Genomic DNA, 57,343 nt, shown 5'->3' on the forward strand with positions numbered 1-57,343 from the left:
TTAAGTCCGCATGAGCATCAATATGTAAAATTCCCCAGTCATCATATTGAGTAGCTAAGGCTTGAAAATACCCCAAAGGAACGCTATGATCACCACCAATAACAGCGACTTTTTTACCTAAATTTAAAGCTTTTTGACATTCTTTAAATAACCATTCATTAATTTGTTGACAACTATGATTAACAGTAACAAGAGTATCTTTTAAATTTTGAGAATCGGATATTTTTAGACCTTGTGCTAGACTTTTGATAATTGTTGCTGCTTGGCTACGATAGTATTCATTTTTTTCTAACATTTCTGCGGTATGTCTTTCCAGAAAGATACCTTGTTGCCAACCTTGGGGATGATCAAAATCAAATAAGTCTATTTGCAAAGAAGCGTCGGCAATTCTTTGTGGTCCTTGTGCTGTACCTTGATGATAGGAAACAGTGACTTCCCAGGGAACAGAAAAAATGATTAATTTAGCTGATTCATAGTTAAATGGTAAACCGAGAAAGTTACCATTTTCTTCAGCGATATCATTAGGATTATATGCTTGTAGTGGGTTATTCATTACTTGTACCTGCAAAAAATTAAGAACGACGGGCATTTAAACAACACCATTCTTTTTTCTCCCGGATATTAGTCACAGTCCAACCATTTTGTTCTAAGGCATTAGCAACAGCCTTTGATTGTCCTATTAAAATACCACTAAATATACCCCAAGTGCTAGATTTAGTAATTGCGGTCATTTCTGGGAGTAATTGAATAATGACATCGGCTAAAATGTTACAAACAATACCATCTACTGGTTGATCAATTGTTTTCCTGACCGTGTCTACACTACCTTCTAGGGGAATTAAACAATCTGGAGGGATATGATTCAGAGTGCAATTACTAAAAGTAGATTTTACTGCTAAGGGATCATTATCAACGGCATAGACCTTAGTAGCACCTAATAATATTGCCCCAACACCTAAAATACCTGAACCACAACCAATATCGGCAATAGTCGAGGGTTTTTGGTTCTCTGCTATGTCAGAAAAGTGCATTTCTAGGGATTCTAAACATAATTGAGTGGTAGCGTGATTACCTGTACCAAAGGCTACACCCGGATCAAGGAGTATGATTAAGCGTTCTGTAGTAGTGGGTAAAGGTAGCCAAGCGGGATTAATCAAGAAGCGATCGCCTATTTCCTCGGGTTGCCAATGTTGTTTCCAACTACTGGACCAGTCTTCTTCATCAATTAAGTGCCAATTTAGCACAGGAGGGGGGAATCCTAGAGATATAGCATCTTCACCCAAGGATGATGATAATTCTTGCAAATCTGGTAATTCTGCTTGAAAACTGGGCAAATAAGCCTTAACCAATAAGTTATGGTCTTTAATTTCCACTGCTGTACCACGAGTGCCAAACTTTTCTAATCGCCAATATATAGTATCTTCTAAATCTGGGTTAGATATAATATTGATTTCCCACCAAGTATTTGCCATAGAATTTGAGATTAGTAATAGGTAATGGTGCAAAAACAAACCAAACCATCAGAATATAGCATTTTCTAGTCCACTGAAGTAGATTCATAGCTGCGTTTATCTGCGGTTAAATTGCTCATTTTATTTTTGAACATGAAAAGTTTTAAATTCCCGACTTCTGGAAAGAAGTCGGGATCTTATTGTTCGATAATTAAAATGATATTTCTAATTATCAAATTACTTAATCATCCTCATCTCATAAATCAAAAAAAATCACAGTCTAGAATTAAAGTGTCACTGTATAAGCGTCCCTAATGCCCGATACTTTCTTAATTTCTTCTAAAATGCCTTCAGGTAGAGGATCATCAATGCTCAAAGCCATCACAGCATCACCACGAACGATTTTTCTACCGACTTGCATACTAGCAATATTGACATTAAAACTGCCCAGGAGAGAACCGAGTTTACCAATGATACCTGGTACATCACGGTGGAGAGTAAACAACATATATTTACTGGGGGGGACATTAATAGGAAATCCGTCAATGTCAGTTAAGTGAATTTCCTTATCACCCAATAAAGCACCAGTTACAGAATGTGTACCTAAAGTACCTGTAGTTTGTAAGTGCAATGAACCTGCATAGTCACGGGCTGAAGCATCTCTAGTTTCAATTACGCGAATACCTCTTTCTTTTGCTTCTATGTTAGCGTTAACATAATTTACCCGTTCGCGGAGAGCTTGGTAAAGTAGTCCTTTGAGGGCGGCTATAATCAGGGGCTGACTTTTATTAGTTGCCAAGTCTCCTTGTAGGGTAACATTAAGTGTCTCTACTCTGCCACCTGCGAGTTGACCAACTAAATTTCCCAAAGTTTCCGCTAATTCCATATAGGGTTTAAACTCTTCGAGGACATCAGGACCGAGTCCGGGAATATTCACAGCGGAACGGGCTGGTAGTCCTAATAACACATCCCGAATTTGTTCAGCCACGTCTATAGCCACGTTTACCTGGGCTTCAGCCGTAGAAGCACCGAGGTGAGGAGTAAGAATGACATTTTTACCCAAACCTAGCAAATCAGATTCACCCAAGGGTTCAGAATCAAATACATCTAAAGCAGCCCCAGCAATTGTACCCTCTTTAATAGCCACAGCTAAAGCTGCTTCGTCTATAATACCACCACGGGCGCAGTTAATAATTCTGGTGGTGGGTTTCATTAAAGCCAAAGTTTTGGCGTTGATTAAATTAGCGGTTTCTGAGGTTTTAGGAATGTGCAAGGTGATATAATCAGCTTGCTGGAAGAGCAAATTTAACTCCACCAGTTGACAACCAAGTTGTTCGGCTCTTTCTGTAGAGATAAATGGATCATAGGCTAAAAGTTTCATTCCCATGGCTTTAGCTACGGAAGCAACATGAGAACCTATTTTACCTAAGCCGACAACACCGAGAGTTTTTTTGTATACTTCTGAACCAACATAACTTTTGCGGTCCCATTCACCACGTTTCACTGAAGCATTAGCATCGGGAATATGACGAGATAGGGATAACATCATAGCTAGAGCGTGTTCTGCGGCCGCAATGGTATTACCCTCTGGAGAATTGACAACGACAATACCTTTGCGAGTAGCTGCGGGGACATCAACATTATCCACTCCCACGCCAGCGCGGCCAATAATTTTTAATTTGACTCCAGCCTCTATAATATCTTGAGTGACGCGAGTTCCAGAACGAATCATCAGCGCATCATACTCACCAATGATAGCTTTCAGTTCATCGGGTTTCAACGTAGTTTTGATATCAACTGTAGCCACTTGAGAAAGAATATCAATCCCAACTTGATCAATTGGATCAGAGACAAGAACCTTAGACATAATAACTCGATTTTAGTTAACAGATTGTGCTGTACAAGACTTTTTAGTTTATACCAATTTCATGTAAAGCTGCACAGAATCATCAAATCCATTCCATTATCCCTCCTTATCTGCGTTTATCTGCGGTTAATTATTTTCAAAATCTCATTTATTTAAATAGTAGTATATATAAATACAAATAAAGTGCGTTATATCTAATATTGTATGTAGCTTGGATACTCGGATTTTCTAAAAAGTCGGGTATCCGATTTTAGCAAACATTTGTAAATTTTCCTTTCTCCAGATCACATCTATTTTTCTATTTGTTTTGACTTCTAAAACCCTAATTCCTGTTTTTGGTAATTGCTTTAAATGATCTGCTAATTCTTCCCAAGCAGTAATTAACTGATATTGTACATTATAGGTAGCGCATAATTGGTAAAAATCAATATTTTGGGGAGTAGCAAAAAACTCTTCAAATGGTGGATTAAATTTAGCAATGGGTAGCATTTCAAAAATTCCCCCACCATTATTATTAATTAAGATGATCGTCAAATGTCCGATAAATTGATCGCTAATTAAAAACCCATTTGTATCATGCAATAAAGATAAATCTCCGGTTAATAAAACACTACTTTGTTGTTGATGTGCGATTCCTAAAGCCGTGGAAAGTGTACCATCAATACCATTTGCACCGCGATTAAAATAAGGTTTAATTCTTAAATTATTCGGTTTCCAGAAAAATTCTACATCTCGCACAGGCATACTATTAGCAATAAATAAAGGTGTTTCTGGTGGCAGAATTTGGGAAATTAACCACGCTACTTTACTTTCGATTAATTCCTCTAGATTTTGCAAATAATCATCAATATTTTTTCTAACTTGTTTCTCTATCTTACACCATTTTTGTAAATATTCATTTTCTGCTAATTTCTCAATTTCTAATTCGCTGCTAATTTCTGTGACTGATATTCTTAAATGTCTGGTTTTTCCATGTAAAGAATCTAGATTTTGATCACAATTATCAATGATCAAACGTTCAGATTTAGTATTAATTAACCAATTTCTTAGTTCTTTACTTGTAGGCATTTCTCCAATTTGAATTACCATTTCTGGTGTTAATTCCTTGGCAAGTTTCTCATTTCTGAGGATGATATCATAGGTAGAAATTAAATAGGGATTTAAGTCTGCATAATTTCTCACTGGAGAAAGTCCTTCAGCTAAAACAGGCCATTGGAGAGATTGACTTAATCGCGCGATCGCTCTACAATATTCTTCAGATAGCTGTGTTTGAGCTACACCAGCGATAATAATTCCTTTTTGGTAATTTATTACTGGTAATTGATAATTAGTAATTGCTAATGGGCTAGAAGCCACTGCTGAAAAGAAATCTGACACATCTAAAGTAACGTTAGTACCATCGGGAACGGGAGCGAGCGGGTCACGGAAAGGTATATTTAAATGTACTGGACCAAAATTAGGAAATTGACAACGTTCCCAAGCGTAAATAACGGTTTGTCTGAGATAAGCTAACATTTCTAAATTTGCGGAGGGTGTAGCTAATTCCCCTTGCCAATTGGGATAATTACCGTATAATTTTACTTGGTCAATAGTTTGGCCAGAATGACAATTTCTTAATTCTGCGGGTCTATCAGTGGTTAATATCAATAAAGGAACACGACTTTCTTTAGCTTCAATTACCGCTGGATAAAAATTTGCCCCCGCAGTTCCCGAAGTACAAACTAATACTACAGGTTTTCCTGTCGCTTTTGCTCGTCCCAACGCAAAAAAAGCCGCCGAACGTTCATCTAAAATCGGCATAGCTGCAATATGCGGTATTTGTTGAGCAAAAGCCACTGTTAAAGCTGTAGAACGAGAGCCAGGACAGATTACAGCGCATTCCAAACCCAAGCGTTTAAGTGTTTCCGTTAATACATAAGACCAAATTTGATTAAGATTGTTAAAATTAAGCTGCATTTTATTGGTGTCCAGACTAGCCGGGTCTGTAATTAACCGGAGATAAACATAGATAATTTTGTACCTTATTAAACTAGGAAACCCTAGATAATAGCTGACGGAAATGCAGTATTGGCATAGTAAATAAACCCCAAGCCAAACCCGTAATCAAACCGAAAGGAGTAACAATATAATTATTAAAATCCCATAAACCGAAAATCTGGGCTGCTAATTCCAAAGGATAGGCCATCATAAACACCGTAGCACAAGCAGCGCCATTTCTACCATATTGACTTAACCAAAAAACACCTTTGCCATCAGTTAAACTATACAAAATCCGAGTTATTAATAAACCTGTCACTGTGCCATAACAGCGCATACAAACCGCCATAATAAAAGGTGGCGCTAACTCCAAACCCATAGTAGGCTGGGGACAGACATGATTACCCATAAAGTAAATAATATCCGCAATACCCGGAAGCAAAAACACACCAGACCCAGCGAGAAAAGGAGCAAGAGCAGGACCAAAAACCATACCAGCTAACAGGAAATCAGCAAAAAAACTCACCCAATTAACTTGTAACCCTCTTAATAAAACTACCCTTTCCATATTCTCTCCGTGTCCTCTGCGCCTCTGTGGTTCGTTTTCTGCAATTAGTTAGTATTCTAGAGTAGAAAATACCCAAAATCATTATACAGCAGTTATCCGTTTATGAAGTACAGATATTAATGATAAAACTCTTGTGGTGCGGGCATCTTGCCCGCACAAAGTGTACCTCACCCAAGCTGAACTTTCTGTAAATCATCATTTGGATCAATCCCCATTGCCCGTAAACGTTCGGCTAATTGTGCAGCCTTTCGTTCTGCTTGTTCAGCCCTGAATTTTTGTAATTGGGCTTCTTCTTGACCTACCAATAACAAATTACCATCTAAATCCCACCAGCGCAGCCAAAGTTGTTCAGGATTATTTAAGTAACTTCCTTGCCATAGTCCCAATTCTACAGCTAATGGCGCAATAGGATAATGTCCACGTTCGTTAGGCTGGATTTTTTGGTAAGCAAAATCCACCAAATGATAAACCTCTAATTTGCCATGATTAACTTCATAGATGGCATAATAGGGAACACGGATAATACGTTCATATACCCAGAATTTACCAGGTTTTTCACCTGCCTGTAAACCCGCTAGAGGTGTTGAATCTCTTTCCTCGTCACCATTACCACTGGCTAATTCTATAACAATTAATGGGGGAATATATTCCCGCCATAATACATAGGAACGACGAATTTTACCATCTAATCTTGGTGCTACATCAGGGACATAAAACCAATCTGGTGCTACTGTACCTTTTTCTGGTGGTTCAGTTTCGCGCCAGTAAATACCACAATCTTGACCTATACAAAATTGTCCATCAGGATGTAATTTTTGTAAAGTTTGAATTATGGAATCTGTGATGATAATACTTTGGGGATGTTCTTGAAAATTCTTCACGAATGTACCATCAGACTCTGGGAGTTGAGTATGATCAGGAAACTGCGGTGGTATAGCAATATCAGCCAGGGTTTCACTCATACTATTTAAAAAATTGCAGTTGTCAATTTAGTATTATATCAGAGAATAGGGAGCGCGGAATTACTGGATATTGTATTATAAAGGTTATACGGTCATCTATCACAGATTATGATTTGCTGCTTAAACCCGGATTGTTCCCAGCCTATCAACCCTGATCATAACGAGTTTTGTCAATCTTGCAGAACCCCGTTAGTACCATTATTAATCAATCGTTTTCGAGTATTGCGTGTGCTTTCTAATAAAGGTGGTTTTGGGAGAACCTATTTAGCAGAAGATAGCCAAAAGTTAAATGAACCCTGTGTAATCAAGCAACTTGCACCTAAACAGTCAGGAACTTACGCTTTAAAAAAAGCCACAGAGTTATTTATTGAAGAAGCTAAACGCTTACAAGATTTAGGAGAACACCCGCAAATACCAACACTGTTTGCTTATTTTGAAGATAATGGTTTTCTCTATTTGGTACAACAGTTTATTAAAGGGGATAATTTATTAGATGAATTAGCACAAAAGGGGAAATATAACGAAATTCAAATTAGAGAATTATTACTAGATTTATTACCACCTTTAAAGTTTATTCATGAGCGCCAGGTTATTCATCGGGATATTAAACCACAGAATATCATGCGCCGAGCCAGTGATGGTAAATTGGTATTAATTGATTTTGGGGCTTCTAAACAATTACAATTAAATACCACAGTTCACACCCAAATAGGAACACAAATTGGTTCTTATGGATATAGTCCACTGGAACAAATACAAGGTGGTGAAGCTTATCCAGCCAGTGATTTATTCGCTTTAGGTGCAACTTGTTTTCATTTATTAACAGGGGTTAATCCTTTTAATTTATGGACAATCAATGGTTTTAGTTGGGTGAATAATTGGCGAGAAAATTTACCTAGTTCTGTTAGTCAGGATTTGGGGAAAGTTTTAGATAAGTTGTTGAAAATTGAGATTCAAGAACGGTATCAATCTGCGGATCAAGTCATCAAAGATATACAAATTTCTCAAAATCAAATTTCGGGAAATTCTCCAACTACAATCAATCGTCGCGGTTTTATCTATGGAGGATTATGTTTAGGTGGTGTAACTGTTGCATTTATAGGAATCAGTTTATTTTTTAGGAAGCAAAATCAAACCTCAATTTCAGATACAACAACTCCTAAAAATAGACGAACTCCTATTATAAATAACCTGAAAACCTTTAGTTTTGAAGTGGTCAGCACTGACGCAACCGGAAACATCATTAACCGACGGAATGAAAGTGCAAAATATTTCACAGAAGACTTAGGAAATGGTGTGACATTGGAAATGGTGGAAATCCCAGGGGGAACATTTATCATGGGTTCACCGGAAAACGAAGCGGGAAGGTATTCAGACGAAGGACCACAACATCAAGTTACTGTTCCTGCTTTCTTCATGGCAAAATATGAATTGACACAGGCACAATATCAAGCTATCATGGGTAGTAACCCTTCTGCATTCAAAGGCAATAATCGCCCAGTGGAAAGAGTCAGTTGGAATGATGCAGTTACATTCTGTGAAAAGTTAAGTCAAAAAACACAGAAATACTACAGATTACCTAGTGAAGCTGAATGGGAGTATGGTTGTAGAGCCGGAACTACCACACCGTTTTATTTTGGTGAAAGTATCACTGCTGATTTGGTAAACTATGATGGTAATTACACTTATGGTTCTGCATCAAAAGGCCAGTATCGTCAACAAACCGCAGATGTAGGTTCTTTTCCCCCTAACGCTTTTGGTTTGTACGATATGCACGGTAATGTATGGGAGTGGTGTTTGGATGATTATATAGATAATTATAATGCTACGCCTAAAGATGGTAGTGCTTTGACAAGGCGAAGCGGCTATAATAAACTGCTGCGCGGTGGTTCGTGGTTCAACAATCCTGCGGTTTGCCGTTCTGCTTATCGCTACAACGACAACCTCGTCTACAGCAACTACGGTATTGGTTTTCGGGTTGTATGTAGTGGTGCGGCGAGGACTTAGTAGCCCTTTACACTTTTGCTCTTTTGCCCTTCTTTGTTTTTTCCCTTTTTCGATCGCGTCACGGCGATCAATTTTTTTTATAAAAGTTAGATTATGGCATATTGTAATATGCTAACAGAGTTTTTCGGTCATGTCAAGTTTTATTTTGTCAGAATCAGGTGGTTATCGAGCGAAGTCGAGATAATATCCAGGATTTGAGGATTTACAGGATGTTATTGATAAATTGCTGGTTTTCCTTTGCGTCTTTGCGTCTACCCTGCGGGATCTCTAAGAGAGATTGCGCGAAACTGAATATTAAATGTTCTCAGAATCTGACAATTTTTAAACTTCTCCTGCTGTAATTAGAGCATAATTATATATTTTAGGACTGATCCTTGTACCTTTTATTATTAAATCATCCAAAATATTTTTGACACTATCAATTAATCCTTGTTCTTTGGCTAAAATAATTACTCCAACTAAACCAACAATTGGTAAACCTCTACCAATAGCAACTTTTCTACCAGCTTTTTCATCAATTAAAAGTTGATCAGCTTTTAATTCTTCTGCCAAAATAATCGCAGAACATTCTCCTAAATCTAAATCTGTTTCTAATTGCAAATTTTTAATCAGTTCGTGATTATTTATAGAACGAACTTCCAGCCATGATACTAATTTTACAGCTAAAACAGCAGGATGATTTCCTGTGGTTAATTCTTCATAGACTTGTTGAGGAATTATCACTCTGCCAAAAACAGCCTGAAGTAAATCTAATTTACCAATTTTAGCAAGTTCACTTAATGGGGTTGTATCAGAAACAATAATCATAAATTATTTGCTTTTAACCCCATTCTCGCTTGATTGATTTCTGACTGAAATTCCTCTAAACTCATACTATCGTCAAAAAGAGATATATCATATTTAGACATTAACTCAATCATATCTAATCGAGAAATTCCTAATAATTGACTAGCTTTACCACTACTAATTTCTCCGTGTTTTAGTAGTGTCATTACATAAGCTTCTTTAGCTTTATTTTCTGCTTCTTTTCTGATAGTGTCTGTGACGCTATGGATGGGAATGGTAAACTCTACTTTAGTCATACAATCACATTTGTTTATTTTGATGATGCTTATATTATAAACCCACAGAGGTAGTTAAGTAGGTGGACGTGAAATAACCAAAATGTGTAACGATATGTAAATTTACCTCAATGCGTTATTGTAGTTGAGTTTTAGCCATTTCACAAAACGAAATATATTTTGATTTTCCTCCGCCCACCTACTTATATCTTCCAAATATTGGATTTTACCACGGAGGGAACTAAATAATTCTGCTGTTGAACTTTTTACAACAATATTTTCTGGTGAAAAAAAAGTGATTCTGACAATTTAATTTTATAATCTCATGAGTTTTGACAACGTTTGTAAACTACTAGCAGAAAAATATCCCTTTGATTTTGCTAAATGGTTACTTCCCCAAGCACCAAAAACGATCAAAGTCTTAAAAACCGAATTGAGTATAGAACCAATTCGCGCTGATTTTGTCACCTTCTTACAAACAGAAAATCGGATTTTACTGAATTTCAAACCAACCCACAATCTAAACCTCCAATTCCTTTTAGAGAGTTAGATTATTCAGTGAGATTAATCCGTACATATCAAGTTCCTGTTACTCAAGTCGTGATTTTCTTACAAGAAACAACAGACGAAATCGCTTTTACCGAAGCATACATCAATGAAACCACACATCACCGTTATCGTGTCATCAGAATGTGGGAACAAGATTCAGCTTTATTTCTCGATAATCTGGCATTATTACCATTAGCACCATTAACACAGACAAATTCACCTCAAGGTTTATTATCCCAGATTGCCAATAATGTTGCTAAAATTGCAGATAGGGAGACTAAACAGGATATTGCAGCTTACACAGAGATTTTAGCAGGTTTGCGATTTGAGAAAGACTTTATTCGTCAATTGTTAAGTGAGGATATTATGCAAGAATCAGTCATTTATCAGGATATTTTGCAGAAGGGAGAAAGAATAGGAGAACAAAGAGGAGAAGTTAAATTTTGTCTACGTTTACTTAATCAACGGTTTGGGGAAATTGATTCTTTAATAGTTGAAAGAGTCAAAGGTTTACCTGTAGAACAGTTAGAAAATTTAGGTGCTGCATTGTTTAATATTTCTGAAGTTGCTGATTTGGTAACTTGGTTAAATCAACAAGATCATCAGAACTAATAGTGGTGTTGGGTTTTGCAACCCAACCTACTTGATAATTATAGATTTCGGTTTGCACTGCGTGAATAAAACTTCCTCCACAATATTTTGAGTAAATGATCACTAAACATCAAGAAAAATATCAACATCAATCTGAGTCTGTTTTAAAATACTTCTTAGTGTTCCTTCCTTAATTTCTCCATGATGCGGAATGGTTGTTTTTTGATTTGTTGCTGCATTAAACCAAATTTCATGATCTCCTTTAGCTGCAAGGTAAAACTCAAATCCTAGCTTTCCTAACTTTCTAGTCACTTCTCGATAGGAAAAACCCGCTAATCTCCCCATTACACTTCCATAATTAACGGATATTCAAATTGAGAAGGTAAATCTGGTAAATGAAAATTATGATTTTTTTCTTTCTCCAATTCCAATAATACCTTAGCTACATCTTCAGCAATTTCTATGGCTTCTTGTACTGTTTTACCTTCTGCCAATAAACCTTGTAAATCATCACTTGTAGCTACAAAATATTCTTGTTCATCTTCAATAAATTTTTCAATTTTTAGTCGAATTAGCATTTGCATTTAGTTAACCTTGATAGTGAGTACAGGAATAAATGGTACTGCTTATATTATATTATATTTCTCTGTGTTCTCTGTCCCTGGAGTGGTTTATTTAATTACAGGACTTACGCAAAAAGAACAGAAAGTAGGGGTAATTCATGAATTACCCCTACGCAAGAATAAGGTGTTCAGCCACATCTTACGTAAGTCCTAAATTATATTTTATACAAAACACAAAGGCGGGCAAGACTTGTACTGAGCTTGTCGAAGTATGCCCGCACCACAAGATTGAGAATGTTAAAAGCGGTATTTCTTAACCTACATTAGCAACATAAGGACTGGTCAATTTATCCAATTGCTGAAGTAGCAGACTGAGGAATAAACCCACATCTGTTACTACCCCTACAGATTCTATTGAACCACGATCGCTCAATTTCGTCACTACAGCCGGGTTAATATCCACACAAACCATCTTCACACCTGCGGGAGTCATATTTCCTACCCCGATGGAATGTAACATGGAAGATAGCATCAAAATCATATCTGCACCTTGGATAATTTGCGAATATTCCTGTTGTGCTAAGATCAAGTTCATTTGGGTATCGGGTAAAGGTCCATCATCACGAATTGAACCAGCGAGGGAGAAGGGAATATTATTTTTCACACATTCATACATCACCCCACTGCTAACTGCTCCTGCTTCTACAGCTTTAGCAATGCTACCAAACCTGCGGACAGTGTTAATTACCTTGAGATGATGTCTATGTCCACCGCGTACCGCTACACCGCGCTTCATATCCACACCCAGGGAAGTACCCAAGATATTTTGTTCCATATCATGAACAGCGATCGCATTTCCGCCCAAAAGACCTTGAACGTAACCTTCTCGAATCAGTCGTGACAGATGTTCACCACCACCAGTGTGAATGACCACAGGACCAGCAGTGACAACTACTTTACCACCACTATCCTTAATTTTACGTAATTCCCAAGCCACTTGTTCCACAACTAATTCTACTCGTCTTTCGCTGGAAACACCGGAGGACATGAAGCTAAATTCTTGGGAATTGCGTTGTTCTCGTGATTCGGCTTTACGGATAGTGCGGATACCCAAGACATCAACTACTACCTGTTCACCAATTTCTAAATCCCGCAATAGTTTACATTTTGCTACTATACCATTACTCGTTTGAGAAATAGCGATCGCTCCATCCATGCGTTGATTTTCCACTTTCAGCCATTGTCCATTTACCCGAACTTCAGTAGGATAAATCGTGCTGACATAGAAATCATCAGGGGCTACACCCGCTTGTAAAACTGGTTCTAATTTAGAATCTCGTTCATCTTGGGGTAAATCAACTGCGCCCAAATCAATCAATTGAGATATAATCTCTTCCATGACATCATGGGATGGTGCAGATACCCTGACCTCAGCAGCGGAAGTGCTTTGACGTTGTTCTCCCAAGTTGAATTTCAGAACTTGGAAACTTCCCCCCATTTCCACAATTAGATCTAAAGCGCGGTTAATTAACCCTGCATCTAGTAAATGCCCTTCCATGCGAACCACACGACTTTCTACAGATACATTAGCGTGTAGTTCTTCTCTCACAGGTTCTGTAACCCGCAAGGTCAAGCATTTAGCAGCACCACCAGCCTTGAGAAATTCCGTCAAAGGAGTTTCAATAACTTGAAAACCAACCTCTGCTAACCGTGATTTTAAACCATCACTGGCTTTGTTCATAATCACGATACTATCAACATTCACCGCATTACAAGCAAAGTTAACAGCATCAGCTTCCATAATAGCGATGCGCTTTTCTGGTGCGACGCGCATTTCAATAACGCGGTTAGAATAGGAATCGAAAGCACCGGGATAATACAGCAAATAACCATTTGCTAAAGGACAAAAACAGGTATCAAGGTGGTAAAAACGCTCATCCATTAAGCGCAGAGAAATCACCTCAATATCCAACCATTTAGCCAGGAAGGGGTGAGAATCCAATTCTGAGCGAAAACCATATCCAGCCCATAACCAACGCCCTTCCCGGTCTAAAAGCGCGTCTCCAGCACCTTCAAAGGGGAGGTCTTTGGGTAGAGTGTAAACATTAAAACCATTTTCTGCAAACCACTGTTGAAAATACGGTTCTTCTCCTTGACGTTCCTTATGTAAAAAGCGGCTGAGAACGACATTTTCACCCAGAACCAAACCCGCATTGGCACTGAATACCATATCAGGCCAGCCTTTTTCGGGAGCGACCAAATCAACAATGGCATGATCTTTAATGACATTGTATAATTTATTCCATTGTTCTACTGCGCGATCGCGTGAAGACTTATGAATATTACCTTCCATCCAAGGATTAATCACATAATCCACATCATAATGGTCGGGAGCGCACATCAAAAAACGAATTTGGGAAACCATAAAAATTTTACGAACTTCTAAAATGCTACTAATGTCTTCTGGATACAGAGTTTTGGTGTTACAAGTCTGTCAAATCTGCTACTTAATCGCTACCTTGTGTTCTTGGTAGGCTTCACAAGGATATCGTTATTATTCTATAACTGCTAGGGACAATATGAGAAAATAAAGTAAAAATGTCTTATTGGGGATGTTATAGTGTGGCTAATAACCCTTTAGGGAAAAGCATATTGAAGTTAGAGATAAAATGAAATAGCATATTCTTATATACTTTACTAGTAAACAGCATCCTTAATAGGATTTTCTATATTGGAATATAGGCGAAAAATGAAAATCAAATTCTCAAATTTAGGTTCTCTTGAAGAAACAGAGTTAGATTTGCGTCCTCTGACAGTAATTATTGGACCAAATAACTCAGGTAAAACTTATATTGCTTATTCTACCTATGGTTTGTGGCAACGTACTGGTAGAACCGTATATCCCCAATATGTATTTAATAATTTAAAACTTAATCAGCAAGGAGAAGGTATTTGGTCATTGACAATAGATAATGATCTACTTGATTTATTTATAAAAGATGCGGAAGAAACAGCAAAAAATTTTCAAGGAAGTGCTTTAGAATCATTTTTTCAAGATTCAAGTCGTAAACTTTTTGCAAGAACATCATTTGCAATGATGATTGAAAGACAAGAAGTAGAAACTGCGATCAATCAATTAATTCAGCGAGGTACTATCCCTTTGACAGATGAAACTTCCTTGAGAATTACAAGAGAAGATAATGTTTTGTTTTTTAAAATGGAAATAGAAAATGAGGAAATAAATAAAAGTATAACGTTAAAATTTAGAGAGATGCTAAACCACTTTAGCGATCATCCTGATTTAGTATTTATATTGAGTGTTAAGCAAGTGCTTTTTTCTAATGTTTTTCCTTTTCCTGCTGAAAGAAATGCGTTTATAAATATATATAAAATACTTGAGACGAAAAGATATCGAATACTGAAACAAAAAGAAAGAGAGTTATGGCTTGCAACTAATCAAGAAGGTTTTGACTTAATTAAACAGTCAAAAGATATTCGTTATCCACAACCTGTAGAAGATTTTTTAGATTTTTTATCTGATATAAACCTTGAAGATGAAGAAGAAATAGATAAAATATATTCAACAAGTAGTAAAAATGAATTTCAGAAGTTAGCAGATGTAATTGAAAACCAACTACAAAATAAAAACCAAACCATCTTAAAGTCTACTCCACTAGGTGGAAAAGAAATAAAAGTTTTAGTTAAGACGGACTTAGAAATTGATCTATATAATGCTTCTTCTTCCATTAAACAACTTGCACCATTGCTTTTATATTTAAGATTTCGTGCAAGTAAAGGTGATTTTCTGGTAATAGATGAACCAGAGATGAACTTACACCCAGAATCACAAGCCAAGCTGCTGGAATCATTATCTATCCTTGTTAATCTTGGTGTGAGAATTTTACTCACAACCCATAGTCCTTATGTTATGGCACATTTGAATAATTTAGTTAATGGTAATCATGAAAATCCTGAAATATTAAAACGTCAATCTTCATCTTTATATCTTCAAGATGAAAGAGCATTTTTACCTATAGATAAAGTTAGCGCGTATGAAATGAAAGATAATAAATTAGTTTCATTAAATGATCCAGATTATGGCATTAGATGGGATACTTTAAGTGATGTTGCTGTAGATATTCAACAAAAGTTTTTTGAAATTTATCAAGCAGGACAAGAAAAAGCAGATGAAACAGAAGAATAATTCTAATCTTCAGGATAAAAAAGATAAACTTGACTGGCAAAATTTTAACTTTTTAGAAAATCTGCTAGTGTTCTGTACAGTACCAGGAAGAATTGTTCCTAAAGAAAGTGGAGTACATTTTAGAATAACGTTAGATTCTCAAAATAAATCTCTATGTATTTTATTTGAAATAGATAGAAAAAATGATCCTCTGATCAAGAATCAAGCATTAAAGCGTCCAGATTATATGTCTCTTTATATTGATTCTAATTCTTGTATTTGTACTATTATTGAAATGAAAGGAAAGAATCACAACTCCTTAGAAAATGGAATTGAACAAATTTTACAATTGAAAGAAATTTTACAAAATGAAATATCTGATCATTTACCAACTAAATTCAAAATTAAATGTCAAGGAATTTTATTAACTCCCTACAATTCACAAATTCCATTTAAAAAAATAGCGGAGTTAGCTGCAAATGGTTTTATTATTTTACCTATTCAATATGATCATAAAGCTGAATTATATCCTTATGTTTCCAAGCTAAATAAGATAACAGATAAATATAATCATCAAGAAATTACTGAATCAATGGCTTTATTGATTGAAGAGATTTTAACAAAAAAAGCATTACCAAAACGTATAGAAGATGACTATTATTCCAGAAATTTTGTAATTAAGAGGGATAGAAAAGGGATTTATATTAATTATTTATTACCAGATGAAACAGATTATATAACTTTATTATCGAATACGAAATTTACCGAAGTTAATATAGAAGAAAATGAATATCAGCAAAAGATCAAAGATGAATTAGAATTACTTAATCTGATAAATAGATTAGCAATAAAGTTTTCAAATAGGCAAATATTAGAGTCTAATAACTAACTTATCTATTAGACAATCAAATAAGTAACGGTGGGTTACGCAGTGGCTAACCCACCCTACAATAGAAAGAATATTTGCTGTTATGAAAACTTACTTGTTAGGTTGAGGAGTCATCCGCAAATAAGGTTTAATTTCTTGATAGCCTTTGGGAAACTTTTCCTTGAGGACTTCAGGATCTTTCAAAGATGGTACAATCACTACATCTTCACCATCTTTCCAGTCTGCGGGGGTAGCAACACTGTAATTATCAGTTAATTGCAAAGAATCAATGACGCGCAAAATTTCATCAAAATTGCGTCCCGTGCTGGGAGGATAAGTAAAAGAAAGACGGAGTTTTTTATTGTTATCAATCACAAACACAGAACGGACTGTAACAGTAGCCGCTGCGTTAGGGTGAATCATATCATAAAGTTCGGAAACTTTACGATCTGGGTCTGCCAAAATTGGGTAATTCAGGGTGGTGCTTTGGGTTTCTTCAATATCTCCCACCCAACCATTGTGAGATTCTACATCATCAACGCTCAACGCGATCGCTTTCACGTTGCGTTTGTCAAATTCTGGTTTGAGTTTCGCAACAGTTCCTAGTTCGGTGGTGCAAACTGGTGTAAAATCAGCAGGATGAGAAAATAGCACTACCCAACTATCACCAGCCCACGCGTAAAAGTCAATTTCCCCATGGGTAGAGGCTTGAGTAAAGTTAGGTACTGTATCACCAAGACGAAGAGTCATAGAAGATTCCCTGTGTTCTCAAAAGATATCTAAATTATACCGTGACAGTATAACACAAAAGACCGATTATCCTATCGGTATGTCGTGGTTTGTAACAAAATTTTAAGTTTGTTGTTTCTGAACTTTTAAGCCAGGTGTTGTTGGACTTGGGAAACTAATTCATTTGTCCAATGGTTAACAAGTTCAGCATTAGCGGCTTCTACCATGACTCTAATTACGGGTTCGGTCCCAGAGGCACGGACGAGGACTCTACCATTATCACCCATGGCGGCTTCGGCTTTTGCGATCGCTTGTTGTACGGGTTGACAATTTTCCCATCCTAGTCGCCGTTCACGATCTAATACTCGCACATTTCGTAATATTTGGGGATAGGTTTGGAAACTTTGATCTACCATTTCTGCTAAGGACTTATTCGCTTCTTTCACCACCGCTGCAATATGTAGCGCTGTTAATAAGCCATCTCCAGTCATAGCATAATGACTACAAACAATGTGACCTGATTGTTCTCCTCCTAACATTCCTCCAGTTTTCCGCATTTCCGCTTGAACGTATTGATCACCTACTGCGGTGCGAATTAATTTACCCCCTATCTGTTGCCAAGCTCTTTCAAAGCCCAAATTGGCCATGACCGTGGAAATTATCAGGTTATCTGGTAGTTGTTGCTTTTGTTGTAAATGACGACCCCAAAGGTAAAGAATATAATCACCATTCACTGATCTGCCCGTATTATCCACAGCGAGAACACGATCTGCATCGCCGTCAAAGGCAAAGCCTAAATCCGCTTGATGGACTTTAACAGCGGCTTGGAGAATATCTAGGTGAGTAGAACCACAATTAACATTAATGCGATCGCCATTTGCTTCATTATGTAAACAAATTACCTCCGCACCCATTTCCGTAAATACCGCTGGTGCTAAACCTACCGCCGCCCCCCAAGCTAAATCTAAAACAATCTTCATCCCTTGCAGATTCGGTCCCGACTGTAAAGGTGCTTGTATAGCTTGACTATAATCCTTGATTAACTCCGCACGGTAATAATGTCTACCGCAATTATTTATACTAAAATCCAGGGATAATTTACCACGTAATCCCGCCTCAATTTCCATTTGTACGGCTTGGGGTAACTTACCACCATCTGCATTAAATATTTTAATTCCATTGTCTTCTGGTGGATTGTGGCTGGCGGAAATCATGATTCCACCAATGGCGTTAGTGGTGCTGGCCAGATAAGCTACACAAGGGGTAGGACATAATCCCAAATACCACACTTCTAACCCTGCTGCGGTTAAGCCAGCACTCAAGGCCATGGCTAACATATCACTAGAGTTACGGGAATCTTGTCCCAGAATAATCGGTCCTGGATAGGTAGCATGACTACTTAAAACCATACCCGCCCAAAAACCCACTTGTAAGGCTAAGGGCGCGTTTAGCAGTTCTCCCACTTGACCACGAATACCGTCTGTACCGAATAAAGCATTAGCTGGTAACGGTATGGAATTTAACATCCAACTATTTTCTACCTTTGTCACCAATTCGGAAATACAGCCTTGAGTCTGAACCATTGATGAAACCATAAGTTTAAGAACCCCAGATAATTACACAGGAGAATAGCATTTTTTTTGATCATTCTCGACCCTGGTGAAACAAGATGTTGTTTCCTTGCTTAATGATTTTTAATATAAATTCTCATCAAATAGTTCTAATCTAACCTTTTAATGGGATTTTTTGACCCTTATGTTCAGAAAACTCCAGAAGTTAATTTTTTTACAGTTGAGAATTTTAATATGAGCAGCAATTTAGCAAGCAAATTACGTGTAGGGACAAAGAAAGCACATACAATGGCAGAAAATGTGGGTTTTGTCAAGTGTTTTTTGAAAGGAGTTGTGGAAAAAAACTCCTACCGCAAGTTGGTTGCTAACTTTTACTTTATTTACTCAGCCATGGAAGAGGAGATGGAAAAACACAAACATCACCCGGTGTTGAGTAAAATTTACTTTCCCCAACTTAACCGCAAGCAGACCCTAGAACAGGATTTAACTTACTACTATGGCAAACTTTGGCGGGAACAAATTAAATTGTCCCCTGCGGGTGCGGCCTATGTCAACCGTATTCGGGAAATTTCTGCTACCGAACCAGAATTATTAATTGCTCATTCCTATACCCGTTATCTAGGTGATTTATCGGGGGGACAAATTCTCAAAGGTATTGCTCAAACTGCGATGAAATTGGGTGAAGGGGAAGGGACAGCCTTTTATGAATTTGCAGATATTAGCGACGAGAAAGCATTTAAAGCGGAATATCGGCAAAATTTGGATGCTATGCCCATTGATGATACCACAGGCGATCGCATTGTAGAAGAAGCAAATGCCGCCTTTGGTGTGAACATGAAGATGTTCCAAGAATTGGAAGGTAATTTGATTAAAGCCATTGGGATCATGGTTTACAACACTTTAACCCGAAAACGGACAAAAGGTAGCACTGAATTGGTAACTGCTGAGTAATGAGTTAAGAAATATTAACTTTTCTCAACTCATCTCAACTCATCTCAACTCATCTCAACTTAAAATAACTGGGGGTAATTTCCCTGTGATTGTTTTTATGTGCATGAAAGCAACCAGAGGGAGATTACCCCAATTTAGAATCATCAAATTCAAGAACAATTTGTGAATGGTGAAAAATATTCAGTTACCATCACCGAAGATGGTATTTTTTTAAAAAAAGCTGCTAAATTTGATTGGAATGAATTAAGGAAAACAAGAGAAGCAGTAAATGATCCTCATCCTTTGACAACAGAAGAGATTTGTGAAATTGTGCGAGAAGTTCGCAGGGAAAATAACCAATTAGGAAAGCAAAAGATTTTTTGCACGAATATCAAATTTAGTAAATTAATCTCATAATTCTTGATCTATATTTTGCGCTAAACTCCCATTTTCTACCAAACCAATAAACTCAGCTAGTGGATCATTTATGATATCTTTTTCACTGGGTAAAGGAATATTATCCCCCGCTTCATAAGCTGTTTCTATCCACAATTCCCGCGCTTCATTGATATTTGTCATTGTCTCTGCTAGGGTTTCTCCTTGAGTGAGACATCCGGGTAAGTCTTTGATTTCTGCTACATATCCACCTTGTTCTACGTCAGGGTAAAGAGTGACGGGATATTGAAGGTTTAAATAGTATTCTAGAGATGGTTTTATCAATTTCATAAATTTGCTCATAAAAAAATGAACTATTAACTAACAGCAAAGTTTGTATATGGTCTGATTTGAGGATGACGAAAACCAAGTACAATATCCTGTGTAGGAACACCTGCTGCTATAAAATCATTAGCAATACCTTCTTCTGTATCATCATATTGAATCCAAATTTTATGATCAATCAAATCTACATGAATTGGTGTGGTATGTAGATATTGATCATCGTTCCAACCAATATCTAAAACTAGATAACGTTCATGTTCATCATCAAATAAAACTTGGGAGTTATAACCATCAGGTATAGAAGCGCGATATTCGGCGGTTTCTGTTAATATGCTTTTGATGATTTCTTGATATTTTAATTTGGTATCCATTGTACTATCTCCTCATTTTTATCATCAAATACAATCAGTTCTTGACATTATAAACCTATTCTATATTAGTGGTTCTGGGAACTGATACAAGATTTTATGAAAACAGACTGAATAATAGTTTAGCTATTGGTTGGCAGAAATTAATTTTTTAAGGGTAAATTTTAACCAGCTTAGTTTTATCTTCATGAAATTAGGTTAAAATCCGAATATTGGCAATTTTAGGTATAAAAACTAGATTATGGCAAATGATGAGCATTTAGCAATACTGACGCAAGGGGTAGAGGTTTGGCATGAGTGGAGAGAGGAAAATCCAGATGTAACACCTGACTTGAGAGGGGCTGACCTGCGTGAGGCTAACCTGTGTGAGACTAACCTGAGTGAGGCTAACCTGTGTGAGACTAACCTGTGTTGGGCTAACCTGTGTTGGGCTAACCTGAGTGAGGCTAACCTGAGTGAGGCTAACCTGAGTGGGGCTGACCTGTTTAGGGCTGACCTGAGTGGGGCTGACCTGAGAGAAGCTAACCTGAGTGTGGCTAATTTGAATGGGGCTAATTTGAATGGGGCTAACCTGAGTGTGGCTAACCTGAATGGGGCTGACCTGAGTGGGGCTGACCTGAGAGAAGCTAACCTGAGTGTGGCTAATTTGAATGGGGCTAATTTGAATGGGGCTAAACTGAATGGGGCTAACCTGAGTGGGGCTAACCTGAGTGGGGCTAAACTGAATGGGGCTAACCTGAGTGGGGCTAACCTGAGTGGGGCTAACCTGAGTGGGGCTGACCTGTGTAGGGCTAACCTGAGTGAGGCTGACTTGAGTGAGGCTAACCTGTTTAGGGCTAACCTGAATGGCGCTAACCTGTTTAGGGCTAACCTGAGTGAGGCTGACCTGAGCGGGGCTGACCTGTTTAGGGCTAACCTGAGTGGGGCTAAACTGAATGGGGCTAAACTGAGTGCGGCTAATCTGAGTGAGGCTAATCTGAGTGAGGCTGACCTGAGTGAGGCTGACCTGAGTGGGGCTGACCTGAGTGGGGCTAACCTGTTTAGGGCTAACCTGAACGGGGCTAACCTGTTTAAGGCTAACCTGAGTGAGGCTGACCTCAGTGGGGCTAACCTGTTTAAGGCTAACCTGTTTAAGGCTAACCTGAGTGAGGCTAACCTGAGTGAGGCTGATTTAGAAAGATCCCAAGTAATTGGTACAAATTTTCACAATGCAACTTTAACAGGTGCTTGTATAAAAGATTGGCAGATTAACAGTAAAACAAACCTAGACGCAGTAATTTGTGAATATGTTTATCTTGATGATGAAAAAACAGAAAGACGACCTATCAATGGTAATTTTGCACCTGGAGAATTTGCCAGTTTATATAAGAAGATTATAGAAAACACAGATTTAATTTTACGCAAAACTCCCGAAAATGATAATACTGTTAATAAGCCAGAAAAAAATATTGATGTAGATAATACTTCTAATAACCAAGGAGTTCAACGTTCAGACTCAACAATTCACACTTGGGAAAGACTAGGCTTTCGCTCAAAAACAGAAATCAAAATTGCTGAAGCATTAGACCGAACTGGAGTTTTATTTGTCCCCAATTCCTTAGCACGACTTACCACACCCAAAGGTAGAGAAAATAAAGAAGCTGATTTTCTCATTTGTTATAAAGGTAAATGGGGAGTTTTAAAAGTTGATGAACCACATCACACCGCAGAACGCAGAGTTGAAGAACAAGAAGAAGAACGCATTTTCAAGAGGAACGGTATTAAAGTTGTAGAAAGATTTGATGCCCAAAGATGTTATAACAATCCTGATGAAGTAGTGCAGGAATTTTTCAACATGATAGATATTGGATATTCTTAAAATAATCTGACCTCACCCCAACCCCTCTCCGACACGGAGAGGGGCTTTTAAACTAATAATTAGTAATATTAAATTAAGTATTTCAGCCAATACTTTTCAGTTAAAATAAATCTCTTTTTTAAAACAAACCACAGAGGCACAGAGAACACAGAGAAAAGGGCTTAATAAACTCTTTACAAAACTCTATTGGGATTTAAGCCTCTCCAATCATAAAAACTGCTCCTTTTCCCTCCCCTGTAGGGGAGGGTCAGGGAGGGGTGCGGGGAGAGGTTTGGAGAGGGGTTAGACAATATATGGTAAAATTGATTTCAAAACTACACACAAAACATGGCTACAAAGATCCCCGTTACCGTGATCACAGGCTTCTTAGGAAGCGGTAAAACCAGCATTATCCGTCACCTCCTCCAAAACAACCAAGGACGACGCATAGCAGTATTAGTCAACGAATTTGGTGAACTGGGGATAGACGGAGAATTATTAAAATCCTGTCAAATTTGCCCGGAAGATGAAGTACAAGAAACTCCAGAAAATACTAACATATTTGAACTGACAAACGGCTGTTTATGCTGCACCGTGCAAGAGGAATTTTACCCGACCATGCGGGAATTAATTAAACGCCGCGATAGTATTGATTATATTATCATTGAAACCTCTGGGTTGGCTTTACCGAAACCTTTAATTAAAGCCTTTCGTTGGCAAGAAATTCGCAATGCTGCTACGGTAGATGCAGTAATTACAGTAGTAGATTGTGCTGCGGTTGCTGCGGGAACTTTTGCTAGTGATTTAGATGCTATAGCCGCCCAAAGACAAGAAGATGATAGTCTAGAACATGAAACACCATTACAAGAATTGTTTGAAGATCAACTGGCTTGTGCTGATTTAGTGATTTTGAATAAAACTGATTTAGTTGATAGCCAAACTCAAGGACAAGTTTTAGAATTAGTCAAGAAAGAATTACCGAGAGTTGTGAAAATTGTCGCTAGTGATTATGGTAAATTAGACCCATCTATCTTATTAGGATTTGCAGCCGCAGTTGAAGATAATTTAGATAATCGTCCTAGTCACCACGACACAGAAGAAGACCATGATCATGATGATGAAATTAACTCAACTCACGTGATTTTAAACCGGACTTTTGACCCGGAAAAGCTACAAGCAAGATTAGAAAAACTGGCACAGGAACAAGAAATTTACCGTATTAAAGGATTTGTAGCTGTTGCTAATAAACCCATGCGGTTAGTTATGCAAGGTGTAGGGAATAGATTTGATAAATTTTATGATCGTCCTTGGAAACTAGAAGAAGCAAAACAAACCAGTTTAGTTTTTATCGGTCGTAATTTACAATCTTCAGCAATAGAATCTCAATTAGTAACTTTGTAAGTCTCATTACTGTCACCTGTCAACTGTCAACTGTCACCTAATCTTATGAATACCACAGATTTGTTTAATGTTGCGAATGTTTTTGTTTTGCCTTTTTGGGCTTTGATGATTCTTTTACCTAATTGGAATGTCACCCGCAAGGTCATGGAATCTTATCTACCTTTTGTGGTTTTAGCTGCTGGGTATTTGTATTTATTTGTCACTAGCATTACCCCAGAAAATGCTGCTGCTTTATCAAATCCTCAATTAGCAGATATAGCCAAGTTTTTTAGTAATGAAACTGCTGCTGCTACAGGTTGGATTCATTTTTTAGTCATGGATTTATTTGTGGGAAGATGGATTTATTGGCAAGGACAAAAAACCGGCATTTGGACAATTCACTCGATAGCTTTGTGTTTATTTGCAGGTCCTTTAGGTGTACTTTCTCATATTTTCACCTATTGGATTTCTAAAGCTTTTTCTCAGGGTGCTGAGGGTGTAACAGAAGAAGAAAAAGTAGGGGTTTAGTTAAGTTCACTACTTGACAATCAATTTAAATCAATTTATTTAGATCCGAGACTTCTGAGAGAAGTCGGGGATCTATTTTTGTTTTTAACTCACAGCATATTCTGTATAAGGACGAATTTCCAAGGGATGAAAACCTAAAACAATTTGATCTTTAGGAATACCAGCATTAACTAAATCGTTAGCAATTCCATCTTCTGTTCCATCCCTTTGAATCCAAATTTTACTATTAATAATTTGTATATGGACAATACAAGCATGAACTCTCACACTTTTTTCCCAACCAGAAGTTATTAATAAATAATCTTTATCGTTTTTACCAATAATTAATTCTGTTTGCAATTCTCTGTGGTAATAAGGAATTGCTGCATATTCAGTTAATACTTCCTGGATAATTTGTTGATATTCATTTAGTCTATCCATTGTGTAATCTCCTGTTGGGTGGGATCAAAAATAAGTAGGTGGATTTTATGTTTTTTCAAAACTAGTGTACCAATAGGTTCAGAAAAAATTTCTTTATATGTTGATTCACGAATAGCTAAATATAATAAATATTCATTTGCACTTTCTTCTAATATGTCTGTATATAAAAGATATTGTCCTAGTGCATTTTGCAAATCAGCGATCGCCGATGGATTAATAAAACTTTTAATTTCTACAATAATTCTCCGTTCTGCTTTTTCAGCAATTAGTAATTTTTTTGCCCCTAAATCAACAAATAATTCTCTTAAACCCCACTTTAGTTTAAAGGGATCATCAGTAATTTTCCATCCATCTTTTTCTAAGGCGGTTTTAACTGTATTGTGATAAATATCTTTGGCTGGCATTTATAGTTAATCTCAAATCCAATTTATAGGGTTAAGACCCATGATATTATAATCATAATATTATAATCATAGGGTGAACCAAATCACCCTACATCATTAAAATCAAGTTAAGCAAGTCTCTCTATAATGGGCATCTAACCAACAACGCGGTAATTTTTCCCCAGAGGGAAATATTAATTCTTCCTTTTTATAAGTGTCCGTTTCCTGTTCTTCTTGTCCTTCTTGATCTTGGGCATGGACGATTTTAATAGTGGGGTCAAATAGTTCTTGAACATCAACTATTTTCACCAAATCGCGGCTATCTTTGATTTGTAAAAACATTTTGATCAACCTCCATTATTCAAATGTGTAAATCTGCCAATGGGAATGGTAAGAAAGTAAAGATTATATTTCCCGTTGATATTTTTCTAAGATATCCACTAAGGCTACTTGACATTGTAATGGTAATAAATCAATTAAAGATAGTTCCTTTCTCCCACCACCGACTTTGACGGTAATAGATTCTAAAACTGCAATTACTTGATCTTCATTGACAGCACAAGAAGTAATTAAAGGATACAACTTTTCAGCCACAATCTTATGCAATCTGGCATCGGATAAATAAAGATGCCATTTAGCAATATCTATATAAACACTTTCACCAATTTCTGCGGCTAGGGTTTCTAGTAATTCTGTGGTATTGATTTGAGCCATAAATACAATCTCATTGTTAGTAACATTGGTATATCTTAGCTTATTTCACATTATTACTCAAGTAGCTAGACTTGAGCTACTACCACAGGTGAGAATACCCTAGCTTAATTTTCATTCTTTAGGTAGATTTTGGTGGAGTTTGATCGTAATTAGCGATCGCACCAATGTAAATTAGATGCAGTATTAATACTCCTATCCAACCAATTGTTAACCCTGGTAGCCATTCCCAGGGAGTATTTTTCAAAATGTGGAAAAACCACAATCCCGAAGTCACAGTTGCACAAATACCGACATGAACAGCAAAATTCATGCGATCATCTAGTTTACGAAACTCTGGATCTTTGCGGTCTGGTTTGCGAGGCCAACGAGGGGGCATAAATATAAATGTTCTCTAAATGTTCTTGACAGCAGTTAACACACCCTATCTATTGTAAGGTCTTGCGGGTGTAACTGATGAATTTATTTCGCACCAAGACGCAAAGGCGCAAAGAATCCAGAGATGGTAGTATGGGTTATGAAATCTGCACTGTTGACTCTGTATAACAACTTTCGCCAAATTCGCTGCCTCTAGCACTAGGTACTAAAGTCCAACCTGCTTTTAAGAGTTTTTGATAAGTAGCCCAACCCTTGGAACCGCGAGGAACGCGATGATCTGGAACTGAAATTTGAGGAAAAGCTGTATAAGGCCGCCAAGGTTGTCCAGATGCAGTTTGCAAGTACAAAATCTTTTCATCATCACCGTTAGACTTAGATAACCAGCACATTTGTCGAACCATGGTTAACTCCTTGATTGTTTAGCTGAAATATCACCAGGAGGTTAACTGCGGATATTCAGTAGTTTGGGAAATTACCACAAAGGTGTTTTTGATTCCCCATCTAAGTCCTCAGTTATACCAAATTGTGATTAAGTGTTATTGAGCCTGATGTTTAAGGCAGTAAAGATTATTTTGTCAAGTAAATTATTTAAGAAGGTAAACTCCTGTCAGCTGGTTTTATTAAAAGGGAAAGATGAACAAGAACAATGGTTTTTTTTGATTATTGATGTTTCCTGTTAATCAAATATTTTCAGCAAATATTTTTATCATGTTAGCCACGGTTGTTATAATTGTATGTATCTATAGTTACGATTTGCTAAAAATGAGCAAAAATTTATTGATAATGTTGACAACGCAATTCACGTGAGAGGCCAGAATGCCTATTTTACAGGAATGTAAAGGATTTAAGCCCTTTGCACATGATCCAACTTCACCGTTATGATTTAAGATGGGTATTGGATTTTATATATTCTTCTATTGACATAGATCAGCACAGATGATGAATCAACCAGTTGTTTGGGTAAATGGAGACTGTCTAAGTCCCTACAACCCCGCACTTCAAGAATATCCCCAAGCTCCAGCCCTTTGGGTTTGGGATGATGCTTTAATTACCAAGTGGCATATTGGATTAAAACGCCTCACGTTTATTTACGAATGTTTGCTAGAATTACCCGTAGAAATTCGCCGGGGGAATGTAGCAGCAGAAGTTTTAGCGTTTGCTCAAGAACATAATACTAATCATGTGGTGACTACAGATAGCCCCAGTCCCCTCTTTAGTGATATTTGTGATCAAATTGAAAAGTCTGCAAAATTGGAAGTTTTTGCTGTAGAACCGTTTTTTGAATATGATGGATATATTGATTTAAAGCGGTTTTCCCGGTATTGGAAAGTAGCAGAAAAATATGTTTTTGAGTAAAAATAAATGTAGTTTAAGTAGGTGAACGGAAAAAAACGACATAAGTAACGAAAAGTAAAGTTGCCCAAAACCTGTTCCCTGTTCCCTGTTCCCTGTTCCCTTGTCATAACGACAATTTTTAACGCCAACCTACTGATAGTGAATTTTGCAATGACAACCAAACTTACTGATGTTCAAAATCTCCTCTCAGATTTAATTTCCCGTTACTCTTCCCGTGTGGACTATTTGATGATTCGCTTAGAAGAATCCCAAGGAACAGATATTGTCTTACGTGGTGAGCAAGTGGAAACTCTCAGTGAGGGTATTTCTATTGGTGGCCAGATTCGTACTTGTTATAAAGGTGGCTGGGGATTAAGTAGTTTTAATAAATTAGCAACCATTGAAGACCGCATAGAAGAAGCCATCGTCGCAGCCCGGATAATTGGTGATGAAGAAACTATACTCGCACCTATTGATCCTGTCCAAGCAGTATGTCAATTACCGATCTTGGGTACTGATCCCCGTCAAGTTTCGCTGAAGCAGAAAAAACAATTATGCGATCGCTATACGGAATTAATGAAAACATTAGATAGCCGTATTACTACTACTTCCGTCCGTTATAGTGACAGCAGCCAAAGAGTAATTATTATCACATCTGAAGGGACTTTCATTGACCAATCTTGGGTAGATATGGAAATGCGCTTTGCAGCCACAGCCAGGAATGGAGACACAGTACAAACCGGCAGAGAAACTACTGGTTCTCGCAAAGCCTACGAAGACCTAACTAATTTAGACAAACAAGTTAAAAGTGCAGCAGCAAGAGCAGTTACGTCTTTATCATTACCTTCAGTCAAAGGCAACACTTACACCGTAGTGATTGATCCCATTCTCACTGGTTTATTTGTTCATGAAGCCTTCGGACATCTTTCCGAAGCGGACATGGCCTATGAAAACCCGGATATTCTCGAAGTTATGACTTTAGGAAGACGTTTTGGACCCGAAGAACTGCAAATATTTGATGGTGCTGTACCCGAAGGACATCGCGGTAGTTATTTTTACGACGATGAAGGTACACCCGCAACGACTACCCAGCTAATTCAGGATGGTATATTAGTTGGTAGACTGCATTCCCGTGAAACTGCTGGTAAATTAGAGGAGCAACCCACGGGTAATGCTCGTTGTCTCAATTATCACTTTTCACCCATTGTCAGAATGACAAATACCTGGATTGAACGCGGGAAAACCCCAGTCCCCGACTTATTTACTGATATCAAAGAAGGAGTTTATGCCCAAAATTGGTTAGGTGGAATGACGAATGGGGAAATGTTCACTTTCACTGCTGGGGAAGCTTGGATGATTAGAAACGGGAAAATTGCTGAACCCGTAAAAGATGTTACCCTTTCCGGTAACGTCTTCCAAACCCTCGCAGATATAGAAGCCATTGGTGATGATTTTTACTGGGATGAATCCGGGGGTTGTGGTAAAGGTGGACAAAATGGTTTACCAGTGGGTTGCGGTGGTCCGAGTTTGCGAATTAAGGATGTTGTAGTGGGGGGAGAAAGTTAAATTTTGTTTCGCGCAATCTCTTTTAGATATCCCGCAGGGGTAGTCGCTAAGGAGAAAAGACGCAAAGGAAAATAAGGGGTTTTTAAATACCCTTTTTTATCACCATATCTATTTGTTGTAAAAGGGATTCTAAATTAGAAGAATTATCTAAATTTACGTCAGCACGGGCGATTTTTTCAGCAATGGGTAATTGACTATTAATTCTTGCTGCTGCTTGTTCTGCTGTTAAATTATTTCTTGCCATTAATCTTTCTAGTTGTTGTTGTTCAGAACAAGATACAACCCAAATTTGATTAACTAAGCTCTCTAAATTGGCTTCAAATAAGAGAGGAATGACTAAAATTAAAGTATTTGCAGATGATTCCTTAATAGCTTGATCAAAGCAATTTCTAACATAAGGATGAATTAAACTTTCTACCCAATGACGTTCTTGGGGAAGATTAAAAATAATTTCTCCTAATTTTCCTCGATTTAAATTACCATCATTTAATATAATATCTTTACCATATTTTCCTACAATTTTTGATAGAAGAGGAGAACCAAGAGACACAGCATCTCTCGCATAAATATCTGCATCTAAAATCGGTAAATTGTAAACCGTAGCCAAATAATGAGCAACTGTACTTTTACCCGTCGCAATACCACCAGTTAAACCAATTAAATTTTTATTCATTAGTGATTAAATACATCCCTCTGTGATCTCTGTGCCTCTGTGGTTCGTGATTCTTTGATTACATACTTAATAATAGCATTTGTTAAACCTTCTAAAGTATATTCTTCCGCTTCAATATCCACTCTGCCAAAGATAGAATGACAAGTTTTTGAAGTTTGAGGACCAATGGAAGCTATAGAAACCCTGGCTAAAATTTCCGGGTTGTAGGTAAAAATAGGTGCTGTTAATTGGGAGAAAAATAGCACAGTTTTAGAACTCGCAAAAGTAATGATATCTATGGTATTATTAACTAAAGCATATTCAGCCGCAGTTGGCATATTTTGAGGACAGCAAGATTCATAAGCGGGAACTTCAATTACTTCCGCACCTTTGGCCGTTAATTCTTTAACCAACACCTCTCTGCCACCACTTTCAACCCTAGGAAATAATATCTTTTTACCTGTTAGTAATTCAGGAAAATTTTCCACTAAAGAATCAGCAACAAAGTCAGGAGGAATAAAATCCGCTTGTATATTTTGTTTTTGCAAACTTTGGGCTGTTTTTTCACCAACAACAGCAATTTTTACCCCAGATAAAGCATTTTGATTTTGACCAGATTTTGCTAATCTTTGAAAAAAGTATTCTACCCCATTACTAGAGGTGAGAATTAGCCAATTGAAAGTTGATAAATGTAAAATTGCCTGATCTAAAGCTTCCCAACTACTAGGAGGTCCAATTTCCAAAGTTGGCATTTCTATTACTTTAGCACCTGCGGAGGTTAAGCGATCGCTAAATTGATTTGATTGACCGACGGAACGGGTAACTAAGATGGTTTTACCAGCGAGGGGGGAAAGATTGTAATTCACGGTTGTTGCATTAATAATTTTTGGTTTCGCGCAAAGACGCAAAGGAGCAAAGACGCAAAGAGGAGATTTTTTTAGATTATAGTTAGATTACAAGTAATCGCGTAATCTCACAACTTCACCAATAACTATAACTGCGGGAGAGAGAGATAAACCAGCGGTTTGCTGGAGAATATTTTCCAGTTCTCCTGTCCAGATTTGTTGGTTTGGTGTCCCAGCCCAACGGATAATAGCAATGGGTGTAGAATAGGATTTTCCATATTTTATCATTTGATGGATTATTTCTGGTAAATTTTTTCCTCCCATCAAAATTACTAAGGTTTCCAAGCTTGCTAATGCTTCCCAGTTTAAAGTATCTGGTTCATGGGCTGTACAGACTGCAAAACAACGACTAAGAACGTTATCTGTGAGGGGAATTCCCGCTAATAATGGTGCTGCTAATGCCGAAGAGATTCCGGGAATGAGTTCAAAATCACAACCGGCTGTTTTTAAAGCTGCAATTTCTAAAAGACAGCGACCAAATATAAAAGGATCTCCTGATTTTAGTCTAATAACTTGTTTACCTTCTAAACAATATTTTACCAGTAAATCGTTAATTTCAGTTTGGGAAGTGCTAGGTTGACCACCGCGTTTACCAACATCTATTTTTAGACAATTACCAGGGACACAATCTAATAATTGACTATCAACTAAAGCATCATAGACTAATACTTGAGCAGTTTGTAAAAGACGATAGGCTTTAACTGTTAAATAGGCCACATCTCCAGGTCCAGCACCAACAAGATAGACTTTACCCATTTTTATAATCATGTTTAGTAATTACTCCTAAATAAAGGTTGTTTTATTATAATAAAGTAACTCAAACATGATATAATCCTTATCAGGTCTTTACAAGACTACACCACAGTTATTCGTCCTGATCACAATGGTACTTGTGTTGCTTATATCCCATCCCCAATAAGTATCATAGATTACTTAATAGTAAAAATATAAATAATGGCTAAAGACAAATTTCACGATGTTGTCAAAAATGCTTTAATTAAAGAAGGATGGACAATTACAAATGATCCATTATTTATTCAATTTGGAGGAGTAGATTTATATGTTGATTTGGGTGCAGAAAAAATGCTTGCAGCCCAAAAAGACAATGAAAAAATAGCTGTTGAGATCAAAAGTTTTCTTGGTGATTCCACAATTTCTGACTTTCATCAAGCTCTTGGACAACTGCTGAATTATCGCTTAATTTTACGACGGCAAGAACCAGAAAGAATTTTATATTTAGCTGTCCCATTTGATATTTATGAAAGTTTTTTCAAGCTAGAATTTACTCAGATAGCTATTATTGATTATCAGTTAAAAATTATTGTTTATAATATTGACGAGGAGGTAATATCTCAATGGATAAATTAGAAAAGTATCGGCATTATATTGAAAGTATTCTCAAAGAATATAGTCAATATAAACCATCCTATGGAGATGTAGAATTACAGGTAATTATTGATAAAGAACATAATCATTATCAATTAATGACTGTGGGATGGAATGGAGAAAAACGCATTCATGGAATCATGCTACATATTGATATTAAAGATGGTAAAATTTGGATACAACACAATGGAACTGAAAGAAGAATTGCTCAAGATTTATTAGAATTAGGAGTACCAAAACAAGATATTGTTTTAGCATTTCATTCACCAACCAGAAGAAAATATAGTGATTTTGCGGTGAATTAATTAGGTTTGGGGTAAAAATGGAAAATATTGTATAATTATACTCAAACGATTAGCCCCAACGAGTATCTATGAGTCAATGTCTTAACCCCGACTGTCTACAGCGAAATCCACCGGACACGATATTTTGTCAACGTTGTGGAAGTAAACTAATATTGCAAGAACGATATCGTAGTGTGCGGGTAATTGGTGAAGGTGGCTTTGGGAGAACCTTTTTAGCAGTAGACAAACAAAGATTAGATACTCCCTGTGTAATTAAGCAATTTTTACCCCAACAGTCGGGAAGTGCGGCTTTAGAAAAAGCGACAGAGTTATTTAAACAAGAAGCTTTTCGACTGCGAGATTTAGGAAAACATTCACATATTCCTGATTTACTCGCATTCTTTCCCCAAGAAGGAAGACTATATTTAATTCAGGAATTTATCGAAGGTAAAAATCTCTTAGATGAATTACAACAAAAAGGAAAATTCAGCGAGTCAGAAGTTAAACAGATATTAGTTGAATTATTACCTATTTTACAATTTGTCCATGATAATAAAGTCATTCACCGAGATATTAAACCAGAAAATATTATTAAAAGTTCCCAAACTGATGCTTTATTCCTAATTGATTTTGGAGTTTCTAAAGAAGTTGGGGGAACTGTTCTGACTAGAGTGGGAACGATTACGGGAACGCCGGGATATGCACCACCAGAACAATTTCGCGGGATGGTTTTTCCCAATAGTGATCTTTATAGTTTGGCTGTAACTTGTATTCGTTTATTAACAGGATATTTTCCCAAAGCTGACGGTGATGATTTAATATTTGATTCCATGAGAATGCAGTGGATATGGAAACAATATGTTTCTGTGAGTCAGGAGTTGGAAATAGTTTTAGATAAAATGTTGCAGGATTTACCGATTAATCGGTTTCAATCAGCATACGAGGTTTTATCAGCATTGCAAATACAACAAATTCCACCGACAATTATCGCCCCACAACTACCAGTTTCTCCTAATTCCTACCAGCAATTTTTACAATTTATTTCTCCACCAGTAAAACCACCAGTTTATCCTCACCAAAATGAAAATCTAGGAAATGGTGTAGTTTTAGAAATGGTGGCAATACCTGGGGGAAAATTCCTCATGGGTTCACCGGAAGGACAAGGATATGATAGAGAAAGACCCCAACATCAAGTTACCATTCAACCCTTTTACATGGGAAAATACCCTGTTACTCAAGCCCAATGGGAAAGGGTAGCATATTTACCCAAAGTGAAAATTGATTTAAGGTCTAAACCCTCACACTTCCAAGGTGCAAATCTTCCAGTTGAAAATGTATCATGGCATGACGCACAGGAATTTTGTGTTAGACTAAGTAAAGCTACAGGTAAATTATATCGCTTACCCAGTGAAGCAGAATGGGAATATGCTTGTAGAGCTAATACCACAACTCCCTACTACTTCGGTGATACCATTACCACCGATTTAGTCAATCATCGTAATAAGTATGGACAAACCACAGAAGTAGGAAAATTTCCCCCTAATGCTTTTGGTTTGTATGATATGCACGGAAATGTCTGGGAGTGGTGTGAAGACGGTTGGCATGAAAACTATATAAACGCGCCTATTTGGCCTAATAGTAGTATTGCTTGGATGAGTAACAATAACAACCGTGTGCTGCGTGGTGGTCAGTGGTATCTTAATCCTTCTTATTGCCGTTCGGCCAGTCGCAGCTACAATAGTGGAGACCGCAGGAACAAAGACAACGGTTTTCGGTTGGTAGTTTCTGGTGCAGGGATTCTTTAATTTTTTACACTTTCAAATATTTTTAATAAGTAGGTTGGGTTGACACCAGGAAACCCAACATTTCCTATAATTACAGCAGTTCCCGGTATTATGAAGTACAGATATTAATGATAAAACTCTTGTGGTGCGGGCATACTTCGACCAAACTCAGTACAAGTCTTGCCCGCACAAAGTGTACTTCACTCAAAGCTACTTGCTGTATTATATTTTGAGGTTATGTTATTTTAAATTTATATCCATAATTGAAAAAGACAATGCGTAAACAAACTATTCAATACACATCACCATTAGATGCTTTAGTTGCGGTTGCAAAACGATTAAGTATCTGTGAAAACCAACAAAAAATGGATTCTGAAGAATTTTTTTACCAATATAATCAAGGTATATTATCAGATGATGCCCTATTTATAGAATGGGCAAATGATTACCGTCATTACCTTGCTTTACGTCAGGAACTAGATCAAAGATTTAACTATGCTGCCTAATATTCTATCTGATGACTTCAATCAAGTTGAGCAGGTAGTTCTTATGTACAGTAATGTTTATGTCGAACGTTACGAAGAGGAAATTTTAACTCCCAACCGAGCTAATATCAAAATTCGATTGCGTTTCCATCAAACACATTTGCTAGAAATAAACGAAGCTATCGTAGTCGCAAACAATCAATTACAATTTCTCGATTACCGTTACCATTTTCAAAACGAACATAATTACCTAATTTTTCGTTATGATACACCGATGACAGATTATTAAGAAAAGCTAAAAAGTATCCAGATTTGATTACCATTAAAGCAGAAAACCCCGTTGTTTGGTTAATGAACATTTTACAGGAGGAAACAGATGAAACTAACAGAAATTAGACAACAAGGATATCAAGCATTAATTGAATCCTTGGGAGTTGTAGGAATGTTACGCTTTATTCAACAATTTGAAGTAGGTTATGGAGATTACACTACTGAAAAATATCAATTAGAAGAACCAACCATAGAAGATTTTCAACAATTTGTGAGAGGGGATAATAAGGAAGTAAATAAATAAAGGGAAAGGGATGGTTTAATTTTTAATGTTTTTGATAGCTTTTTTGATTTTATCTGAGAGGATGTTTTAAAAGTGGGAGGCTGAGGTTATGTTATTTTAAATTTATATCCATAATTGAAAAAGACAATGCGTAAACAAACTATTCAATACACATCACCATTAGATGCTTTAGTTGCGGTTGCAAAACGGTTGAGTATCTATGAAAACCAACAAAAAATGGATTCTGAAGAATTTTTTTACCAATATAATCCCGGAAGATAGGATATAAAGATGCAATAAATATTCTTAACCATTAGCGATTCCTATGTCTCACTGAAGGCGATCGCCTCCGTTCCCAAACGTTTTAATACCTGTAACACACTATAAAGCTCATTATCAGGATTTACCAAAGAAAACAGCCGTGAATTAGCATATTTATGTTCCAATACCTTTAAAAATAAAAACTCATTACCATTGGTAATCATGCCAAAGGTTGGTAGCACAGTTTCCTGATTACCCAACATATAAGCCAAAGCTTGAGGAATTTCGCGTGTCACCGCAAAATCACTCCGTTTTGATTCAATTACCAACAACCAAAGCCGATTTTTTAACACCAAAACATCAATCCGCCCCCGAATAATCGTTCCTTCATCCTCCATTTCTAAAGCCACACCCGTTTCTGTTTCAATCCTAAACGGTTTATGATAAAAACCAGCTAAATCTAACAAGGGCGCAAGTACCACCATCTTCACTGTATTTTCTAGCATTGGGGGATCATCCATCAATTCTAAAAAATTAGCCTTCACCCGATCTAATAAATGTTGCTCTTCTTTGTTCAAAGCCTCAAGCCCATCCAACCACTCAGGAAAAAAAGTAGCATCTTGAACGATTTGAATGCCAAAATTTTGCTTTAATTCCCGTAGCGTCACATCCTTGGCCGTAATAGACTGAAGCATTTTGATATTTCTCCTGACGAAATTTCAAGCTCAAATCATAGTATAATAGGACTTACGCAAGATTCATGGAATAACGAACCACAGAGGCACAGAGGTCACGGAGAAATGAGGATTTGAGAGATATTTTGCGTAAGTCCTGTATAAATCAAATCAACTGTAATAATCCTAAAAATCATAATATGGCTACGCCACGCTTTGCTATCAGATATTTTTAGCCATCATTTTATCTAACAAAACACTAACCTTTTTCGCTCTTTCTGGTTGACGCTGTTTTTGCAATAACTCTTTTGCTGTGACTAAATTAGCTTTTGCTTCTGCTTCCTGTTGTTCCTGCATGAGAATATTTGCTAAACGTAAATAAGCATCAGGATTTTTAGGACTGCTATCAATTACTTCACAAAATAACGCTTTGGCTGCGGTAATTTGCCCCTTTTCATTTAAAATATCTCCTAACAACAAACGTACCATATCATTGGTAGAATTGATAGCAATAACTTTTCTCAAAGCTATTTCGGCATTTTCAAAATCTTTGGCTTGATAAAAATTGATACCTTGCTGAAATAAATTAGAAGTAATCAATGTTTTGATACTCAAATAACCAAGAATAGCCAGACCAACAATGACTACAAAAATTGCGAAAATATTAGATGAATTAGATGAAATAGAAAATGTTTCTAACATGATTTTAAGCCAAATTTTAAGCTAATAAACAAGAGACGGGAAAAAGTAGATATTCAATGAAAAACAATTTCCAGATAAATTGATAGAAATTAGTAATGGCTTTTTTGTCTTGTAAATCAACTCCTGCACCTTGCCACCATAAAACAATTAAAGTTAATGTATGGGTAATTACAACAAAAATAGTATTAACTTCCGCAAGCTGAAATAATCCTACTAAAATCATGCCTCCATAACAGATAGTTAATACCCAAAGAGCCAGATTAAATACTTTTTGTTGTCCAAGTTGGAGGGTAAAAGTTGTGATATTATAAACCCTATCTCCTTCCATATCAGGAATATCTTTGAAAATTGCGATCGCAAATGTAAATACCAAGATAAAAACAGTTAAAGCCCAAACTGCACTGGGAATACCTTGGCTTCTTTGCAATACCCAGCTAAAATGCAAAAACAAACCTAAATTAACAATCGTTCCCCGCACGGAAAAAATACATAAAGCAGCCCAAAAAGGAAACTGTTTTAACCGAATTGGTGGTAAAGAATAAGCCGTACCAATTGCTAAACTTATTGTTACCATTCCCATTAAAAAAGGTCCAGTTAGCCATGCTACAGCCAAAGCCAAAATACCAGTAATAATAACAATTAATTGTCCTTGTCCTCTCGTAAATTCTCCCGCAGCTAAAGGTAAATCAGGTTTATTGATTTTATCAATATCAATATCTTCCAATTGATTCAAACCAACAATATAAATATTACCACTTATACAAGCAATCCATGTTGCTAAAATTTGCCCAATATGCAAACCAGAAAAACTTGTAGAAGTAACACCCAGGGTAATTAAATATAAACCCAAAACACTCAAACTTGTTCCCATAATCGTATGAGGACGGGAAAATTTCCAAAAAGAATAAAACCAACTTTTTGGAGAAACAGCAGAACTTTGTTGATAAAATTGATTCATTTTTTGCTCTTTTTTATTTGCACCATCTGAAAGAATTGGACTTACTTTGTCCCGCGTAATAAACCAAAGCGAACTAACCCAGTTTCATAACCTCGACGCATTAACCCCAAAGATAATGCTCCTTGAATTGTACTCCAACCCGCCATTAATAAACCGATAAATGCTTGGGGCGTGAAAGCTGAATCAATTACTACATTCCAAAAAGGTGCAACTGCGGTTGACCAATCAGCAGTGCGAATATTATTTAATGGTAATTGCCAAGCGATCGCTTCATACTCCGCTAAAGACATTACATAAGGTAAACAATAGACCCTATAAATGTCCTCTAAGTGCTTTTGTTCATCCGCTGTCAGTGCTGACTTATCCGTATTCCGATGACACCATGTCACCATAATCAAAGTCCCACCCGGTTTTAACACGCGATAGCACTCTTGCAAAAACTTAGTTTTATCCGGCATATGTTCACCGCTTTCCAGTGACCAGACCAAATCAAAAGAATCGTCATCAAAGGGCATTTCCTGGGCATTGGCCACCATGAATCTAGTCTTTTGACTCAAATTCATTGCCAAAGACCTTTCCATGGCTCTAGCGGCTTGTACAGGACTCAATGTAATTCCCGTGGCATTTGCCCCAAACTTTTCAGCCAAGTATAAAGAACTACCACCAATTCCACAACCCACATCAAGGATATTTTTAGCACCGTGAACATCTGCCCATTTTAGCAGTTCTTCAATTAAATCAATTTGTGCTTGACGGCGTTCTTTCACCTGTTTACCATCTACACCATAATAACCGTGGTGCATATGTTCACCCCAAATCTGCTCCCACAACCCGGAGGAAGCGTCGTAAAATTCCTGAATTTGTTTGTAAAGTATTTGACTCATTATTTGATAAATAAAGATAACATAAGAAACTGAAAAGAAAAAACTTATTCTTAGGCTACCATCTATGTTTTTAATTAGATAGGGATATTTTTGCCTGGGAGTAACTGATCAATTCTACCTTGCGAATCTCAAAAATAACCTAAATGCACAAATTTTCTTGATTTTTAATTGATTTTTAATTGATTTTTAATTATTTATGACCGTTGCTCGGACAATTTGTTTAGGGTTTATCGCTGTCATTCTCTTGGGAACAATTCTCTTAACCTTGCCTTTTTCTACTGGTAACGGGAATTGGAATGATCCCATTGTGGCATTATTTACTTCAACTTCCGCAGTTTGTGTTACAGGTTTAGCTGTGGTAGACACTGGTACTGATTTTTCCTTTTTAGGTCAATTGTTTATTGCTCTTTTAGCCCAAATTGGTGGTTTGGGTTATATGACAACTACCACATTTTTGATGTTATTAATAGGCAGAAAATTTGATTTGCGACAAAAAGTAGCAATTCAACAAGCTTTAGATCGTCCAGGGATGAGTGGAAGCGCTCAAATTATCCGTTCCATTATTGCAACTACCCTATTATTTGAACTTACGGGAGTATTACTACTAATGATAGCCTTTGTCCCGGAAAAAGGTTGGCAAGAAGGAACTTGGTTAGCAATTTTTCATAGTGTTAGTGCTTGGAATAATGCTGGCTTTAGTCTATTTAAAGACAATTTAATCAGTTATCAATCTTCTCCTTTAGTGATTTTAACAATTGGCACATTAATTATTTTTGGAGGTATTGGTTATCAGGTAATTTTGGATATGTATTTGTGGTTAAGAGATAGCTTTACTTATCAAAGTAATCGTTTGATCAGAAAAAATAGTTGTTTAATATTTTCCCTAGATTTTAAAGTGGCTACTAGCACAACCTTAATATTATTAGTGCTAGGAACAATTGCTCTTTTGATGATAGAAATTAAAGATAATAGCACCTTTGGAAAATTAGATTTAACCGGAAAAATATTAGTCGCTTGGTTTCAGTCAGTTACCACCAGAACTGCTGGTTTTAATAGTATTGACATTGGCAAAATGACCAATGCTGGATTGTTCATTATGATTGCGCTCATGTTTATTGGTGCAAGTCCTGGAGGTACAGGAGGAGGAATTAAAACCACAACTTTACGAGTGATTACCAGTTGTACAAAGGCAATTTTGCAAGGTAAAGAGGAGGTATTATTATATAATCGCAAAATTGCCGTATCATTAATTTTAAAAGCAGTAGGTGTAGTATTTGGTTCATTAGCAACTGTGATTGTTTCCACGGTTTTAATTAGTATTACCGACCCGGAATTTCCCTTTATTCAGATTCTCTTTGAAGTAGTATCAGCCTTTGGTACAGTGGGACTTTCTACAGGTATTACAGCTACTGTTTCTACCACAGCCAAATTAATTTTAATTCTCACCATGTACATTGGTCGAGTTGGTATCTTACTATTAATGTCATCCATACTAGGTGATCCTCGTCCTAGTAGAATTCATTATCCTGAAGAAAATCTCCTGGTTGGATAATTACCAATTACCCATTACCAATTACCCATTACCAATTACCCATTACCCATTACCCATTATGAATCTTTCATCATTAAAATTTCTCCGCAGTTTACGTAAAGACAATCACCAATTTGCTGTCATTGGCTTAGGTCGTTTTGGTCGTTCTGTTTGTTCAACATTGCATAATTTAGGTTATCAAGTATTAGCCACAGATGTTGACGAAAAACGAGTTTCTGAGGCTTTAAATGAGCAAATAGTCGGTCATGCTTTACAACTAGATTCAACTGAACCAGCAGCACTAAAAGAAGCCGGAATTTTTGAATTTGATACCGTAATTGTCGCCATTGGTAACTACGTTCAAGAAAGTATTATTACTACTTTAAATGTAAAAGAAGGTGGTGTACCTCACGTAGTGGCAAAAGCCTCTAGTGAAGTTCACCATAAATTATTACAACGAGTGGGAGCAGATCATGTAGTATTTCCTGAATATGAAGCCGGTTGTGCTTTAGCACGAACACTTACTAAACCAGGAATTTTAGAAAGATTTGATCTTGACCCAGATAATAGCATTGTGGAGTTAATTGTTCCTGATGAATTTCATGGAAAAACTATTGCTGAACTTCAACTTCGTAACCGTTATGGTTTAAATATGTTGGCCGTAAGTCATGATAGTAAATTTATCATTAATCCTGAACCAACTAAACGTTTGGAAAAAGGTTCTGCAATGGTAGTAATTGGTTGCAACAAAGATATTAATCGTTTACCAATTTGAACTTCTCGCGGCAGTCCCTACCCTCAATGTACCCTTATGGTAGGGGTTAGAGCAGGTTATTGTAGCGAAGCGGAAATAACCAATCTTTCTATTCTAATCTTTCTATTCTATTTACTTCGTTGGTGCGTCTTGTTCCTTGATATATTGCTTTAGTTTTTCAATTGGCGCACCACCACTTGATGCCACATAATACGAGCTAGACTGTGAAAACAGGTTTCCAATAAAATTTATCAATATGTTCTTTAAATTTTTTCTACTTTATACTCACTCAAACTACATCTCACGTTAAATTACTCAGTGTTAATCCCCGACATGATTCAATGCCAGTTAAGCGGTCAGGTTGACCGTGGTAGAGACGTTCCATGGAACATCTCTACATAGTGCCGACACTTTCAGGAAGAAAAAGCTGGTAATTGTTAGCTTATGTTAGCTTTTTTGTATCGTTCAAGGTTCAAAATTAAGGTTCTTGATTTTCCCTTGGGCAATTTTTCTTTTGACAAAAACGCCAGCCCCAAATACCATGGTTGCACCCACTAAAGGAAGCGCGTCTGTTTCCCAGGGAACAGCCGTAGGAGGTGGCGTTCCGTCGTCGACTGTTACGCTTGTCAAGAGTGCTATAGGAGGTTGTCCACCTGGACCGCCTACGTTGAAGAAACTCAGCAATTGGCTTGTGTTAGTGGCTGTGAAGTCCATGGTTATTTTCTCCCAGGGTCGAACGTTCTCGTAAAGAGCCATGTCGATCCGAGGAGCCCATTTAACTTCGTTACCAAAAGTAACCTGGAATTGATCCCATGTGGGTGTGTTGTAAATATTGGTATAACCTCCAGGGTTAATGGATGCTCCTGCCTGATAAAAGCTGACGGTATAGTTTTTCCCTACGGTAAGGCCAGTCAATTGTTGACTCAATCTCGGTCCATACTGTGTGTCTCCGTCGAAATTAAAGAACCATGCTGGGGCACCAGTAGGAGAATTAACAGTCTGTCCAGGTGCAACATTTAACGCAAATGCACCCGGTAGTCCGGGTGCACTCCCACTACCGACGGCAGTACCAGGTGGCGTTATAGCTCCATAAACGGCACTGGAATGGTTGAAAATAATCCAGTCTGGGATGACGTTGTTTGTATATGTGCCCTGACCCTGAATACGATAAGTGTTATTTGGAGAGGCATCTTGTATCGTTTGACTGGGAATTAGATTACCATTTTTGAGTATATTAACGGCTTGTGCAGGAAGACTCACAGCAGAAGCCAAAACCATGGCGGAAAATCCCAGGACAATTGGCTGATATTGATTGATATTCATTGATTTACTGATCATTGATTTTTGAGTTGATCAAGGATTTTTGCAGTCTGATTCACCTTACCAATGTGCCAGTTGCGTAAGTCCTGGTATTGGTATTATTTACTCAGTAATAAGAACTATATAGTTATGTATCGCCAATGAACACTCCAAAATTCCCACTTTTTCGTATGTCAAAAAAAAGCCATTATTGGTGGTATAATTAAATTTATCTGCTTTATACTCACTCAAACTACATCTCACGTTAAATTACTCAGTGTTAATCCCCGACATGATTCAATGCCAGTTAAGCGGTCAGGTTGACCGTGGTAGAGACGTTCCATGGAACATCTCTACATAGTGCCGACACTTTCAGGAAGAAAAAGCTGGTAATTGTTAGCTTATGTTAGCTTTTTTGTATCGCTTTTGGAAAACACATATTTAATTAATTTTCACCAGAGGTCTCATGTAATTTTATGCTTTTCTTTTTATCTGCTGGTAGGATCACCATGGCATCCCCAAAAGAATAAAAGCGGTATTCAGAGGCGATCGCTTCTTGGTAAATATCTAGTAACCTTTCTCTACCAATTAAAGCACTAACCAACATCAACAAACTAGAACGGGGTAAATGAAAATTGGTGATTAAACCCTCCACAACTTGCCACTTATAGCCAGGATAAATAAATAAGTTTGTTTTCCCCATAAATGGCTGTAAATCCCCCAATTGCGCCGCTCCTTCCAACGCTCTCACCACTGTTGTCCCCACCGCAATAATGCGTCCTCCCGCAGCTTGAGTAGCCCGAATTTGCTCAACGGTATCAGCAGAAACCTCTATCCATTCTTCGTGCATGGCGTGAGTAGTCACATCTTCTACTTCTACTGGGCGAAAAGTACCGACACCAACATGAAGAGTAATAAAGGCTTGATTAATGCCACAAACCCGCAATCTTTCTAGTAACTCCGGTGTAAAATGTAGTCCTGCTGTTGGCGCAGCGATCGCTCCTGCTTCCTGAGCATACACCGTTTGATACTGTTCATTAGCAGCGGTAGAGGCCGTGATATAAGGTGGGAGGGGAATTTCGCCAAATTTGCCTAATACCTGGACTAAAGGCACTGCTGGCGGCAAATCAAACTGCAATAATCGCCCCCCGGTTTGTGGATCTGATTCAACCACCGTCGCCCTTAATGTCTGTTGATTTTCCTCTCCTCCTGCTGTAAAAATAATTTCATTGCCTATCTTAAACCGCTTACCAGGTTTCACCAAAGCCAACCAGCAATTATGCTGTCGTTCTTCCAATAGTAACACCTCGACTTCCGCACCAGTAGACTTACATCCGTACAACCGAGCGGGAATCACTTTCGTATTATTCATTACCAGCAAATCACCCGGTTGCAGCAATTCCGGTAAATCACGGAAAATATGATGAGAAACTGGTATAGTATGAGGATTTTTAAGAGAATTTACAACCAATAACCTGGAACTATCTCTAGGAACAGCAGGGTTTTGAGCAATTAGTCCTGGTGGAAGTTCGTAGTCATAACTAGATAACGAACAATCTAAATTCACATCCTGTACTTCTAGACTAGACATTTTCTGCAATTTTGCTTATACTATTTGTTACTTGATTTTCATTAAGGGGAATTAATGGGTAAATCTCCCCATAGAAAAACGGGGGCTTTTACCCTACCGGGAACTGGGCTTGATTAGGGAAGATAGAGAGGTAAAATTAGCTTTGATCCTTCACACCATGAGCGAATACTTATATTACTTGGCCAATGCCAGTCTCACACTGAGAATCGTTCAACACCTCCACGCTAGAAAGGAAACCCTTATTTCCTTTGTTAGTATAATTCATCAAATTAATGGTTGGGTAGTCAGAATCAAATTTAAAGAAGTGCTTTCACCCCAGGAAGATGGTGATTTTCGGGCATTTTTGAATGAATTAGGCATTAACTACCAACCACCAATGAGAGTACAAATGGCACTGTGGAGTTTAGAAGCTGGACAAACCCCTGTAGACGTAATGGGTCGTTATCAAGTAGCAATTGTTTCCCATGGAAATCCTGAAAGAGAAGAAATTGAAGCATTTAGACAACAGTTTGTGCGTGGTTTAGGCTACTGTCCAGAAACACTGGCTTAAACAATTTAAAACTGAAAATTCAAAACTGTTTGTGTAGTATCACAGAATGGACAATAATTCTGATCTCATATTATTTGTTGGTCAAAAGCTGCCAGAATATATTCTTGCAGCTGAAAATCATATCCAGACACCGATAAACTAGCCAGAGAGACTTCTTCAATAACTGCCCTTTTTATCAGCTTTTTTGATGTAGGTTGATAATGAACAAGGGCTATATCAAAGCGACAATAATAATCAGCTTTTTCAGGATATTCACTTAAAAATATTTCCGCCGTTTGCCAGATTTTTGCTTGTTTTTCGGGAGTAATGGCGTTTTTACCCAATTCATCCCAATTACCGGAACTCCGGGTTTTAACTTCTATAAATGCCACCGTTGTGTCTTGATATTGGGCAATAATATCAATTTCTCCCCAGCGACACCAAAAGCGACGGTGTAAAATTTTCCAACCTGTAGATTGTAACCATTTGGCTACTAGGTCTTCACCTATGTTACCAATATCTGCATAATTAAATGGAGAAGAATTAGCCATTCAATAACAATACCATGAATAATACACATCAAAACTGGACAAGTATATTCAGTTTATTACTTTGGGTGATGATTTCCACCACCGCTTTCATCGCTATCGTCCCCCCTGCTGTAGCACTGGAATATAACAAAGAAATTCTCATCAGTGCTGATTTTTCTGGACGTGATTTAAGAGACTCTAGTTTTACTAAAGCCAATCTCCGCTACAGTAATTTTAGTAACTCCAATTTAACAGGTGTAAGTTTTTTTGCTGCTAATCTAGAATCAGCAAATTTACAAGCAGCTAACCTAACTAACGCTACATTAGATTCCGCCCGTCTGATAAAAACCAATTTAACAAACGCCATTTTAGAAGGCGCATTTGCCGCTAATGCTAAATTTGATGGTGCTATAATTGATGGTGCTGATTTTACAGATGTGCTACTGCGTCGAGATGAAAACAATAAATTATGTAAAGTAGCTAAAGGTACTAATCCTGTAACAGGTAGAGACACAAGAGATACTTTATATTGTCGGTAGAGAAGAACATACCCGACTGCTGATAATTGTGGGGTGGGCTTCTAGCCCGCCCTAGTCGCTTGCGACTGCTGATAATTGTGGGGTAGGCTTCTAGCCCGCCCTAGTCGCTTGCGACTGCTGATAATTGTGGGGTGGGCTTCTAGCCCGCGCTTGCGACTGCTGATAATTGTGGGGTAGGCTTCTAGCCCGCCCTAGTCGCTTGCGACTGCTGATAATTGTGGGGTAGGCTTCTAGCCCGCCCTAGTCGCTTGCGACTGCTGATAATTGTGGGGTAGACTTCTAGCCCCCCCTAGTCGCTTGCGACTGCTGATAATTGTGGGGTAGACTTCTAGCCCCCCCTAGTCGCTAATACCATTTGATACTGATTTGAGAATGAGAAAGCCCTGCTAAGGATAAAAGTATGTTAGTTTGGGAGATGTCAATTTGTATTATTAATTAGGTGAATTTTGGCAGATATTAATAATCAGGAAAAAATTCTACTTGTACCAGGTACTTTATGGACAAGTGTGAAGCAAACAACAGAACTGGCTTTAAATTCTGGGGCGTTAAAATCTCTACCCACGGAATTGGAAATTGTCGAACAAGATGGGATAAAATTTATGATCAGAATTTTAGCAAATCTCAACCGCAAACAAGCCGATAAAGAAAAACAAGAACAACAAATTGCTAGGACTGGTAAAAAGTTTAATCCTTTCTTACCCTACGAGCAAGATTTATTCGTCACGGATATCTCTCCTACTCATGTTTGTATTTTAAATAAGTTCAATGTTGTTGATAATCATTTGTTAATTATCACCCGCATTTTTGAACAACAAGAAACCTTACTCACCCTAGAAGATTTTACAGCAATGTGGGCTTGTTTAGGAGAATTTGAAGGTTTAGTATTTTACAATGGTGGTAAACTAGCTGGTGCGAGTCAACCACATAAACATTTACAAATTGTCCCTTTTTCAGAAACAGATATTCCTATTTCCCCACTTTTAAAAACTGCAAAATTAGAAAATAATATGGGAACTATCCGAGAATTTCCCTTTTTACACGCTTTTACTCATCTTCATAGCGGCGAAAGTCCAAAATTAACCTTAGAAAAATATCATACTTTACTGCGAAAGGTGGGAATTAAACCTCTAGAAAATAATTTACAATCAGGAGCATATAATCTTTTAATTACACGGAAATGGATGTTAATTGTGCCGCGAAAACAAGAAGAATTTGCAGAAATTTCCATAAATTCTCTAGGTTTTGCAGGTGCATTATTAGTCAAAAATCAACAACAAATGGAACTAATGAAAAACATCAACCCAATTAATATTTTAACCAATGTTGCTTTTCCCATAGAAAAAAATTAAATATTAGAGTAAAATATTAGAGTAAAATATTAGAGTAAAATATAAGCTAATATATAGCGATTCTAAATCAGACGTGAATACCTCTTTTTTCCTTCACCTCTGAGTCCTCCGTGTCCTAATAGGTTCGTTCAAAAAAAATCCATTCACAACCCACCAAGAATTGCTATACTCACATCTTGTAGCTTTACGCGGAACAAAAATCATAAAAAGGGGAAAAATTATGGAATCTCTAGATATAAAATGGATTCGTTCTCAGTTTCCCGCGCTGACACAAACAATCAACAAAAAGCCAGCAATTTTCTTTGATGGACCAGGAGGAACACAAGTTCCTGGTGGAGTTTTAGACGCAATTAGTGATTATTTAGTTAGATCAAATGCGAATGTTCATGGTACTTTTGCTACAAGTTTGCGAACAGATGCTTTAATTATTTCCGCCAGAGCAGCGATCGCTGACTTCTTAGGATGCGATAATGATGAAATAGTATTTGGCGCAAATATGACCACTCTCACCTTCTCTGTGAGTCGCGCTATTGGTAGAGAATTACAAGCTGGTGATGAAATTATCGTTACAGACTTAGATCATGCTGCGAATATTTCTCCTTGGTATGCTTTAGCAGAAAAAGGTGTAATTATTCGTGCTGTTGATATCAATACTTCTGATTGTACTTTAGATTGGCATGATTTAGAAAAAAAGATAAATTCCCGCACCAAATTAGTAGCAGTTACCTATGCTTCTAATGCCGTGGGGACAATTAATGATATTAGTAAAATAGTCAAAATAGCCCACAATGTCGGGGCTTTAGTATATGTTGATGCTGTCCATTACGCGCCCCATGGACTGATTAATGTTCATCATTTAGATTGTGATTTTCTAGCCTGTTCTGCTTACAAATTCTTCGCACCCCATGTAGGAATTGTCTACGGAAAAAGAGAACATTTAACCAGATTTTCCCCTTATAAAGTTAAACCAGCAACAGAAGAAATTCCCTCAAAATGGGAAACAGGAACTTTAAATCATGAAGGTTTAGCCGGGTTAATAGCAGCGATTAATTATTTAGCCAAATTAGGTTGTCATGTTTCCCCAAACTTAGATAATGAATTACTTTCCTCCTTAATAGAAGCCGACAGAGAAGGTTTAACTACCTTCCATTGTCCTCGATTTTTGACAGCACCAGAACAAAAAAATCATCAATTAGTATCAGCCTATCATAGTCGACGAGCAGCTTTAATAGCAGCAATGTCAGCCATTCAACAATATGAAAGAGAATTAAGTAAAAAGCTAATTTCAGGCTTATTAAAAATCCCTGGTTTACGCTTATATGGTATTACAGAACCCAGCCAATTTAAATGGCGCACACCAACAGTATCTATTCGCATAGCAGGAAAAACGCCCGCAACCATAGCCCAAATATTAGGAGAAAAGGGAATATTTGTTTGGTACGGAAATTTTTATGCAATTAACCTCACAGAAAAATTAGATGTAGAAACATCTGGTGGATTATTGCGGATAGGATTAGCCCATTATAACACAGTTGAAGAAATAGATCAACTATTACAAACCCTAAATGAAATTGTCTAAGTAGGTTGGCGTTAACAATTGTCGTTCAAGGGAACAGGGAACAGGGAACAGGTGACAGGGAAGAGGGAACAGGTAACAGGTAACAGGTAACAGGTAACAGGGGACAGGGAACAGGGAACAGGGAACAGGTGACAGGTGCTACGCCACGGGGACAGGTAAGAGGGAAGAGGGAAGAGGTTTTGAGCAACTTTACTTTTCGTTACTTATGTCGGTTTTTTCCGTTCACCTACTTAGTCTCATTAAGCCTTAATTAGTCCACGGAGGTGGACTTTGCTTGTGTAGTAGCGAATTCTATTCGCCCAATACCCTTTATTAATTTTTAATTCATCCACAGTCGTCAGCCTCACAGACACGACGTATATTAATAATGTCACTCATTTTTTTAAGTTGAACAAATAAACGTTCCAACTGAGGACAATCGCGCACATCAATTCCTAAATCAATTAAAGCCGGTTCTCCCAAAGAAGTTTTAACTTGAGCGTGACGGACATTGATACCCTGGTCGCTTAATCGAGATAGTACATCTTTTAATACTCCCACTCTATCCAATGCCTCAATTTGCATATTAATAGGATATGTATAAGGACGGCTTTGATTTTCTGTAACTGAGTTCCAACGCACTGGTACTAAACGTTCACACTCAACATGACCTAGATTATGACAGCCTTGGCGGTGTATAGAAATTCCTCTTCCCCTAGTCACAGCCCCCACAATTGGTTCCCCAGGAATGGGAGTACAACAACCAGCAATATGATAAACTAAACCCTCCACCCCAAGAATAGGGGAATCACTAGCACGGTATGTAGATAATGAATCCGTTTTTTCCTGGCGCGAAGTTTTTGCTGTTGATTCCTTGGCGAGAAATGGGATCATATCACTAACAGGTTGTTTACCTTTAACAACTTCCCGCCAACGGTTCAGCACTAAATTTAAAGTAACTTCCCCATAACCTAAACTAGCCAGTAAATCTTCTACACTGTGATAATTACACTTTTCCGCCACAGTCTGCATAGCCTCTGATTTGAGTAAGTTCTCAAAACCAGTTTTCCCCAATTCCTTTTCTAATAAATCCCGTCCCCTGGCGACATTTTCTTCTCGGCGCGATCGCTTATACCATTGTTTAATACGATACTTCGCCGTCGAAGTACCAACAAAATTTAACCAATCTAAACTGGGATGACAATTTTTTTGGGTAATAATGTCAACAATATCACCATTATGCAATCGCGTTGATAAGGGAACAATGCGCCCATTTACCCGCGCCCCTGCACAGTGGTTTCCGACTTCTGTATGAATGCGATAGGCAAAATCTATACTGGTAGAACCAGGAGTTAAAGGAATAACATCCCCCTTGGGAGTGAAGACATAAACCCCATCTTCAAAGAGATTATCTTTCACACTATCTAAGTATTCCTGAGCATCTTTTAAGTCACTTTGCCAATCTAGCAATTGGCGTAACCAAGTAAATTTTTCATCAGAACTTGTTAAGTTAGTATTCTCAGAACCACCCGTTTCTTTATACTTCCAATGAGCAGCAATTCCGTATTCCGCGATATGGTGCATTTCCAGAGTGCGAATTTGCACTTCTAAGGGTCGCCCTGTCAAACCAATTACCCCAGTATGTAGAGATTGATAATTGTTTGGTTTAGGCAGACCTATATAATCCTTAAATCTACCAGGGATGGGACGAAAAGTATCATGAACCACCGCTAAAGCTCGATAACATTCTTCATTAGTTTGGACAATAATTCGCAGCGCCGCCAAATCATAAATTTCATGAAATTCCTTTTGCTGCCGCCGCATTTTTTGATAAATGCTATAAAGGTGTTTAGGACGACCGCTAATTTCCAAACAATTAATACGCGCTTTCAGTAACCGACGGCGCAGAGTCTCCGTAGCTTTAAGTAACTTTTCTTCCCTATCCGTGCGTTTTTCAGCCACACATTGCTGAGTTTCTCGATAGGCCTCCGGTTCTAAATATTTGAATGCTAGGTCTTCTAATTCCCATTTAATTTGCCAAATTCCTAAACGATTCGCCAAAGGTGCGAAAATATCTCGTGTTTCCTGGGCGCTACGTTGACGACTAGATTCTGGCATATATTGAAGAGTCCGCATATTATGCAAACGGTCCGCCAGTTTGACCACAATTACCCGAATATCTTGCGCCATAGCCAGAAACATTCGCCGGAAATTTTCCGCTTGACTTTCGGTTTTGCTGGTAAAATTAATTTTCGACAGCTTAGTAACACCTTCTACCAATCGCCGCACCTCTGATCCAAAGCGTGCTTCTATGTCTTCACCTGTAACTTCTGTATCTTCAACTACATCATGAAGCAAGCCCGCTGCTATCATAACAGGACTACCACCTAATTCACGGAGTATTTCCGCCACAGCCACAGGGTGAGCAATATAAGGTTCTCCAGATTTTCGGGTTTGACCCCCATGTAATTCATAAGCAAACTGAAATGCTCGACAAATCAGAGCGTTACCGTTATACGTTCGGTCTTCTTCCTCCGTCAGTATGGGTGCTGGAGGTTCAATTAAACATCTGTTAAGCCAGTCTGGGAGAACGACATCAGTAGGAGGTTTGATAGCTATACTACTCATAAAATCAAAAAGGTAATTTGTGGATAGGTTGGAAGATAGTTAAAATTGACAGCACCGCCATAAAATAGATGCTGTTGCCTGGAGGCTTAGAGATAAGACGAGAGAGATGATGTCTTAATGGTTTTATCATCCATTACAAGTTGCTTTCAAATATAATCAGAAAAACCTATTGACGAGAAACCAAGCCCCAAAGTACAATTCAGGGCTGATGATTTTGAGCAAACAAAAAAGAAAGTTGAGTTGTATGAGAAAATTTTCTTGACATTAATATTATCCTAACTGGCAACAAATGTCTTTAAATTGTGATAAATATCAGGAATTGGCAACATTTATAGACGAGTTACGAACTCATATAACAGCCGATAAACTCAATACTAATCAATTACGGTTAAATTTCACCCATCTACAAACATTTTTTTTACAGCAAATTGTTCCCTTAGTTGATGACAATTCCCAGCAACTGTCCTATAAAACGGAAATAAGTAAACAGTTGCGACTCTTGGAAGTGGATATAATGTTTCTCCAAGGGGCAAGGCATTCAACAACGCTACAGGCTAGATTGAAAGCCATTGAAGAACGAATTAATACTTTACTTGGGTATTGTCAAGCTATTATCCAGCCATTGGCAGATAAGTAATCATAAACTAGAAATATACTGAAATTAAATGAATTTAACTTACTCACCAAAGATAGAACTAACTACTTAATAAGTATATAAAACTTAACAAAAAAAACTACTAAAGTCATAGGAAAATGGTAAATTAATTTCAGTAACACCCAGGATCAGGCTGTGTTTCTTGATAGTCCATCAACTTAAATAGATACAGGATAGTTATATGTTTAATAGAATACGTAGTCTTTTAAGCGGATTTTTCAATAATTCTCGCACAGTAAACAACGAACCACTAAATAAAGTGAGTTTGATAGTAATTATTTTAGTTGATATTTTCATTTTAATTAATGTCTTTACGGGTTTAAATGATATTAGTCAATGGTATCTTAGCCCGTCTCAGTCTTATCCATGCTATTCTGAATGGAACGATTATAAAGCAGATACTAAGACAAATAAAGATTATCAATTTCTGATCAGTGGATTACCTTATGGTAGCAATGAGCAAACAATTCAACAAAGATATCAAGATGCAGAAAACAGACATTTGGGTAAAGTTTCGCCAATATGTTTAAATTATGGAGAATTTAAAGATCAACTAAACAATCCTGAAAATCAGAAAATTATCAGCGGTATCAATCAGAAACAAAATAAGATTAATCAACTCCAACAGGCCAATAATACAATTCGTGAACAATACGATTCCACACTTTTAGAAAAAATTGCTGGTCAGCCTTCAGGTAATTCAATTAATCAAGTAAAAGCGGAAAAAGCTAAACAGGAATTAACGCAAAATAACCGCAATATTTCTGTATTAAAACAAGAAATTGCTAATCTACAAAATCAACTGCTGAACAAACCTGAGAGTATTAATTTCCTCTCTTTTGTCAAGGACGAAACTAAATTTAACCAAGTTGCAAAAGGTCATCAAGACGCATCATTTTGGTATTCTAGCATTCAATTTCTATTTCAGTCCATCTTCCTACTGCCCTTGATTTTGGTTGCATTATTGGTTAATAACTTGAGTCAACGCCAAGGATATGGATTAATAAGCCTCATAAGCTGGCATTTGCTAGTTATATTTCTCATTCCTCTAGTTCTAAAAATATTTGAATTTCTGCAAATTGGTGTCATATTTCAATATTTATCTAATCTCATTAATCGTCTGTTTGCAGGGTTAATCTTCCTCCTGCGTTACCTTTATATTTTGGTAATTCCTGTACTTGGTTTTGGGATCATTAAATTTTTCCAAACCGTTGTATTTAATACCAAAATTCAGGCCACTAAAAGAATTCAAGAATCAAGGTGTATTCGCTGTGCCAAAAAAATTCGTCCACGAGATAGTTACTGTCCCCACTGTGGTTATGATCAATATATTGAATGCCATAATTGCCATAATTTGACCTATAGAGGATTACCTTATTGTTATCATTGTGGCGCTGATCAAAATTCTAGTCCCGTAGAACAGAATTAAAAATCAAAAAGTATAATTCATCAATGTTGGGTTTAACTGTCGTTCAACCCAACCTACAGAGATAATAAAAAACTTAGCAAATTTAAACTTAGTAAATTTAAACTTAGCGACATATTTCCTCACCTATTTATTAGATATTATCGAATTACTAACTTAAATCTAAAGAGAGGATTTATGTCATCAATTACGAATGTAACAGAAGCCACATTTAAACAAGAAGTATTAGAAAACGAAACGCCCGTTTTAGTTGACTTTTGGGCCCCCTGGTGTGGTCCGTGTAAAATGTTATCTCCTGTAGTCGAAGAAGTAGCCACAGAATACGAAGGACAATTGAAAGTTGTTAAAGTCAATACAGATCAAAATCCCACTATTGCTAGTCATTACGGGATTCGTACCATTCCCACCTTGATGGTATTTAAAGGAGGAAGACAAATTAATACTGTTGTTGGTGCTGTTCCCAAAACCACTTTAGCTGCTACCTTAGATAAGTATATTACCAGAGAGAAGTAATTAAAAAAACAGGGATATTAGAGATAAAAACCTCGCATTTACTTTCTCGCGTCTCTGGGTCTGTGCGTGATCAAAAATACCCTGTAATTCCATCAACAAATAACGAACCACAGGTTAATTGAACAGCGGACAAAAAAGCGTTACCCTAAATAGGACAAAACAGAGGAGAATACCGTGAGTTCCAGCACCCAGACCCAAGCATTAGACGTACCTAGCGCCATAGTACAACGCCGTTCCATCAAAACCTTCAAACCAGATTCTATTTCCCCCGACTTACTCAAACAACTAGTAGAATTAACCGTAGCCGCACCCAGTAGTTTTAATGTTCAATCTTGGAGAATAGTATTAGTTCAAGAGGAAACGCAAAAACAAGCATTATGCGCGGCTTCCTGGAATCAAAAGCAAATTATCCAAGCGCCCGTTACCTTTGTTTTCGCTGCTGACACTGCTGCGGGAGAAAAGGACTTAACACCGATTTTAGAACAAGGGTTAGCCACAGGAGCCTGGAATGAGGGAACGGTGAATTATTTTAGAAATGCAATTCCCCAATTTCAAGCAGGGTTAGGAGACAAGCGCCGGGAATACGCCATTAAAGATGCCATGATAGCTGCTACAAACTTAGTCTTAGCCGCAGAAAGCCTGGGTTTATCTACCTGCTTTATGAATGGTTGGATTGAAGAACAGGTCAAAGCTATAATTGGTGCTGAGAATAACCCAGACATAGCCATTGCTGTTTTAGTACCGGTCGGTTATGCGGCCGAACCGCGTTTAAATCCCGGTCGTTTACCATTATCGGTTAATGTGTCTGTAGATAAGCTAGACAACCCCTATGAAGGTTAATTAGGGATTTGGGGGTTAGGTTGGGACAATTTTTGGCTAAATGAACCATATTTTTAGTTTCGCGCAAAGATGCGAGGGCGCACAGCATCATGAAGTTCATCTGTCCTCATCTGTCTTCATCTGTCTTTATCTGTCTTAATTATCTGTCCTCATCTGTCTTTATTATTTGTCTTCATCTGTCTTCATCTGTCTTTATCTGTCCTCATCTGCGGTTAATTATTCTGAAAATCTTATTCTATCTAGCTTTGTTTTAATTATACTTACTATAAAAACTATATATTTCGGTTGTTTAAATTACAAAGTGATAATTTTTTATTGTACATCAATAAACATAAAAATAGTTGGTTTTGATTTAAAAATATTGTAATACGGCAATGACTAAAATCTGTTGCTGGCTCTCTCATTAATTCTAGAAGTTTTACTTTTAGTTTTTCTGACAATTCACAAAAATTTACTTAACCCAAATATTGGGTTTAGTAAGTTCAATTTCTAACAGTGATTTAGTTTAGCTACATCCATAATTACTGTTGTTTGACATATTTTCCCTATTTTTCAGGGGAGTAAATGACTGAACTCGCAGCAAATTTATCATATTTATGTTTGGCTGGATAGAGTAGTAAATAAGTCTAGGAGATTGTAATGCTGGATTTTTTCACTTCATTGAATGAGCATAATTTACCATATCCAGATCCTTTACATCCTATCGTGGTTCACTTTGTAATTGCGATGGTTCTATTTTCTGTTTTCTGTGATGTCGCTGGGTATTTAACTGGTAGAACTCGCTTGTTTGAAGTGAGTTGGTGGAATATGTGTATTGCTACAGTGGCGATTTTTGTAGCGATTATTTTTGGTCAATTTGAGGCGGGTTTAGCTAAACCTTATGAACTGGCTAAATCAGTTTTAAATGTTCATACTCTTATTGGTTGGTCACTTTCTGGAATCATTACGGCCATTACAGCTTGGCGTTATGTTTTGCGGAGTCAAAACCCGAATAAACTGCCTTTTCATTATCTAGCTGTGGGCATTTTATTAACATTAATTGTCGGTTTTCAAGTGTATCTTGGTGATGAACTTGTATGGGTGTATGGCTTACATACTGTACCTGTTGTGGACGCGGTCAAGGATGGAATATTGCCATGAATTCAGAATTATTAGATCAAATTAGTCATCAAATGGGTGCAAATGGTTTACCTTATGCCATTCCTGTTCATCCTAATTTAGTACATCTAACATTAGGTTTATTCATCATTGCCATCATTTTTGATCTTTTGGGTGTATTCTTCCCTGTGGAAAAATGGCTATTCAGATTTTTGGGAATTAAAGTTGAGCGTTCTCAATTATTTGATGTGGGTTGGTATAACGTTTTTGCCGCTGCTGTAATTACATTCTTTACGGTTGGTGCGGGTTTTTATGAAATGTTATTGGCTGCCCCACCAGCAGATATTAAAAGTCCTTGGGGAATGTTAGCAATGCCCACAATGATGTGGCATGGTGTCGGTGGTGTATTGCTATTAGCAATGATTGTTGGTATGACTTTTTGGCGAGGTTGGCAACGTTATGTTATCGGCAAATATGAAGAGCGAGAAGTACAAATTTCTTATCTCGTTGTCGGTGTAATTATTATGTTGCTGATGTATGTTCACGGCACATTAGGAGCGCACTTAGCAGCAGATTTTGGTGTTCACAACACAGCCGATAAATTACTGCGAGCCGGACAAGACATTAATCAAATATTGGGTAAATAGGTAATGGGTAAATAGGTAATGGGTAATGGGTAATTGGTAATTGGTAATGGGTCATTAAAAACTAACTGACAACTAACAACTGACAACTGACTATTATGAAAATTCGGCAAATTCTCAACTTTTTGACCCTAGCTACTGGGGCAGTTGCCGTAACTTTTACTAGTCTATGGATTGGTAAACAGGCTTATTATTGGCTTCCTCCCCAAGGGGCTGCTGAATCTCATCTTATTGATGATTTATTTAGCTTTTTGGTAACATTAGGAGCTTTAATTTTCCTGGGAGTAACTGCTACTCTTCTCTATTCCATCACTTTTCATCGTGCCAGACCGACGGATTTTAGTGATGGTCCCCACATTGAAGGTAATATAACTTTGGAGGTAGTTTGGACGGCAATCCCGATTATGTTGGTATTATGGATTGCTGGTTATAGTTACCAAGTTTACGAACAAATGGGTATCCAGGGACCATCTCACCAGATACATCTACATAATCCCATGAAGATGGAGTCCGTTGCTGTTGTGGAAGATAAAGATCCAGCAGCCATAGTCGAAGATGTAGAACATATTGATGTATCGGCTAAACAATGGGCTTGGGTGTTTCATTATCCAGAACAGAACGTTACCAGTACAGAATTGCATTTACCCCAGGATAGTCGTGTCCGTCTTAATCTACATTCGGAAGATGTACTTCACGGCTTTTATATACCTGCTTTCCGTCTTAAACAAGACATTATTCCTGGTCATGATCTGGACTTTGAATTTACTCCTATTCGCCCCGGTGCTTATGATTTAACTGATTCCCAATATAGCGGTACATATTTTGCTA

General features: G+C 37.4%; 59 protein-coding genes and 4 pseudogenes (2 of these 63 only partly in view). 31 read left to right on the top strand and 32 right to left on the bottom strand.

The features are described 5' to 3' along the window. The 6 genes from FFO06_RS02970 to FFO06_RS02995 all read right to left on the bottom strand — a co-directional run. A protein-coding gene (locus FFO06_RS02970) for an agmatinase family protein (RefSeq protein ID WP_137906691.1) crosses the window boundary here: on the bottom strand, positions 1–553 show its 5' portion. The gene continues 497 nt to the left of window position 1, outside the view; 553 of the gene's 1,050 nt are visible here — the first part of the coding sequence; the start codon lies at positions 551–553; the stop codon falls past the left edge of the window. Positions 554–572: 19 nt separating this feature from the next. Further along, positions 573–1,472 carry a 50S ribosomal protein L11 methyltransferase gene (prmA, locus tag FFO06_RS02975; protein ID WP_137906692.1) on the bottom strand — a complete coding sequence of 300 codons (900 nt, stop codon included), beginning with the start codon at positions 1,470–1,472 and terminating at the stop codon, positions 573–575. Between the two features lie 265 nt (positions 1,473–1,737). Further along, the gene (gene serA, locus FFO06_RS02980; RefSeq protein WP_137906693.1) at positions 1,738–3,318 is read right to left on the bottom strand and encodes a phosphoglycerate dehydrogenase; all 1,581 of its coding nucleotides are present in this window, start codon (positions 3,316–3,318) and stop codon (positions 1,738–1,740) included. 228 nt (positions 3,319–3,546) lie between these two features. After that, positions 3,547–5,274, bottom strand: a complete 1,728-nt coding sequence (gene menD, locus FFO06_RS02985) for a 2-succinyl-5-enolpyruvyl-6-hydroxy-3-cyclohexene-1-carboxylic-acid synthase (RefSeq protein ID WP_137906694.1) — start codon at positions 5,272–5,274, stop codon at positions 3,547–3,549. Positions 5,275–5,347: 73 nt separating this feature from the next. Next, a complete protein-coding gene (locus FFO06_RS02990) occupies positions 5,348–5,863 on the bottom strand; it encodes a DUF2085 domain-containing protein (RefSeq protein WP_137906695.1) in 516 nt (171 codons plus the stop codon). A 167-nt stretch (positions 5,864–6,030) separates the two neighbouring features. Next, positions 6,031–6,825 carry a Uma2 family endonuclease gene (locus tag FFO06_RS02995; RefSeq protein ID WP_137906696.1) on the bottom strand — a complete coding sequence of 265 codons (795 nt, stop codon included), beginning with the start codon at positions 6,823–6,825 and terminating at the stop codon, positions 6,031–6,033. Between the two features lie 108 nt (positions 6,826–6,933). Between FFO06_RS02995 and FFO06_RS03000 the strand changes: the two genes are divergently transcribed. Next, the gene (locus FFO06_RS03000) at positions 6,934–8,832 is read left to right on the top strand and encodes a bifunctional serine/threonine-protein kinase/formylglycine-generating enzyme family protein (protein WP_137906697.1); all 1,899 of its coding nucleotides are present in this window, start codon (positions 6,934–6,936) and stop codon (positions 8,830–8,832) included. A 321-nt stretch (positions 8,833–9,153) separates the two neighbouring features. Here the strand turns inward: FFO06_RS03000 and FFO06_RS03005 are convergent, their stop codons facing one another. Next, on the bottom strand, positions 9,154–9,639 hold the full coding sequence (locus tag FFO06_RS03005) for a PIN domain-containing protein (RefSeq protein WP_096666368.1): 486 nt from the start codon (positions 9,637–9,639) through the stop codon (positions 9,154–9,156). After that, complete coding sequence (locus FFO06_RS03010) at positions 9,636–9,914, bottom strand: UPF0175 family protein (RefSeq protein ID WP_137906698.1); 279 nt, start codon at positions 9,912–9,914, stop codon at positions 9,636–9,638. The genes FFO06_RS03005 and FFO06_RS03010 overlap by 4 nt, the downstream gene beginning before the upstream one ends. Positions 9,915–10,218: 304 nt before the next feature. On the opposite strand from FFO06_RS03010, the pseudogene FFO06_RS03015 reads away from it, so the two are divergent. Then, positions 10,219–11,054, top strand: a pseudogene (locus FFO06_RS03015) (Rpn family recombination-promoting nuclease/putative transposase). Between the two features lie 102 nt (positions 11,055–11,156). Here the strand turns inward: FFO06_RS03015 and FFO06_RS03020 are convergent. The 3 genes from FFO06_RS03020 to argZ all read right to left on the bottom strand — a co-directional run bounded on the left by FFO06_RS03020 (position 11,157) and on the right by argZ (position 14,021). Further along, the gene (locus tag FFO06_RS03020) at positions 11,157–11,378 is read right to left on the bottom strand and encodes a type II toxin-antitoxin system HicA family toxin (protein ID WP_137906699.1); all 222 of its coding nucleotides are present in this window, start codon (positions 11,376–11,378) and stop codon (positions 11,157–11,159) included. Next, positions 11,378–11,617: a type II toxin-antitoxin system HicB family antitoxin gene (locus tag FFO06_RS03025; protein ID WP_137906700.1), complete on the bottom strand. Its 240-nt coding sequence runs from the start codon at positions 11,615–11,617 to the stop codon at positions 11,378–11,380. The genes FFO06_RS03020 and FFO06_RS03025 overlap by 1 nt, the downstream gene beginning before the upstream one ends. A 292-nt stretch (positions 11,618–11,909) precedes the next feature. Further along, positions 11,910–14,021, bottom strand: a complete 2,112-nt coding sequence (gene argZ / locus FFO06_RS03035) for a bifunctional arginine dihydrolase/ornithine cyclodeaminase (RefSeq protein WP_137906702.1) — start codon at positions 14,019–14,021, stop codon at positions 11,910–11,912. Positions 14,022–14,345: 324 nt separating this feature from the next. Here argZ and FFO06_RS03040 point away from each other — a divergent pair, with 324 nt between their 5' ends. Both FFO06_RS03040 and FFO06_RS03045 read left to right on the top strand, forming a co-directional pair. Continuing rightward, on the top strand, positions 14,346–15,800 hold the full coding sequence (locus FFO06_RS03040; RefSeq protein WP_137906703.1) for an AAA family ATPase: 1,455 nt from the start codon (positions 14,346–14,348) through the stop codon (positions 15,798–15,800). After that, positions 15,784–16,668, top strand: a complete 885-nt coding sequence (locus tag FFO06_RS03045; protein ID WP_137906704.1) for a hypothetical protein — start codon at positions 15,784–15,786, stop codon at positions 16,666–16,668. The genes FFO06_RS03040 and FFO06_RS03045 overlap by 17 nt, the downstream gene beginning before the upstream one ends. A gap of 90 nt (positions 16,669–16,758) precedes the next feature. On the opposite strand, the gene FFO06_RS03050 is transcribed toward FFO06_RS03045, so the two are convergent. After that, complete coding sequence (locus FFO06_RS03050) at positions 16,759–17,397, bottom strand: peroxiredoxin (protein ID WP_137906705.1); 639 nt, start codon at positions 17,395–17,397, stop codon at positions 16,759–16,761. A 125-nt stretch (positions 17,398–17,522) separates the two neighbouring features. Then, entirely contained in the window at positions 17,523–18,971 is a 1,449-nt protein-coding gene (gene glmM / locus FFO06_RS03055; protein WP_137906706.1) for a phosphoglucosamine mutase, read from the bottom strand. A gap of 210 nt (positions 18,972–19,181) precedes the next feature. On the opposite strand from glmM, the gene FFO06_RS03060 reads away from it, so the two are divergent. Together FFO06_RS03060 and FFO06_RS03065 are read left to right on the top strand one after the other, a co-directional pair. Further along, positions 19,182–19,898 carry a biliverdin-producing heme oxygenase gene (locus FFO06_RS03060; protein WP_137906707.1) on the top strand — a complete coding sequence of 239 codons (717 nt, stop codon included), beginning with the start codon at positions 19,182–19,184 and terminating at the stop codon, positions 19,896–19,898. A 162-nt stretch (positions 19,899–20,060) separates the two neighbouring features. After that, complete coding sequence (locus FFO06_RS03065) at positions 20,061–20,294, top strand: hypothetical protein (RefSeq protein ID WP_137906708.1); 234 nt, start codon at positions 20,061–20,063, stop codon at positions 20,292–20,294. Here FFO06_RS03065 and FFO06_RS03070 read toward each other — a convergent pair. Beyond that, positions 20,289–20,603 carry a type II toxin-antitoxin system HicB family antitoxin gene (locus tag FFO06_RS03070; protein WP_236097055.1) on the bottom strand — a complete coding sequence of 105 codons (315 nt, stop codon included), beginning with the start codon at positions 20,601–20,603 and terminating at the stop codon, positions 20,289–20,291. The two genes, FFO06_RS03065 and FFO06_RS03070, sit on opposite strands and share 6 nt — an antisense overlap. 26 nt (positions 20,604–20,629) lie before the next feature. Continuing rightward, a complete protein-coding gene (locus FFO06_RS03075) occupies positions 20,630–20,968 on the bottom strand; it encodes a XisI protein (protein WP_137906710.1) in 339 nt (112 codons plus the stop codon). A 238-nt stretch (positions 20,969–21,206) separates the two neighbouring features. On the opposite strand from FFO06_RS03075, the gene FFO06_RS22240 reads away from it, so the two are divergent. The 3 genes from FFO06_RS22240 (at position 21,207) to FFO06_RS03090 (ending at position 24,710) form a co-directional block, all read left to right on the top strand. Next, positions 21,207–22,823: a pentapeptide repeat-containing protein gene (locus FFO06_RS22240; RefSeq protein ID WP_137906711.1), complete on the top strand. Its 1,617-nt coding sequence runs from the start codon at positions 21,207–21,209 to the stop codon at positions 22,821–22,823. Positions 22,824–23,150: 327 nt separating this feature from the next. Then, the gene (gene cobW, locus FFO06_RS03085; RefSeq protein WP_137906712.1) at positions 23,151–24,203 is read left to right on the top strand and encodes a cobalamin biosynthesis protein CobW; all 1,053 of its coding nucleotides are present in this window, start codon (positions 23,151–23,153) and stop codon (positions 24,201–24,203) included. Between the two features lie 45 nt (positions 24,204–24,248). Further along, positions 24,249–24,710, top strand: a complete 462-nt coding sequence (locus FFO06_RS03090; protein WP_137906713.1) for an ABA4-like family protein — start codon at positions 24,249–24,251, stop codon at positions 24,708–24,710. Positions 24,711–24,794: 84 nt separating this feature from the next. Here FFO06_RS03090 and FFO06_RS03095 read toward each other — a convergent pair whose 3' ends face one another. The 6 genes from FFO06_RS03095 to FFO06_RS03120 form a co-directional block, all read right to left on the bottom strand. Next, the gene (locus FFO06_RS03095; RefSeq protein WP_028083321.1) at positions 24,795–25,130 is read right to left on the bottom strand and encodes a XisI protein; all 336 of its coding nucleotides are present in this window, start codon (positions 25,128–25,130) and stop codon (positions 24,795–24,797) included. Further along, positions 25,118–25,534 carry an element excision factor XisH family protein gene (locus tag FFO06_RS03100; protein ID WP_137906714.1) on the bottom strand — a complete coding sequence of 139 codons (417 nt, stop codon included), beginning with the start codon at positions 25,532–25,534 and terminating at the stop codon, positions 25,118–25,120. The genes FFO06_RS03095 and FFO06_RS03100 overlap by 13 nt, the downstream gene beginning before the upstream one ends. Positions 25,535–25,636: 102 nt before the next feature. Continuing rightward, positions 25,637–25,855: an acetyltransferase gene (locus tag FFO06_RS03105; protein WP_137906715.1), complete on the bottom strand. Its 219-nt coding sequence runs from the start codon at positions 25,853–25,855 to the stop codon at positions 25,637–25,639. 63 nt (positions 25,856–25,918) lie between these two features. After that, a complete protein-coding gene (locus FFO06_RS03110) occupies positions 25,919–26,227 on the bottom strand; it encodes a DUF3181 family protein (RefSeq protein WP_137906716.1) in 309 nt (102 codons plus the stop codon). A 118-nt stretch (positions 26,228–26,345) separates the two neighbouring features. Further along, the gene (locus FFO06_RS03115) at positions 26,346–26,603 is read right to left on the bottom strand and encodes a hypothetical protein (RefSeq protein ID WP_137906717.1); all 258 of its coding nucleotides are present in this window, start codon (positions 26,601–26,603) and stop codon (positions 26,346–26,348) included. A gap of 136 nt (positions 26,604–26,739) precedes the next feature. After that, positions 26,740–27,003 carry a hypothetical protein gene (locus tag FFO06_RS03120; protein ID WP_137906718.1) on the bottom strand — a complete coding sequence of 88 codons (264 nt, stop codon included), beginning with the start codon at positions 27,001–27,003 and terminating at the stop codon, positions 26,740–26,742. A 538-nt stretch (positions 27,004–27,541) separates the two neighbouring features. Here FFO06_RS03120 and FFO06_RS03125 point away from each other — a divergent pair. Both FFO06_RS03125 and FFO06_RS03130 read left to right on the top strand, forming a co-directional pair. Continuing rightward, positions 27,542–27,958, top strand: a complete 417-nt coding sequence (locus tag FFO06_RS03125) for a deoxyribodipyrimidine photo-lyase (RefSeq protein ID WP_137906779.1) — start codon at positions 27,542–27,544, stop codon at positions 27,956–27,958. A 150-nt stretch (positions 27,959–28,108) separates the two neighbouring features. Beyond that, positions 28,109–29,503 (top strand): TldD/PmbA family protein, encoded by a 1,395-nt coding sequence (locus tag FFO06_RS03130; RefSeq protein ID WP_137906719.1) that lies wholly within the window; start codon positions 28,109–28,111, stop codon positions 29,501–29,503. An 82-nt stretch (positions 29,504–29,585) separates the two neighbouring features. On the opposite strand, the gene coaE is transcribed toward FFO06_RS03130, so the two are convergent. After that, positions 29,586–30,176, bottom strand: coding sequence for a dephospho-CoA kinase (gene coaE / locus FFO06_RS03135; RefSeq protein ID WP_137906720.1), 591 nt, complete (start codon positions 30,174–30,176; stop codon positions 29,586–29,588). Next, positions 30,176–31,828 (bottom strand): annotated as a pseudogene (gene cobA, locus FFO06_RS22525) (uroporphyrinogen-III C-methyltransferase). The gene coaE and the pseudogene cobA overlap by 1 nt, the downstream one beginning before the upstream one ends. Positions 31,829–32,011: 183 nt before the next feature. On the opposite strand from cobA, the gene FFO06_RS03150 reads away from it, so the two are divergent. The 7 genes and pseudogenes from FFO06_RS03150 to FFO06_RS22245 all read left to right on the top strand — a co-directional run. Beyond that, complete coding sequence (locus FFO06_RS03150; RefSeq protein WP_137906721.1) at positions 32,012–32,428, top strand: element excision factor XisH family protein; 417 nt, start codon at positions 32,012–32,014, stop codon at positions 32,426–32,428. Continuing rightward, positions 32,416–32,751, top strand: a complete 336-nt coding sequence (locus FFO06_RS03155; protein ID WP_137906722.1) for a XisI protein — start codon at positions 32,416–32,418, stop codon at positions 32,749–32,751. The genes FFO06_RS03150 and FFO06_RS03155 overlap by 13 nt, the downstream gene beginning before the upstream one ends. Before the next feature lie 68 nt (positions 32,752–32,819). Then, entirely contained in the window at positions 32,820–34,535 is a 1,716-nt protein-coding gene (locus tag FFO06_RS03160; protein ID WP_137906723.1) for a bifunctional serine/threonine-protein kinase/formylglycine-generating enzyme family protein, read from the top strand. Positions 34,536–34,789: 254 nt separating this feature from the next. Continuing rightward, complete coding sequence (tumA, locus tag FFO06_RS03165) at positions 34,790–35,020, top strand: antitoxin TumA (protein ID WP_137906724.1); 231 nt, start codon at positions 34,790–34,792, stop codon at positions 35,018–35,020. Then, positions 35,010–35,288, top strand: coding sequence for a toxin TumE (gene tumE, locus FFO06_RS03170; protein ID WP_236097056.1), 279 nt, complete (start codon positions 35,010–35,012; stop codon positions 35,286–35,288). Before tumA ends, tumE begins: the two co-directional genes overlap by 11 nt. 87 nt (positions 35,289–35,375) lie before the next feature. Beyond that, entirely contained in the window at positions 35,376–35,573 is a 198-nt protein-coding gene (locus FFO06_RS03180; protein ID WP_137906725.1) for a hypothetical protein, read from the top strand. Positions 35,574–35,699: 126 nt separating this feature from the next. Then, positions 35,700–35,828: pseudogene (locus FFO06_RS22245) on the top strand (antitoxin TumA); the annotation flags it as partial. A 47-nt stretch (positions 35,829–35,875) separates the two neighbouring features. On the opposite strand, the gene FFO06_RS03185 reads toward FFO06_RS22245, so the two are convergent. The 4 genes from FFO06_RS03185 to FFO06_RS03200 form a co-directional block, all read right to left on the bottom strand. After that, positions 35,876–36,508 carry a type I restriction enzyme HsdR N-terminal domain-containing protein gene (locus FFO06_RS03185; protein ID WP_137906726.1) on the bottom strand — a complete coding sequence of 211 codons (633 nt, stop codon included), beginning with the start codon at positions 36,506–36,508 and terminating at the stop codon, positions 35,876–35,878. 201 nt (positions 36,509–36,709) lie between these two features. Next, positions 36,710–37,189 (bottom strand): tetratricopeptide repeat protein, encoded by a 480-nt coding sequence (locus FFO06_RS03190; protein WP_137906727.1) that lies wholly within the window; start codon positions 37,187–37,189, stop codon positions 36,710–36,712. 16 nt (positions 37,190–37,205) lie between these two features. Beyond that, positions 37,206–38,147, bottom strand: coding sequence for a homogentisate phytyltransferase (locus FFO06_RS03195; protein WP_137906728.1), 942 nt, complete (start codon positions 38,145–38,147; stop codon positions 37,206–37,208). Between the two features lie 41 nt (positions 38,148–38,188). Further along, on the bottom strand, positions 38,189–39,031 hold the full coding sequence (locus FFO06_RS03200) for a methyltransferase domain-containing protein (RefSeq protein ID WP_137906729.1): 843 nt from the start codon (positions 39,029–39,031) through the stop codon (positions 38,189–38,191). Between the two features lie 196 nt (positions 39,032–39,227). Between FFO06_RS03200 and FFO06_RS03205 the strand changes: the two genes are divergently transcribed. Together FFO06_RS03205 and FFO06_RS03210 are read left to right on the top strand one after the other, a co-directional pair. After that, on the top strand, positions 39,228–40,583 hold the full coding sequence (locus tag FFO06_RS03205; RefSeq protein WP_137906730.1) for a TrkH family potassium uptake protein: 1,356 nt from the start codon (positions 39,228–39,230) through the stop codon (positions 40,581–40,583). A 58-nt stretch (positions 40,584–40,641) separates the two neighbouring features. Next, on the top strand, positions 40,642–41,337 hold the full coding sequence (locus tag FFO06_RS03210; RefSeq protein ID WP_137906780.1) for a potassium channel family protein: 696 nt from the start codon (positions 40,642–40,644) through the stop codon (positions 41,335–41,337). 111 nt (positions 41,338–41,448) lie between these two features. On the opposite strand, the pseudogene FFO06_RS21825 reads toward FFO06_RS03210, so the two are convergent. From FFO06_RS21825 to queA, 3 genes and pseudogenes are all read right to left on the bottom strand, one after another. After that, positions 41,449–41,590, bottom strand: a pseudogene (locus FFO06_RS21825) (transposase); the annotation flags it as partial. Positions 41,591–41,781: 191 nt separating this feature from the next. Then, a complete protein-coding gene (locus tag FFO06_RS03220; protein WP_137906731.1) occupies positions 41,782–42,639 on the bottom strand; it encodes a hypothetical protein in 858 nt (285 codons plus the stop codon). A 421-nt stretch (positions 42,640–43,060) separates the two neighbouring features. Beyond that, positions 43,061–44,206 carry a tRNA preQ1(34) S-adenosylmethionine ribosyltransferase-isomerase QueA gene (queA, locus tag FFO06_RS03225; RefSeq protein ID WP_137906732.1) on the bottom strand — a complete coding sequence of 382 codons (1,146 nt, stop codon included), beginning with the start codon at positions 44,204–44,206 and terminating at the stop codon, positions 43,061–43,063. 157 nt (positions 44,207–44,363) lie between these two features. Here queA and FFO06_RS03230 point away from each other — a divergent pair, with 157 nt between their 5' ends. After that, on the top strand, positions 44,364–44,756 hold the full coding sequence (locus FFO06_RS03230) for a hypothetical protein (protein WP_137906733.1): 393 nt from the start codon (positions 44,364–44,366) through the stop codon (positions 44,754–44,756). A gap of 65 nt (positions 44,757–44,821) precedes the next feature. On the opposite strand, the gene FFO06_RS03235 is transcribed toward FFO06_RS03230, so the two are convergent. After that, positions 44,822–45,286, bottom strand: coding sequence for a YraN family protein (locus FFO06_RS03235; protein WP_137906734.1), 465 nt, complete (start codon positions 45,284–45,286; stop codon positions 44,822–44,824). 14 nt (positions 45,287–45,300) lie between these two features. Between FFO06_RS03235 and FFO06_RS03240 the strand changes: the two genes are divergently transcribed. From FFO06_RS03240 to FFO06_RS03250, 3 genes are all read left to right on the top strand, one after another. Then, positions 45,301–45,804, top strand: a complete 504-nt coding sequence (locus FFO06_RS03240; protein ID WP_137906735.1) for a pentapeptide repeat-containing protein — start codon at positions 45,301–45,303, stop codon at positions 45,802–45,804. Between the two features lie 446 nt (positions 45,805–46,250). Continuing rightward, positions 46,251–47,153 carry an ATP adenylyltransferase family protein gene (locus tag FFO06_RS03245; RefSeq protein ID WP_236097057.1) on the top strand — a complete coding sequence of 301 codons (903 nt, stop codon included), beginning with the start codon at positions 46,251–46,253 and terminating at the stop codon, positions 47,151–47,153. Positions 47,154–47,373: 220 nt separating this feature from the next. Continuing rightward, positions 47,374–48,732: a cysteine desulfurase-like protein gene (locus FFO06_RS03250; RefSeq protein ID WP_190371165.1), complete on the top strand. Its 1,359-nt coding sequence runs from the start codon at positions 47,374–47,376 to the stop codon at positions 48,730–48,732. Between the two features lie 324 nt (positions 48,733–49,056). Here FFO06_RS03250 and FFO06_RS03255 read toward each other — a convergent pair whose 3' ends face one another. Continuing rightward, positions 49,057–51,339, bottom strand: coding sequence for a RelA/SpoT family protein (locus FFO06_RS03255; protein WP_137906736.1), 2,283 nt, complete (start codon positions 51,337–51,339; stop codon positions 49,057–49,059). A 289-nt stretch (positions 51,340–51,628) separates the two neighbouring features. Here FFO06_RS03255 and patD point away from each other — a divergent pair, with 289 nt between their 5' ends. The 7 genes from patD to FFO06_RS03290 form a co-directional block, all read left to right on the top strand. Beyond that, the gene (gene patD, locus FFO06_RS03260; RefSeq protein WP_137906737.1) at positions 51,629–51,976 is read left to right on the top strand and encodes a heterocyst frequency control protein PatD; all 348 of its coding nucleotides are present in this window, start codon (positions 51,629–51,631) and stop codon (positions 51,974–51,976) included. A gap of 199 nt (positions 51,977–52,175) precedes the next feature. Next, positions 52,176–53,423, top strand: a complete 1,248-nt coding sequence (locus tag FFO06_RS03265) for a hypothetical protein (protein ID WP_137906738.1) — start codon at positions 52,176–52,178, stop codon at positions 53,421–53,423. 174 nt (positions 53,424–53,597) lie between these two features. After that, positions 53,598–53,933 carry a thioredoxin gene (gene trxA / locus FFO06_RS03270; RefSeq protein ID WP_028088821.1) on the top strand — a complete coding sequence of 112 codons (336 nt, stop codon included), beginning with the start codon at positions 53,598–53,600 and terminating at the stop codon, positions 53,931–53,933. Positions 53,934–54,107: 174 nt separating this feature from the next. Further along, complete coding sequence (locus FFO06_RS03275) at positions 54,108–54,773, top strand: nitroreductase family protein (protein WP_028088820.1); 666 nt, start codon at positions 54,108–54,110, stop codon at positions 54,771–54,773. Positions 54,774–55,412: 639 nt separating this feature from the next. After that, positions 55,413–55,913 (top strand): DUF2231 domain-containing protein, encoded by a 501-nt coding sequence (locus FFO06_RS03280; protein WP_137906739.1) that lies wholly within the window; start codon positions 55,413–55,415, stop codon positions 55,911–55,913. Continuing rightward, positions 55,910–56,518 carry a DUF2231 domain-containing protein gene (locus tag FFO06_RS03285; protein WP_137906740.1) on the top strand — a complete coding sequence of 203 codons (609 nt, stop codon included), beginning with the start codon at positions 55,910–55,912 and terminating at the stop codon, positions 56,516–56,518. Before FFO06_RS03280 ends, FFO06_RS03285 begins: the two co-directional genes overlap by 4 nt. Before the next feature lie 95 nt (positions 56,519–56,613). Then, a protein-coding gene (locus FFO06_RS03290) for a cytochrome c oxidase subunit II (RefSeq protein WP_137906741.1) crosses the window boundary here: on the top strand, positions 56,614–57,343 show its 5' portion. Its footprint extends 194 nt past the window's final position; 730 of the gene's 924 nt are visible here — the first part of the coding sequence; the start codon lies at positions 56,614–56,616; its stop codon lies beyond the right edge, outside the window.

Source organism: Dolichospermum planctonicum, assembly GCF_005402965.1.
GTDB lineage: Bacteria > Cyanobacteriota > Cyanobacteriia > Cyanobacteriales > Nostocaceae > Dolichospermum > Dolichospermum planctonicum.

Excerpts from the sequence above, each read along its gene's own strand:
- FFO06_RS03100 (WP_137906714.1), bottom strand. The coding sequence starts at position 25,534 with ATGCCAGCCAAAGATATTTATCACAATACAGTTAAAACCGCCTTAGAA.
- prmA (WP_137906692.1), bottom strand. The coding sequence starts at position 1,472 with ATGGCAAATACTTGGTGGGAAATCAATATTATATCTAACCCAGATTTA.
- FFO06_RS03005 (WP_096666368.1), bottom strand. The coding sequence starts at position 9,639 with ATGATTATTGTTTCTGATACAACCCCATTAAGTGAACTTGCTAAAATT.
- FFO06_RS03040 (WP_137906703.1), top strand. The coding sequence starts at position 14,346 with ATGAAAATCAAATTCTCAAATTTAGGTTCTCTTGAAGAAACAGAGTTA.
- FFO06_RS03180 (WP_137906725.1), top strand. The coding sequence starts at position 35,376 with ATGAAACTAACAGAAATTAGACAACAAGGATATCAAGCATTAATTGAA.
- FFO06_RS03265 (WP_137906738.1), top strand. The coding sequence starts at position 52,176 with ATGTTTAATAGAATACGTAGTCTTTTAAGCGGATTTTTCAATAATTCT.
- FFO06_RS03025 (WP_137906700.1), bottom strand. The coding sequence starts at position 11,617 with ATGCAAATGCTAATTCGACTAAAAATTGAAAAATTTATTGAAGATGAA.
- FFO06_RS03000 (WP_137906697.1), top strand. The coding sequence starts at position 6,934 with ATGATTTGCTGCTTAAACCCGGATTGTTCCCAGCCTATCAACCCTGAT.
- FFO06_RS03195 (WP_137906728.1), bottom strand. The coding sequence starts at position 38,147 with ATGAATCAATTTTATCAACAAAGTTCTGCTGTTTCTCCAAAAAGTTGG.
- FFO06_RS03110 (WP_137906716.1), bottom strand. The coding sequence starts at position 26,227 with ATGGCTCAAATCAATACCACAGAATTACTAGAAACCCTAGCCGCAGAA.
- FFO06_RS03210 (WP_137906780.1), top strand. The coding sequence starts at position 40,642 with ATGAATCTTTCATCATTAAAATTTCTCCGCAGTTTACGTAAAGACAAT.
- FFO06_RS03050 (WP_137906705.1), bottom strand. The coding sequence starts at position 17,397 with ATGACTCTTCGTCTTGGTGATACAGTACCTAACTTTACTCAAGCCTCT.
- FFO06_RS22240 (WP_137906711.1), top strand. The coding sequence starts at position 21,207 with ATGGCAAATGATGAGCATTTAGCAATACTGACGCAAGGGGTAGAGGTT.
- FFO06_RS03090 (WP_137906713.1), top strand. The coding sequence starts at position 24,249 with ATGAATACCACAGATTTGTTTAATGTTGCGAATGTTTTTGTTTTGCCT.
- FFO06_RS03160 (WP_137906723.1), top strand. The coding sequence starts at position 32,820 with ATGAGTCAATGTCTTAACCCCGACTGTCTACAGCGAAATCCACCGGAC.
- FFO06_RS03105 (WP_137906715.1), bottom strand. The coding sequence starts at position 25,855 with ATGTTTTTACAAATCAAAGATAGCCGCGATTTGGTGAAAATAGTTGAT.
- FFO06_RS03130 (WP_137906719.1), top strand. The coding sequence starts at position 28,109 with ATGACAACCAAACTTACTGATGTTCAAAATCTCCTCTCAGATTTAATT.
- glmM (WP_137906706.1), bottom strand. The coding sequence starts at position 18,971 with ATGGTTTCATCAATGGTTCAGACTCAAGGCTGTATTTCCGAATTGGTG.
- FFO06_RS03235 (WP_137906734.1), bottom strand. The coding sequence starts at position 45,286 with ATGGCTAATTCTTCTCCATTTAATTATGCAGATATTGGTAACATAGGT.
- FFO06_RS03045 (WP_137906704.1), top strand. The coding sequence starts at position 15,784 with ATGAAACAGAAGAATAATTCTAATCTTCAGGATAAAAAAGATAAACTT.
- FFO06_RS03230 (WP_137906733.1), top strand. The coding sequence starts at position 44,364 with ATGAGCGAATACTTATATTACTTGGCCAATGCCAGTCTCACACTGAGA.
- FFO06_RS03155 (WP_137906722.1), top strand. The coding sequence starts at position 32,416 with ATGGATAAATTAGAAAAGTATCGGCATTATATTGAAAGTATTCTCAAA.
- FFO06_RS03205 (WP_137906730.1), top strand. The coding sequence starts at position 39,228 with ATGACCGTTGCTCGGACAATTTGTTTAGGGTTTATCGCTGTCATTCTC.
- FFO06_RS03285 (WP_137906740.1), top strand. The coding sequence starts at position 55,910 with ATGAATTCAGAATTATTAGATCAAATTAGTCATCAAATGGGTGCAAAT.
- FFO06_RS03115 (WP_137906717.1), bottom strand. The coding sequence starts at position 26,603 with ATGCCCCCTCGTTGGCCTCGCAAACCAGACCGCAAAGATCCAGAGTTT.
- FFO06_RS03070 (WP_236097055.1), bottom strand. The coding sequence starts at position 20,603 with ATGAAATTGATAAAACCATCTCTAGAATACTATTTAAACCTTCAATAT.
- argZ (WP_137906702.1), bottom strand. The coding sequence starts at position 14,021 with ATGGTTTCCCAAATTCGTTTTTTGATGTGCGCTCCCGACCATTATGAT.
- FFO06_RS03280 (WP_137906739.1), top strand. The coding sequence starts at position 55,413 with ATGCTGGATTTTTTCACTTCATTGAATGAGCATAATTTACCATATCCA.
- FFO06_RS03125 (WP_137906779.1), top strand. The coding sequence starts at position 27,542 with ATGAATCAACCAGTTGTTTGGGTAAATGGAGACTGTCTAAGTCCCTAC.
- FFO06_RS03120 (WP_137906718.1), bottom strand. The coding sequence starts at position 27,003 with ATGGTTCGACAAATGTGCTGGTTATCTAAGTCTAACGGTGATGATGAA.
- trxA (WP_028088821.1), top strand. The coding sequence starts at position 53,598 with ATGTCATCAATTACGAATGTAACAGAAGCCACATTTAAACAAGAAGTA.
- queA (WP_137906732.1), bottom strand. The coding sequence starts at position 44,206 with ATGTCTAGTCTAGAAGTACAGGATGTGAATTTAGATTGTTCGTTATCT.
- FFO06_RS03075 (WP_137906710.1), bottom strand. The coding sequence starts at position 20,968 with ATGGATACCAAATTAAAATATCAAGAAATCATCAAAAGCATATTAACA.
- serA (WP_137906693.1), bottom strand. The coding sequence starts at position 3,318 with ATGTCTAAGGTTCTTGTCTCTGATCCAATTGATCAAGTTGGGATTGAT.
- FFO06_RS03020 (WP_137906699.1), bottom strand. The coding sequence starts at position 11,378 with ATGGGGAGATTAGCGGGTTTTTCCTATCGAGAAGTGACTAGAAAGTTA.
- FFO06_RS03060 (WP_137906707.1), top strand. The coding sequence starts at position 19,182 with ATGAGCAGCAATTTAGCAAGCAAATTACGTGTAGGGACAAAGAAAGCA.
- coaE (WP_137906720.1), bottom strand. The coding sequence starts at position 30,176 with ATGAATAAAAATTTAATTGGTTTAACTGGTGGTATTGCGACGGGTAAA.
- FFO06_RS02990 (WP_137906695.1), bottom strand. The coding sequence starts at position 5,863 with ATGGAAAGGGTAGTTTTATTAAGAGGGTTACAAGTTAATTGGGTGAGT.
- menD (WP_137906694.1), bottom strand. The coding sequence starts at position 5,274 with ATGCAGCTTAATTTTAACAATCTTAATCAAATTTGGTCTTATGTATTA.
- FFO06_RS03200 (WP_137906729.1), bottom strand. The coding sequence starts at position 39,031 with ATGAGTCAAATACTTTACAAACAAATTCAGGAATTTTACGACGCTTCC.
- FFO06_RS03190 (WP_137906727.1), bottom strand. The coding sequence starts at position 37,189 with ATGTTAGAAACATTTTCTATTTCATCTAATTCATCTAATATTTTCGCA.
- FFO06_RS03010 (WP_137906698.1), bottom strand. The coding sequence starts at position 9,914 with ATGACTAAAGTAGAGTTTACCATTCCCATCCATAGCGTCACAGACACT.
- FFO06_RS03255 (WP_137906736.1), bottom strand. The coding sequence starts at position 51,339 with ATGAGTAGTATAGCTATCAAACCTCCTACTGATGTCGTTCTCCCAGAC.
- FFO06_RS03220 (WP_137906731.1), bottom strand. The coding sequence starts at position 42,639 with ATGAATATCAATCAATATCAGCCAATTGTCCTGGGATTTTCCGCCATG.
- FFO06_RS02995 (WP_137906696.1), bottom strand. The coding sequence starts at position 6,825 with ATGAGTGAAACCCTGGCTGATATTGCTATACCACCGCAGTTTCCTGAT.
- FFO06_RS03095 (WP_028083321.1), bottom strand. The coding sequence starts at position 25,130 with ATGGATAGACTAAATGAATATCAACAAATTATCCAGGAAGTATTAACT.
- FFO06_RS03250 (WP_190371165.1), top strand. The coding sequence starts at position 47,374 with ATGGAATCTCTAGATATAAAATGGATTCGTTCTCAGTTTCCCGCGCTG.
- FFO06_RS03185 (WP_137906726.1), bottom strand. The coding sequence starts at position 36,508 with ATGCTTCAGTCTATTACGGCCAAGGATGTGACGCTACGGGAATTAAAG.
- FFO06_RS03240 (WP_137906735.1), top strand. The coding sequence starts at position 45,301 with ATGAATAATACACATCAAAACTGGACAAGTATATTCAGTTTATTACTT.
- tumE (WP_236097056.1), top strand. The coding sequence starts at position 35,010 with ATGCTGCCTAATATTCTATCTGATGACTTCAATCAAGTTGAGCAGGTA.
- tumA (WP_137906724.1), top strand. The coding sequence starts at position 34,790 with ATGCGTAAACAAACTATTCAATACACATCACCATTAGATGCTTTAGTT.
- cobW (WP_137906712.1), top strand. The coding sequence starts at position 23,151 with ATGGCTACAAAGATCCCCGTTACCGTGATCACAGGCTTCTTAGGAAGC.
- patD (WP_137906737.1), top strand. The coding sequence starts at position 51,629 with ATGTCTTTAAATTGTGATAAATATCAGGAATTGGCAACATTTATAGAC.